The sequence below is a fragment of the Sinomicrobium endophyticum genome, from assembly GCF_052983315.1.
The window spans coordinates 287,802-345,472 of the sequence record NZ_JBRKIS010000043.1 but is presented as its reverse complement, the minus strand read 5'-3'; the positions used below and the strand labels follow the sequence as shown (position 1 = coordinate 345,472).

Sequence of the window (57,671 nt, the reverse complement as noted above, 5' to 3'; positions counted from 1 at the left end):
ATAAAATAGGAAATGCTTATGGCCATTACATCCATGTAAAAACCGCTTTGGTACATACTGATGCCAAAGAAGCGAAGAACGGTGCCGGAATGCTGATAAAAGCCCTTTCGGAAGTGGAGAATGCCGAAAAGGTAACTGATTTTGCCAAAGAAATCGAAGGTACGGACGATGTGGAAAAACAACGCAAGGCTTTTTACGGACTTTCGGAAGCCTTTACTTCCGTGATAGACGGGCAGATAGCTTCGGGTACGGTGTATAAACAATATTGTCCCATGGCATTCGATTTTGAAGGAGCACACTGGCTGTCTTCCGAAGAAGAAATACGCAACCCGTATTTCGGGGACAAAATGCTGAAATGCGGAGAGGTAAAAGCGAGGCTTAACTAGAAAACAGATTTGAGATACCGGATATTAGAAATGAGACGACTTACTTATGGTTGAGATACATCGCTATAATCTCACGTCTCATTTCTAATATCTAGTATCTTATAAAACCATGAAACTTCATATTAAAAATATGGTCTGCAGCCGGTGCAAAATGATTGTACGGGCGGAACTGGAAAAGCTGGGATTACAACCTTTATCGGTAGAACTCGGAGAAGTGGAATTTTCCGGGGAAATTTCGGGGAAGGATAAAGAGGAAGTGGAAAAAGTTTTACAGCCCTATGGCTTTACACTTATCGATGACAAGAAAAGCAGGCTTATAGAAAAAGTAAAAAGCCGGATCATAGAACTGGTACACGGACAGGAAAAGGAATATCCGAAAACAAACCTATCAGACTATCTCAGCCGGGAATTGCTCCATGATTATACGTACCTGAGTAATTTGTTTACCCAGATAGAAGGAACCACCATTGAGAAATATTTTATTGCCCAGAAGATCGAACGGGTTAAAGAGCTCCTGGTTTATGACGAGTTGTCGCTGGGTGAAATTGCGTTTCAGTTACATTATTCCAGCGTGGCTCACCTCAGCAGGCAGTTTAAGAAAGTTACGGGGCTTACCCCTTCGCATTTTAAACGGCTTGGAGAACAAAAACGAAAACCGTTGGAGGAATTATGATCAATGGAAGAATGTAATAAAATGTTGCTATCGGTATCAATCGGTCTTAATTCCGGTCGATTTATTTGAAATGTCCGTAAATTATACAATCCTTTTCCAAAATTGTATAACACATCCTCATGCTTTAAACCGGAACTTTGTCAGGTAAAATAGGAGAATTATGAAACACGCTTATAAAATAACCGGGATGTCCTGCACCGGGTGTAAAAACCATGTGGAGGGTATTTTGCGGAAAGTGGAAGGTGTTACAGGGGCTACTGTAGATCTGCAAAAAGCCGAAGCCGAAGTAGAAATGGAACGTCATGTTCCGCTGGAAAAACTGCAACAGGCATTTGAGGATGACGGAGGACATTACGGGATACAGGCAGCCGGACATGACAAGAAAGAGGGAAGCTGTAGTTGTTGCAGTTCGGGAAAGGACGACCATGCATCACATCATAAGAAAACGGATAAAAAAACTTCCGGCAGCGGGGTTTATTATTGCCCGATGCATTGCGAGGGGGATAAAACCTACGATAAGCCGGGGAGTTGTCCTGTTTGTGGGATGGATATCGTAGAAGCCCCGTCTCTGGCGAGGAAAAAAACAAAATATACCTGCCCCATGCATCCCGAAGTAGTGAAGGACGAGCCCGGTTCCTGCCCGATATGCGGTATGGACCTGGTGCCGATGGAGGCAGATGAGGAAGAAGAGGACCAGACCTATAAAAAACTGCTTCGGAAGTTTAAAGTAGCGGTCGCGTTTACCATCCCGATATTTTTGATCGCTATGTCCGAGATGTTACCGGGAGACCCGCTGGCAAAACTAATGCCCTGGAAGTACTGGAACTGGGTCCAGTTAGGATTGTCCCTTCCCGTGGTATTCTACGCTACGTGGATGTTCTTCGAAAGAGCATACAGGTCGGTCGTAAGCTGGAACCTGAATATGTTTACCCTTATTGGTGTCGGTGCGGGTGTTGCCTGGTTATTCAGTGTGGGGGCCTTGTTGTTCCCGGGAATATTTCCGGAGCAGTTCAAATCGCACGGCGGAACGGTTTATGTCTATTTTGAAGCGGCCGCGGTAATACTGACCCTGGTATTGCTCGGACAACTGCTGGAAGCCAGGGCGCATGGAAAAACCAATTCCGCCATAAAGGAATTGTTGAAACTGGCTCCTAATAATGCCACTAAAATAGTAGACGGAAAAGAAAAGGTGGTGAGCCTGGACGATGTAAATGAAGGAGATCTTTTAAAGGTGAAACCCGGGGAGAAAATACCTGTGGACGGTGTTGTAAAAGAGGGAGAAAGTGCTATTGACGAATCCATGATATCCGGGGAACCCATCCCGGTAGATAAGAAAGCAGGGGATAGGGTAAACTCCGGAACCATTAACGGGAACAGGAGTTTTGTTATGGAAGCGGAAAAAGTAGGTTCGGAAACCCTGCTTTCGCAGATTATTGAAATGGTAAATTCGGCTAGCAGGTCGAGGGCGCCCATACAAAAGCTGGCAGACAAGATCTCCGGGTATTTTGTGCCTGTTGTTGTATTGATTGCTGTAATTACAGGTATTGTCTGGGCCGTTTTCGGTCCGCAGCCGGCATATGTATATGCTTTTGTAAATGCCATAGCCGTACTTATTATAGCCTGTCCGTGTGCCCTGGGACTGGCCACGCCGATGTCCGTAATGGTAGGCGTGGGCAAAGGTGCCCAGTCCGGCGTATTGATCAAAAACGCGGAAGCCCTGGAACGCATGAATAAAATAGATGTGGTTATTATCGATAAAACGGGAACGGTTACCGAAGGAAAACCTTCCGTGGAAAAGGTTGTGGCCGCCGGAGATTCGGACGAAACGGAATTGCTGCAAAAAATAATATCCCTAAATAGCCATAGCGAACATCCCCTGGCACAGGCTACCATGCGGTATGCCGAAGAAAAAGGGGTGGAGCCCAATCGGGTAACCGATTTTGAATCCGTAACCGGGAAAGGGGTCATCGCCTACCATACGGAAACCCACGGCCGTGGGTCTCGAACGGGGTCAGAGGGTAAAGGGAGTTTATTAGCCCTTGGCAATAAAAAACTGATGGAACAGGTAAAGGCGGAGATTCCGGCGGATTTACACAAAAAAGTAAAAGCGGAACAACAACAAGGAAAAACCGTATCCTACCTGTCCGAAGGCGACAAGGTTCTTGGCTTTGTGGTGATTTCAGATAAAATAAAGGAAACCAGCAGGGATGCCATTAAAAAATTGCAGGAAGAGGGGCTGGAAGTTATTATGCTTACCGGAGATAACGAAGATACTGCCCGGGCCGTCAGTGAAACCCTGAAACTGGACGGTTTTAAAGCCCAGATGCTGCCGGAGGATAAGCAGAACGAGGTAAAGCGTTTACAGGGCGAAGGTAAAAAGGTAGCCATGGCGGGAGACGGGATAAACGATGCCCCGGCCCTGGCACAGGCCGACATAGGTATCGCCATGGGAACGGGAACGGATGTGGCGATAGAGAGTGCGGAGATAACCCTGGTCAAAGGAGATTTGAATGGTATAGCCAAGGCACGTATGCTGAGTCACAAGGTGATGCGGAATATAAAAGAGAACCTGTTTTTTGCACTGGCCTATAATACGCTGGGTATTCCGGTGGCAGCCGGGGTGTTGTACCCGGTTTTCGGACTGCTGCTTTCCCCGATGATCGCCGCCCTGGCCATGAGTTTAAGTTCGGTTTCTGTCATTGCCAATTCACTTCGCCTGCGGAATGCGAAAATCGGATGAAAACAGTCTTTTTTTGGACCTGTTGCCTCCCGTTCCACCGTTTATTCCTTAGTTTTGAAAACAGATGGATAAAAATATAATGGCTATGAAGGCATCAGAAGATAAAAGTGAAGTGTTCTTTACCTCGTCCGAAACACCCTGGGAAAAAGTAGATAAAGGTATAGAGCGACAGTTCGTAGGGTATGACGACCGTGTAATGATGGTGAAGGTGAAGTTTGAAAAAGGAGCTGTAGGTTATCTACATCATCACTATCATTCCCAGGCGACTTATGTGGCTTCGGGAGTATTCGAAATAATTATAGACGGGAAAAAGAAGATACTGAAAGCAGGCGATGGTTTCTTTATCCCGTCCGATGTACCTCACGGGGCCGGGTGTTTGGAAGACGGTATGCTCATCGATGTATTCAGCCCGGCGAGGGAGGATTTTCTGGAAGCCATACAAAAGAATAAATAGTCTTTACCGGTTAAACGGATATTCGTTGATCCAGTGAAAGCCCCTGTTGAGAAGGAGAAAATCGTTGAGGTCCTTTTTTTTCAGGGTAATGTCCATACGATCCTTTCCGTAAGTGCCATTGATATAAAGTATGCTGTCCCGGACTTTGTAGGTAAAGGAATGTATCCTGGTTGTATCTTGCCACGATTTTAGCGTAAGGGTTTGTTTTAGAGTGTCCGTATTATTTTGAAGGTAGGTAATCTTATCATCCATTCTCACAGTACCAGTGCTGTATTGATCTATTACCATTCGTTTCCATCGGAGTGTATCGGTAAGCAATGGCGCAATGGTGTCACCGTTATATACAAAATCCTGCACGTCATAAATTCCATAGAGAGCCGGAAGTGATGCTTTGTCCCTGCGTTTTGTATAGTATTCGTGAGTATTGATGACTCGGGGAGTAACAAAATAAAGGATGAAGATTCCTTTGAAAATGTACCCGGCAATGCGAACCTTTTTGCGCGAAGAATACGGGAATATCTGTTCTGGAGGTGCGGTCTTGTTGAACAGGAAGAAGTTCAAAAAAGCTTTGATATGGGCACTGAGAATAATGGCAGAGGTAAACATGAGATGGAAAGACAGAAGCTTCACCGGGACATCATAACTCATATTCATTAAAAAGACATTGAGCATTACACCAAAACCAACAAGAGCTCCCAATCGTTCTGTTCGTCTGAAAAGCAATAAAACACCTCCCAAGGCTTCTGCAATGCCGGAGAACCTGGTATAGGTGTCGGAGTACTCCATAAAATTCCACATAAGCCCCATTGGGGAGGAGTCACCATACGTTTTTATGAGATCGAACAAACTCAAATTGGAAAATTGTGTCGGAATAATTTTTATAATACCGTATGTCAGTAAGAAAAATGCGGTGTAATATCGTAGAAATAGAATCTGATAACGGAATAATTTACTGTAATGTTCTCTTTTTCTATCCGACACAGACCAGATAATAGTTCCTGCTGCTGCAATGACAAGCTGGACAAATACCTGTAGGTAGGCTAAAGTTATATCTCCGCTGCCTCTTCCGTTTAATGGCGGTTCTTCTGTAATGTGAAATATGTGATCAGCCGTCCATAGCGATAACCATTGCCAGAACTGACCAACCAAATTGGAGAGATATTGCCCGTAAGGAATATAATTAACAGGAAACGGAAAGATATAGAATAAGGTATAAAGAAAGATAAACCGGAACAATACTTTTTGAGCCGCGTTCCAGCGGACGGCTTGTAGTGTATTAGTTGTCATAATTTAATGGATGGATGGACAACTAAATAATATATTTTTTTTGAAAAACGAAAACGGATTAAAAAAACATTAACAAAAAAGTCCGAGGTTTTTAGAATAGACCCCGGACTTTTTAAAATTATAGAATTCTCTTTCTCTGAGAGAGAAATTACATCATTCCGGGCATTCCGCCTCCCATTGGGGGAGTTGCGGGAGCATCTTCTTTAATGTCTGTAAGAGCACATTCCGTAGTAAGGATCATTCCGGCAACGGATGCGGCATTTTCCAGGGCAATACGTGTCACCTTCTTAGGATCGATAATACCTGCCTTGAACATGTCTACATAAGTTTCGGACTTGGCATCATAACCGAAGCTGTCTTTGCCTTCCAGTACTTTGGAAACTACTACAGAACCTTCTCCACCGGCGTTTTCTACGATAGTACGCAACGGAGATTCGATAGCACGGGCTACGATCTGAACCCCGGTCTCTTCGTCTGCGTTGGCGGGCTCTACCTTGTCCAGAACGGCTTTTGCTCTTACAAGGGCAACACCACCACCGGCAACAATACCTTCTTCAACGGCAGCTCTTGTAGCGTGCAGGGCATCGTCTACGCGGTCTTTTTTCTCTTTCATTTCCACTTCGGAAGCGGCACCTACATAAAGTACGGCTACACCACCTGCCAGTTTGGCAAGGCGTTCCTGAAGTTTTTCCCTGTCGTAGTCGGAAGTTGTGGTTTCTATTTGCGCCTTGATCTGGTTAACACGTCCCTTGATGGCTTCTGCTTCGCCGGCACCGTTTACTACAGTAGTATTGTCTTTGTCTATAGCTACTTTTTCTGCAGATCCGAGCATATCGATAGTAGCATTTTCCAGGGTAAATCCTCTTTCTTCGGAAATTACGGTACCACCGGTAAGGATAGCGATATCCTCGAGCATGGCTTTTCTTCGGTCACCGAATCCGGGAGCCTTTACAGCAGCTATTTTCAGAGAACCTCTCAGTTTGTTTACAACCAGGGTGGCAAGAGCTTCACCGTCTACGTCTTCGGCAATGATCAACAGGGGTCTTCCTTGTTGTGCTACGGGTTCAAGTACGGAAAGCAGATCTTTCATGTTGGAGATCTTCTTATCGTAAAGAAGGATATACGGGTTCTCCAGTTCTGCAACCATTTTTTCGGAGTCGGTCACAAAATATGCGGAAAGATATCCTCTGTCGAACTGCATTCCTTCTACAACATCTACATACGTATCTGTTCCTTTGGATTCTTCTACGGTGATAACACCTTCTTTTCCTACTTTGTTGAATGCCATTGCGATGAGTTCACCGATGGTTTCGTCATTATTGGCAGAGATAGCGGCAACCTGCTTGATCTTTTCGGAAGTGTCACCTACTTCTTTGGTTTGTTTGGCAAGGTCAGCAACCAGTACTTCAACGGCCTTGTCTATACCTCTTTTAAGGTCCATAGGATTTGCTCCCGCGGCTACGTTTTTCAGGCCTTCTTTTACGATGGCTTGCGCAAGAACAGTTGCGGTAGTTGTTCCGTCTCCGGCGAGGTCGTTGGTTTTGGAAGCAACTTCTTTCACCATCTGGGCACCCATATTTTCGAGGGCGTTTTCCAGTTCTATTTCTTTGGCCACGGTAACACCGTCTTTGGTAACGGTAGGGGCACCAAAAGATTTGCTGATAATAACATTTCTACCTTTTGGCCCTAAAGTCACTTTTACTGCATTTGCCAGTGCATCCACTCCGCGCTTTAATCCGTCACGGGCTTCAATATCGAATTTTATGTCTTTTGCCATGTGTTTTTGGTTTTGAATTTAATGTCTTTTAAGTTAATAGGGTTAATTAAATAGAAAGGGGAGCTATACAATAGCAAGGATGTCACTTTCGCGCATCATCAGGTAATCGGTGCCCTCAAGTTTGAGTTCCGTACCCGAATATTTTCCGTAAAGAACAGTATCACCGACTTTTACAGTTAACGGTTCGTCCTTAGTGCCGGGACCAACTGCAACAACAATACCTTTTTGTGGTTTTTCTTTTGCAGAATCGGGGATAATGATTCCTGAAGCGGTTGTTGTTTCTGCGGCAACAGGTTCTACCAGAACTCTGTCTGCAAGTGGTTTAATGTTTACTTTAGCCATCTTATTATTTTTATAGGATTTAGATTAATTTTTTGAACTATGCAGAATCAGACAGAAATTATGCCAACGTGATCGTATTAGCTAAAAAGGGAGGTAAACTGACAATTTTGTAAACAAAAATGCCAACCTCTGACAAGCTGGCATTTTTCGTTGTATGTTTTTAGCAGATTACTGCTCTGTTCCGGTAGTGTCTGTTACAGGTGCCGGAGTCTCTGTTTGTTGTGGTGCGGTGGTTTCCCTTTCTGTTCTTTGTCCGTCCAGTAACCTGGATTCCTGAGAAGAAGAGTTTCCGCTCTTGAGTGTCAGGTTGGAAAGCAATATAAGGGCGATGAGGATTGTAGCCAGGGTCCAGGTGCTTTTGTCCAGAAAGTCCCCTGTCTTTTTAACACCACCTACTACCTGGCCGCCTGCGCCACCAAAAGACGAAGAAAGTCCACCGCCTTTCGGATTCTGTACCATGATAACCAGGATCAATAAAAGTGACACTATGATAATCAGCACTAGAAAAATTGAAAACGTACCCATTGTTGATGTTATAATTTATTAATATGTATTTGGTTCTTTCGGTTCCCGGAACTGTTTTATCCGGTGTTCAGCTATCAGGAAACCAATCAGTTGTTTTGCTGTAATTTTTTTATGGCTCTGATTTGGTCTGCAAAGAAACCACTTTTTTCCGGATATTTCAAACTTAATATTTTGTAGGCCTGAATTGCATTTTTATATCTTTTTTGTTCCAGGTATATTTTGGCCAGGGTTTCGGTCATAAGCTCGGCCTTTTCCGTTTGTGTGCCTTTCGCGAGGTTTACCACGGGTGCTTCTTTGTTGCGGTCGGCTGCTTTTGGGACTATTTTCGGATTGGTCTTTATAAACTTGTCGATAAGCCTGAACTTCCTGCTTTTATCGGAAACATCTTTTTCTTTCGGGACACCCTTCTGCCCCCCCTCAAGGGGGGTGTCGCCTGCTCTCCCTTCTCTTTTTATAGGCTGTACGGAAGAGAGTTTTAGCCATTCGGCAAAAGAGTGTTTTTCATTCCGGTTGAATTCAAGGGGTTCTCCTAGTTGGAGTTGTTGCTCTTCTTCGGAGAGCTGTTCTTTTTCTACAGGCATAAAAACGGAAGGGTCCAGGATTTGTTCGGCTTCCTTTTCACTGCCTATATGGGTTTGCTCTATCAGCTTCCGGTCTTCTATGCGTATCTCTTGTGCGTTTACTTCTATGTCTGCTATATCCGGGTGATTCCCGGCTATGGTTTGCGCAATACGATTTTGTGTGAATTCGCTGGAAGTGATCAGGTCGAACAGAACAGTTCTGTCCGTGGTAAAAGCGGCCGTTTTTTTTAAGGTGTCGTTATATTTGAAACTGTTGAGGTTTTTCAGTCCTTTCAGGTGCAGTGCCCTGGCAGACTGGAAAAAAGGATATTGCTCAATGACCTGTTCCAGGGATGTAGTTTCTCCCAGGCGGATATTTTCCGGATTTTTCAAGAGATGTATGAAATTTGAAATGGTCATAAAACGTGGTAAACACTCTGTTTTCGAAATTTGATAAATAACGATCTTATTTTTTTCTTACCAATCGGCAAGAGAAGCATTAAATATATCCTGGGTTATCCTTTCAAAGATTTCCTGGTGCGCGGCACTTTGTACTGCATTCAGCTGTTCGTTGGCTCCGAAATCGTAAAAGAAAGAAAATGTCCTTTCGAAATCAGCGTCTTCCTTGGTGTTATTGGTAAATCGTACCCGTACACCTATGGTCAGCCTGTTTTGGGCAGCAGTTTGCTGAGCCGTAGCGGTCATAGGGGCAACACGGTATTCGGTGATCTCGCCTTCGTAGAGCAGGTCACCGCCGGAAGGCACGAGATCCAGGCTGGTCTGGTTCATTATAAGGTCCTGCAGGGCAAGGGTAAAGTCCCTGTCCAGTCCGGGTTCCACCAGTGGGGCTTCGTTCCGGAAACTGTTAACCTGGAAGGTTTGTGCACTACCGACATCACCTCCGGTGAAATTATAGATACCGCAGCTTTGTACGGTTATTAAAGCGAGGAAAGCAAAAATATATCCTGCTTTAACAGGGTTTGGTATTCTCATAGGGTTTCTTATTATTCTATATTGTATGTAACGTCCGGGGGCAAAGGTATTATTTAAAACTAGGTGTTGTCAATCTGATTTTTTAAAGGTCGTATTGTTTTATTTTCCGGTAGAGGGTCCTTTCGGAGATGCCAAGTTCTGCCGCTGCTGCCTTTCGTTTTCCGTGATTACGGTCCAGGGCTTTTTTTATAAGTTCCAGTTCTTTATCCTGCAGAGAAAGAGTTTCTTCTTCCTCGATCTCCTCGGCGAAGTGATATTTATCCTCACTTCTTCCGCGGGCAGGGTGTTGTGGTATGGGCAATACTTCCAGCGCGTCGCTGTCTTCGTAATCTTCGATGTCACTGTAATCGTCCGCTCCCGAATCGGTGCTTTTTGCAGCGGCCTCAAAATCAGACTCGGCATCGGATTTGCCGTATATTTTCTGGATCAGGTTCTGGTTCTCTTCCTGTACTTTCTTGTTACTGCCGGATTGCATTAATTCCAGTGTCAGTTTTTTAAGGTCGTTGAGATCGCCCTTCATATCAAACAATATCTTGTAGAGTATCTCCCGCTCACTGCCAAAATCGGCCTGACTTTTTTTCTCATTGATAACGGCAGGGAGGTTTTTTCCGACGCCCGGCAGGTATCCCGTAAGGGTTTCCCCGGAGATACTCCGGTCGTGTTCCAGTACGGATATCTGTTCGGCTACATTTCGCAGTTGTCGTATATTTCCCGCCCAGCGGTATTTAAGTAACAGTCGTACGGCATCCTCTTCTAACCTGATAGCGGGCATTTTGTACTTCTGGGCAAAATCGGCAGCGAATTTCCGGAAGAGGAGATGAATATCATCTTTCCTGTCACGCAGGGGGGGCAGGTGAATTTCCACGGTGCTGAGACGGTAGTAAAGGTCCTCGCGGAACTTTTCCTTTTCTATAGCCTCAAACATATTTACATTAGTAGCCGCTACAATACGTACATTGGTTTTTTGTACTTTGGAAGACCCTACTTTAATAAATTCCCCGTTTTCCAGTACTCTTAGAAGCCTTACCTGGGTGGTAAGCGGAAGTTCTCCGACTTCATCGAGGAAAATAGTGCCGCCATCTGCTTCTTCAAAATAACCGCTCCTGGTTTGGGTAGCCCCGGTAAACGAACCTTTTTCATGCCCGAAAAGTTCACTGTCTATGGTCCCTTCCGGAATGGCCCCGCAGTTTACTGCAATGGATTTACTGTGTTTCCGGTGAGACAACGAATGGATGATCTTAGGGATGCTTTCTTTTCCCACGCCGCTTTCCCCGGTAACCAGCACGGAGATATCCGTAGGGGCTACCTGTATGGCTTTCTCAATGGCACGGTTTAGTTTTACATCATTACCTATGATACCGAATCGTTGCTTTATGGCTTGTACGTTTTCCATAGTTTTGTCCCGATCCCCTTATCGTGTAAATTGTTGTGAAGGGAATGGCTTATTGGTTACACTTCATTGTTGTAATTTCCGGGAAGATAATTCTCCGGACCTGGTTGTCAGACGGAAAGACCTACCGCTTCCCCAATCAGGGTGGCAGGAGTACAGTCTGTAATCTTAACATTTACAAAATCGCCTACTTTATAATTTTCTTTTGGGAAAACCACCACGGTATTTTGTGTGTTGCGTCCCATCCAGTGGGCGTCACTTTTTTTGGAGGGGCCTTCGACAAGTACCTCTTCCGTTTTGCCGAGATGCTGCTGTGTCCTGTACAATCCGTGTTGTTGTTGCAGGGTAATGATCTCCGTAAGCCTTCGCTTTTTCACTTCTTCGGGGACATCATCATCCATTTTTCTGGCTGCAAGGGTGCCGGGCCTCTCGGAATAAGCAAACATAAAACCGAAATCGTATTTTACATATTCCATGAGGGAAAGGGTGTCCTGGTGATCTTCTTCGGTTTCCGTCGGGAACCCGGTGATCATATCGTGTGAAATGGCACAGTCCGGAATGATCTTGCGGATATTATCTATGAGTTCAAAATATTCCTCACGGGTATGCAGGCGGTTCATGGCTTTTAGTATCCGGTTGCTACCGCTTTGTACGGGCAGGTGGATGTATTTACAGATATTCGGGTACCTGGCCATAGCTTCGATTGCATCGAGTGTCATGTCCTGTGGGTTGGAAGTAGAAAAGCGGATACGCATCCGGGGTTGAGCCTCCGCTACCATGATAAGCAGACCAGCAAAACTCACAGCGGTGGCTTTTTGCATTTCAGATGCATCGTCATAATCTTTTTTCAGTCCGCCTCCATACCAGAGGTAGCTGTCCACATTTTGTCCGAGCAGGGTTATTTCCTTATAACCTTTCTCCCATAGTTCGTTTACTTCTTCGAGTATGGACTGCGGGTCCCGGCTTCTTTCGCGCCCCCTTGTAAAAGGTACTACACAGAAGGTACACATATTGTCGCATCCCCTGGTGATTGATACAAAGGCGGTTATCCCGTTACTGTTCAGGCGAACCGGGGCTACATCGCCATAGGTTTCTTCTTTGGAGAGGATGACGTTTACGGCATTCCGGCCCTCATCTATTTCCTGTACGAGGTTGGGCAGGTCTTTATAGGCATCGGGGCCAACGACCATATCCACTATTTTTTCTTCTTCCAGGAATTTGTTTTTGAGGCGTTCGGCCATACAGCCCAGCACCCCCACTTTCATTCCCGGGTTTATCTTTTTAACGGCATTGAATTTTTCGAGCCTTTTGCGTACGGTCTGCTCGGCCTTTTCCCGTATAGAGCAGGTGTTTATAAGTACAAGATCTGCCTCTTCCATCTGGCTGGTGGTATTGAAACCTTCATTGGCCAGGATAGAAGCCACGATTTCGCTATCGGAAAAATTCATTTGGCAGCCGTAGCTTTCGATATAAAGCTTTCTGCCGTCCTTTCCGTTCCGTATTGCCTGCTCCGTATCTTTTTGCGGATCCAGGATAAGGCTTTCTCCCTGTTTCTTTTCGTCAATTATTTTTTCCATAAGGACTCGGGCCCGTTACGGGCGGTTATTTTGTTTCCCGGAACCGATCAGCAACCTAACCGGGGAATCGATGTAAAGCGATTGTCAATTAAATTATGGTGCAAAGATAGAATTATTTATAAACTTAGTGACAAATTGTCAGCGCTATTTTAGCGCAACCATTTGCAGGATGATACGTCTATTTAATAACCAAACCAAAACATATACCTTATGAAAACGAATGCTTTTACCCTCCTGTTATTTGTTACGGGGTTGTTCGTGTCGTGTGACCGTGATAAAGATTACGAAATTGTTAATATTGCCACCCCTCTGTATTTGATGCTGGAAACCCTTAGGACATCTATAGAAGTAACATCGCCCCGCCCCATTGCCGTGTCCGGCAAAATATACGCCAGGGAAAATACAGTGTTTGTTAATGATGCCGAAGAAGGAATACATGTTATAGATAATTCCGATCCGGTCTCACCCCGGAAAATCGCCTTTATAAAAATTCCGGGGAATATGGATATGGAGGTAAAAGGGGATTTTTTATATGCCGACAGTTATGTAGACCTGGTGGTTTTTGATATATTGGATATTAATAATATTAAGGAAGCAGACAGGTTAGAGGATGCGTTTGCTTATACCGCACCCTTTCCGGAAGGGGATAATATTTATGTAGACAATGATGCCTATCAGAGCGGTAATGGTGTTGTCGTGGGCTGGGAAATAAAACGGGGAGTAAGAAAAATTGAAACTCCGGATCCGCACATTATAAGGTTCAATGATTTTGCGGCCGAGAATGCCCATGCGGTTACAGGTGCCGGAGGCTCCCTGGCACGTTTTAAGATCGTAGAAGACTACCTGTATACGGTAGACTGGAACAGTATCCATATTTTTGATATAAAGAATATGAAAAAACCGGATAAAACAGGTCAAATGTATGCAGGGATTCTTATAGAGACCATTTTCAACAGGGATGAATTGCTGTTCCTGGGCAGTGGGCAGGGTATGTATATTTACGATATTTCTACGCCATCCACTCCCGAATATGTTTCGGAGTTCAGGCATGCCAAAGCTTGCGATCCGGTGGTAGTGGACGATACTTATGCTTATATTACCCTAAGGGCGGGTAATCCCTGTGGGGAGATTGAAAGCAGTCTGTGGATAGTGGATATTACCGACATATCTTCTCCTTTTCCGGTAAAATCCTATGCGATGGATAACCCTTACGGTGTAGGGATCAGAGGCGATATGTTGTTTGTCTGCGACGGCGATTCCGGATTAAAGGTCTACAATAAAGCCGATGTGGAAAACCTGGAATTGCTCCACCATTTTGAGGATATCAAAACCTATGACGTCATTCCTTTGCCGACCCGTTTGTTGATGATAGGGGATAATGTGTTGCACCAATACGGTTATACGGACGATGGGATAGAACCCGTAAGCCGGTTTTTGCTTCAATAACTACGATAGTCATAATATTTTTAAACGTCCGCCTTGCCCAGGCGGATTTTTTTATGTGTTTGTCTTACTGTATGCAGGGTAATTCCGCAAAATCAATTTTTTAATATACTTTTGTAATCTTAAAAATGGGTTTATGGCAAAGAATTTAGTGATTGTAGAGTCGCCTGCCAAGGCGAAAACCATAGAGAAGTTTCTCGGAAAGGACTATAAGGTAGCATCCAGTTACGGACATATATCGGATCTGCCTTCCAAGGAACTCGGTGTGGATGTGGAAAAGGACTTCAAGCCTAAATATATTGTTTCGAAAGACAAGAAGGAAGTCGTTAAAAGCCTCAGGAGCCTTGCCGCAAAAGCCGATATGGTATGGCTGGCGAGTGATGAGGACCGGGAAGGAGAGGCTATTGCCTGGCACCTGGCAGAACAATTGAAACTGGACCAGTCTAAAGTAAAAAGGATCGTTTTTAATGCCATAACCAAAAATTCCATTTTAAAAGCGATTGAAAACCCCAGGGGAATCGATTATAACCTTGTAAATGCACAGCAGGCCCGGCGTGTACTGGACCGCCTGGTAGGTTATGAGTTGTCACCGATTCTCTGGAAAAAGATAAAAAGCGGCCTTTCCGCCGGACGAGTACAGTCGGTAGCAGTACGGCTTATCGTAGAGCGCGAACGTGAGATAACTGCTTTTACTCCGGAGGTTTCTTTCCGTATCGTAGCGGAATTTACAACCGAAGACGGAAAGTCGTTGAAAGCAAAACTGCCTAAAACCTTTGCGACTAAGGAAGAGGCCAGGAAATTCCTGGAGAGCAATATCGGCGCGGAATTTCGGGTGGCAAATCTGGAAACCAAACCCGCAAAAAAGACGCCGGCGCCACCGTTTACAACCTCGACATTGCAACAGGAAGCTTCGCGGAAGCTTTATTTTTCGGTAAGCAAGACCATGAATATAGCCCAGAGGCTTTATGAAGCAGGACTTATTACCTATATGAGAACGGATAGTGTGAACCTTTCCCCGGAAGCGCAGGAAGCAGCAAAAGAAGAGATCCAGCGCGAATACGGACAGAAATACAGCAAACCGCGTAATTTTTCGCAAAAGGCAAAAGGAGCACAGGAAGCTCACGAGGCTATCCGGCCCACAGATATTTCCCGGCACTCCGTGTCTGTAGAAAGAGACCAGGCCCGGTTATATGACCTGATATGGAAACGTACCATAGCGTCGCAAATGAGCGATGCCCAACTGGAACGGACCGTGGTGAAAATAGAAGCCAATACACATAAGGAACAATTTACAGCAAATGGTGAAGTCCTGAAATTTGACGGTTTCCTGAAGGTGTATATCGAAGGAACGGACGATGAGGACGAAGAGCAGGCCGACCTGCTGCCTGCACTGACTATCGGGGAAAACCTTCTTAACCATTACATGACGGCGACGCAGCGGTTTTCAAGGCCACCGTATCGCTATACGGAAGCTTCCCTGGTTAAAAAACTCGAAGAACTGGGTATAGGACGCCCTTCTACATATGCACCAACCATATCCACGATTCAGAACAGGGGATATGTTGAAAAAGGAAGTATTGATGGCACCGAACGAAAGTATATTCAGTTTACCCTGAAAAAGGAAACTTTAGGGGAGAAAACCCTGTCGGAAATTACCGGATCGGATAAGGGAAAGCTGGTGCCTACGGACATAGGTATGATTGTCAATGATTTTCTCGTCAATCATTTTGAAAATATCCTGGACTATAATTTTACTGCCAGGGTTGAACAGAATTTTGACGATATAGCTTCAGGGCAGGAAGACTGGACCCTGATGATGAAAGATTTTTACAAAGGTTTTCATCCGCAGGTAAAAGATGTGGAAGAGAACGCGGAAAGAGAGACCGGGGAAAGGGTTCTGGGAACAGATCCGGAAACCGGAAGGCAGGTCAGTGTTCGCCTGGGGCGTTTCGGTCCTATGGTACAGATAGGTGTGGCCGATGAAGAGGAGAAACCGAAGTTTGCCAGTCTCTTGCCGGAACAGACTATAGAAGGTATTAACCTGGAAGAGGCGCTGGAGTTGTTTGCTCTACCTCGTGCCCTGGGAGACCACGAAGGAAAAGCCGTAGAGGTAAATGTCGGAAGGTATGGCCCGTATGTTCGTTACGACAATACGTTTATATCCCTCGATAAAGGAGAAGATGTCTTTGATGTTTCCCTGGAACGGGCTGTGGAGCTGATCAAAGCCAAACAAAAAGCAGATGCACCCATTGCCAGTTATAAAGGGAAAGAAGTAACCAAAGGCAAAGGCCGTTTCGGTCCCTTTATTAAATGGGATGGCATGTTCGTTAATGTGAATAAAAAGTACGATTTTGATAATCTTTCGGATTCCGATATCCGGGAGCTTATAGAGGATAAGCTTAAAAAAGAGGCGGAGAAAGTTGTACAGGAATGGCCGGATGAAGGGATAAGAATAGAAAAAGCCCGATGGGGGAGACATAATGTAATAAAGGGTAAGACCAAGGTGGAGCTTTCCAAAGATGTGGATGTAAGTAAAATGAGCCTGGAGGAAGTGAAAGGGATGCTGGATAAAAAAGCCCCTAAAAAGAAAAAGACAACAAAGGCAAAGAAGTAGGTGGTGTTGATTTTAGGGAGTTATTAATTTCCGGATGTTGGATTTTTACAGGAACATTTTCGTATATTCCGGCTTTCTTTTCCGCTTGAAGTGAATGATGACGGGTGTTGTATGGAGAGAATGGCAATGTACCTGTGGCATAAAAAAGAATGATTAAGAAAAAAGCAGCTTCGGCTGGATAAACCCAATCTTCGAAAGATACAGACTGTATGGATTTTGAGTTTTTGTCCCCGGTAAGCACGGTGGTTTTAGCACATAGTCAACTGCTGTCCCGGCAAACTATAGGGAAGTATATTAGTATTCATACCGAAAAAGACGGGTTTCCGGACCTGGATGACGTGCAACTGGCGATAATAGGGGTAAACGAAACCCGGAATGCTTCGATTCGGGCAATGGACCGGCCGGATCTGAATGAAATAAGAATACAGCTGTACCAGCTTTTTACGGGAAACTGGGGTAGTAATATCGCAGACCTCGGAAATATAGAGCCGGGGGAAACAGTAGAAGATACTTACTTCGCCGTAAAAACTTTGGTGGAACATCTGGTAAAAAACCACACGGTCCCTATAGTCATAGGGGGGAGCCAGGATATTACATACGCCACTTACCGCGCTTTTGACAAGCTGGAACAAATGGTCAATCTGGTAGCGGTGGACAGTAAATTCGATTTCGGTTCGTCCGAAGAGCTCATTTCTTCCAATTCTTACATGAGCAAGATAATCGTGGAACAACCGAACAATCTGTTTAACTTCTGTAATCTGGGATACCAGACCTATTTTAATGCCCAGGAAGAAATAGACCTGATGGAAAAGCTCTTCTTTGACGCTTACAGGCTTGGCACCGTGACCGGGGATATTAGCCTGGCGGAGCCCGTTTTCCGCGATGCCGATGTGGTAAGTATAGATATGACCGCGGTGAGGTCTGCCGACCTGGGGAACGCTCCCGATACCTATCCGAATGGTTTCGACGGTCGTGAAATCTGTGCCATAGCAAGGTATGCGGGGATCAGTGATAAAGTTTCCGTATTCGGTATTTATGAGAACAGAAATACCCGTATGAATGCCCAGCTTGCAGCACAGCTACTCTGGTATTTTATGGAAGGATATAATTTCCGGAAAAAAGACTATCCGTTTATCGGAACACAAAGTTATGAGAAATACATAGTGCCGATGGAAGATCAGGAACTGTGTTTCTACAAAAGCGATATCTCCGGGAGATGGTGGATAGAAGTGCCAATTCTGGGAGAGATGAATAATAAATTCAAAAGACATACGTTATTACCATGCACCCATAAAGATTATTTAGACGCCTGTAATGAAGTTGTTCCCGAACGTTGGTGGAAGGCGTATAAAAAAACAGCTCTGGGATAATTTCCGGCAAAGGGGGCTTTTTGAAATAGAAATAAAACATCTGGCTAAAAAACCTTGTTCTGGATAATTGAAGTAGGTATGCTCGAATTTTTTAAACTATAATTAACCGAAAAAACGAATGAAAAGACTATTGTTTGTTATAACCCTGGGATTATTTCTTTATAGTTGTGGCAAAAAGGACAGGGGAGAACTGGTTGGAGTAGGCGGAAAACGGTGGCATCCGGAAAAACCTTATGGAATGACTCTGGTACCCGGAGGTTCTTTCATCATGGGTAAATCCGAAGCGGATGTGGCCGGTGGAATGAATGCCCCTACCAAAACCGTTACGGTAAGGTCGTTTTATATGGACGAAACCGAAATTACCAATAGCGAATACAGACAGTTCGTGGAATGGGTAAAGGATTCTATTGTTCGTACAAAACTTGCCATACTTGCCGACTACGAAGGCTTTACCCCCGGAGACGGAGGTATAGGAGAATATGCCTTTAAGGATGCGGATACTTCCAAACTTTCGGCTTATGACAAGTATATGCTGGAAAACTATGATGGAATGGGAGAGACCGGGTATGAAGGACGAATGCTGAATAAAAAAAGAAGGCTTATCTGGGATACGTCCAAGTATCCGGACGAGTACTACACAGAGGTAATGGACTCTATGTATCTTTCCATGGAAGAGTCGTATAACGGATATCGTACCATAGATGTTACCCAGTTAAAGTATAAATATACCTGGATGGATATTCAGGCTGCAGCCAAAATGAAGAAAGGCAGCAGGAAAGATTTTCTTAAAACGGAAGAACTGATGATCTATCCGGATACTACCGTTTGGATCAAAGACTTTTATTATTCCTACAACGAACCCATGCACAACGATTATTTCTGGCATGATGCGTATAGCGAATATCCGGTTGTGGGTGTGTCCTGGAAACAGGCCAAGGCATTTTGTAACTGGAGAACCAAGTATAAGAATGATTTTCAGAAAGCCAGGGGAAAAGGTTTTGTCAACCAGTTCCGTCTCCCGATCGAAGCAGAGTGGGAGTATGCTGCCCGGGGAGGTCTGGAATCCGGAACTTACCCGTGGGGAGGTCCTTATCTCATAGATGAGCGAGGCTGCTTTCTTGCCAATTTTAAACCGAACAGGGGAGATTATGCTTCTGACGATGCCCTGTATACCGTAGAGGCAAAATCCTATAAGCCGAATGATTACGGATTGTACAATATGGCCGGAAATGTTTCGGAGTGGACCAACTCCGCTTATGATCCCAATTCTTACGATTACGCTTCGACAATGAATCCGAATGCATATGACGAACGAAATAAGAGAAAGGTGATCCGGGGAGGTTCCTGGAAAGATGTAGCCTATTTTCTGCAGGTCAGCACACGTGATTTCGAATACCAGGATTCCGCCCGGAGCTATATAGGCTTCCGTACGGTACAGGATTATATGGGAACCAGTGAAATAGGTCGCTAGATCCAAAGTTTATCTGAACTTTTTAACTAAATATATTACAAATCAACTATTACCATTATGGCAAAATCTAAATCTAGTAAAAAGCTGTTTAATATGGCCTACGGCCTCGGTGCCTCCATTGTGATTTTAGGAGCGTTATTCAAGCTGAACCACTGGGAAATCGGTTTTCTGGACGGAACCGTACTCCTGGCCATAGGGCTTGTTTCGGAAGCACTTATATTCGCCATTTCAGCTTTTGAACCGGTAGACGAAGAATTGGACTGGAGCCTGGTGTATCCCGAACTTGACGGGGGAGAGGCCAGAAAAAGAGAAAAGAAAAGCCAGGAAGATGCGGCCGAAGCCGAAGGAATGCTTTCTAAGAAACTGGACAACCTGTTGAAAGATGCAAAAATCGATGCAGAGTTGATGAGCAGTCTCGGACACAGCATACGTAATTTTGAAGGAGCCGCAAAAAACATGGCGCCTACTGTAGACGCCATTTCTTCTACGAAGAGATATAGCGAAGAACTTTCTCTTGCAGCGGCACAGATGGAATCTCTCAACAGTTTGTATAAAGTACAATTGGAAAGCACCGGAAGGCAAGCGGCCATTAATGAAGAAGTAGCTAATAACGCAGGAAGACTAAAAGAACAAATGGAGTCTCTTACCTCAAACCTGTCTTCTCTGAACAATGTGTACGGAGGAATGTTATCTGCTATGATCAAACGCTAATTAGTAACCCCATACAACCAAAAATCAAAACTAATTAGACATGGCAGGAAATAATTTATCACCACGTCAAAAAATGATAAACCTCATGTACCTTGTGTTTATAGCCATGCTGGCCATAAATATGGGAAAAGAGGTACTATCTGCATTTGGCTTGTTGAATGAGAAACTCGAAGCTTCTAATGTTAAAGCTACATCGGATAATGCGGTTGCACTTGAAGGCCTTTCGAGGCTGGCAGGCGAAAAACCGGAGCGGTACCAGCCCGTACTGGAAAAAGCAAACCGGGTAAAGGAAGCTTCTACAGATTACTATGCTTACCTCGAGGAACTGAAGACGGAAATGACCGAAAACTTAAAGGATAAAAGAGATTATGAGAAAATGGATCAGGCCAAGTTCCTGGATAAAAAATTCTTTAAAGGAGGAGGTAAGTACACCGAAGAAGGGCAGGAGTTCGTAGACCAGATGAACAACTACAGGGAAACTGTAGTGGAAGCTCTCGGCGAGAATTTTACTGAAGTAAAAAGTTCTGTTGCAGAACGGTTCTCCACCGGTACTAACGGAAAGGCAGAAAACAGGGCAGGGGTCAAGATAGACTGGTTGAATTACAACTTTGAGGGATTCCCTCTGGTAGCTTCCCTGACTAAAATCACCCAGATACAGGCCGATATCAAAACTACGGAAAGCGATATCTTCGGGGCAATGCTGGGAGAAGAGTTGAGCAGTGAGGTATCTATGACCAATTATACTACATTGCTGGAACAACCCAAATCTGCTTATTACCAGGGAGAGACTTTTGACGGATCTATTGTTCTTGGTAGAACGGATGCAACCACAAAGCCACGCGAAGTAGAACTTTTTCTGGATGGGAAAAAACTATCTGAGAATGATTATGAACTGGACGGAGGGAAAGTAAAACTCAAAATAAGCGCAGGTAGCCCGGGAGACCACAAACTGGAAGGGAAACTGGTGTTTATGCAGAATGATGAACCTGTTGAGGTACCCGTTTCCTCTACTTTTGCCACAATTACCAAGCCTAATGCCGCAGTTATTTCTGCGGATAAAATGAATGTGGTATACCGTGGTGTTTCCAACCCCATTACCATATCCATACCCGGCATACCGGATAATAAAGTATCTGCATCTGCTACGGGATTATCCAGGGTTTCCGGCAGTAAATATACCATGAACCCGGGATCGGGTCGGACGGTAAACATTACGGCCAGGGGTACGCTGCCGGACGGACAAGGTATCAGTACGACTTCCGAATTCCGTATTAAGGATGTGCCGAGGCCTTCCGGAACCATACGGGGAGAATCCGGTGAGGTAAGTATGCCGAGGTCCAGCCTGGAAGTTTCTACCGTAGGAGCAGTGTTGGAAGACTTTGATTTTGACCTTAATCTCGGAATCCGTGGATTCAAATTCAAGGTTCCGGGACAACCTACCATTTCCGTAAATGGTAATAAACTGGATGGTGCAGCCAGAAATGCCCTCAAAAGAGCAAGGAGAGGTGATGCTGTTCAGGTATTTGACATAGAAGCTTATATTACTGGAAATACCGGGTACAAATTGAAAAAAGTATCGCCGGTAGTTATCCAGCTTACCAACTAGTATAAGCATTACATATAATCCATATACCCGGGGTTATGTGCCGCCCTCCCCGGAGGGCGGCATATTACTTCTGGTCCTGTATGTGATTTTACATCTGAAACAATTTAAAAACTGAAGTATATGAATCGGAGAGTTACTATTCCGCTTTCCCTGGTTTTTGCTATATGGTCTCATGTTTCCATCGGGCAGGCTAACCTTCTCAATGCCAAGAAACCCGAAGAGATCGGGGTGAAGACAGAAAGGCAGAAGGAGGCAGACAACGATGCACCTATGGACTACGGTTACGTAGATGACAGAGACGTTATGTGGACTAAAATGATCTGGGAAGTTATTGATTTGAACGAAAGGGTGAACTTTTCTCTCTACTATCCTATAGAACCTATCAGGGAATCTAACAGGAAATCTCTTTATGACGTATTTGTAGATGCCATAAAGGAAGGAAAGCTCGAAGATATTTATGTCGATTCCTATTTCACGGAAAAAAGAGAATTTAAGGACCTGGAGTCAACCCTGTCCAAGATCGATACTACCGATATGGGGTATGAGCAACTGAATGCGGGCGAGCAGGTATCGCCGGAGTATATCGATAAGAGAGACATCAGTGCGGCCGATATAGTGGAGTACCACATTAAAGGAGTCTGGTATTTCGACAAACGTCAGGGAGAATTGAAGTATCGTTTGTTGGCCATAGCGCCGGTGGCACCGGATGTAAACTTCATAGATTCGGATGTGGATGACGGGTCTAACCTTGTGGAATTGTTCTGGGTGTGGTACCCTAGTGCCAGACAAATCCTTCACGAGGCAAAAACTTTCAATAACCGGAATTCGGCGGCCCCCCTTTCTTTTGATACGATATTGAATACCAGAAGATTCAATGCCACTATCTACAAAGAGGATAATGTTCATGGAGACAGGCCTATAAAAGATTATGTAGTAGAAAACTCCTTGTTCCAGCTATTGGAGGGAGAACGGATAAAAGATAAGATAAGAGGGTACGAAGAAGATATATGGACGAACTGATGTCTTTTATATATTTACGTGTGATAATTTGTAACGGCGCCTTTCCATTGGAGAGGCGCTTTTTTTTGCTTGTAAGCGAGCTTTGTCCAAATTAAGGGATATTGTAAGTTTGGAATTAAAACGTTATGTAGCGCCTTGTACCGTTTTGGATTTTTCTTAGGGGAAACAGGGGTTTTAGAAGGTACCTTTATTCCGTTTCTACGGGGAAGATCAGGGTTACGCGCGTACCTTTGTTCACGGTACTCTTAATGTCTATTTTTCCGTTTAGAATAATGAGAAGATCCAGTATGATTTTAATCCCCAGGCTTTTGTTGGGAGTGTCAAAGGAGACGTTCTGTTCCTCGCGCGGATTCATTAACGATTGATAGTACTGTAGTTGTTTTTGAGAAATGCCCTTGCCGGTATCTTCTATGACAATACGCAGTGTTTTCTCACGTATAAAGGCGTACAGGGTTATTTTGCCGTTATGTGTATTTTTAACGGCATTATCCAGGAGATTATGAATAATTATAGATAGTAAATGCTTGCTTACCAATGTGGTAAAATTATAAGGAACGTAGTTGTATATCCTGGTTCTTTGCGAGTTTGCTATTTCCGTGAACAGAGAAATTTTTTCTCCTATGAGGAGTTGGAGATCGTAACTTTCGCGTGGAGTGTTTCCCATACCTTCGTACATACGGGCCTTACTGTAATCCAGGATTTCGCTGATAAACTCGTGTATTTTTACGGAGGCCGTGTACATGGAACGTATACCTTCCCGTATCATTTTTTTATTTCCGGTGTCGTAATTGGCATAAAGATATTCTCCGGTATCTACCATAAAGCGAAGAGGGCTGCGAATATCGTGACTGATAGAGGCAATAAGTTTTTCCTGTATGGCGGTTTGCTGTTTCAGTTTATCTTTGGTTATTCTGAGGGTTCGTATGGTGTTCCGCAGGTGCCGTGTACTTTCTATTATTTTCTTTTTAAGCAGGGCATTTTTGTACCGGACATATTTAATACGCAGTTTGATGCCGTAAAAAATAACCACTGGTATGGCCAGGCATAGCAATATGTGAAACCAATCCGTTTCCCAGAAATAAGGCGATACCACCAGGGTTATTCTCTTATGGATATAGTACGAATAAAAGCTGTTCATTTTTCGTATTACAAGAGTGTGTTGTCCGGGAGGCAGTTGCGAAAAGGTTATGGTCTGGCCATCTTCTATATACTCCCAGTTTTTGGTATTTTCATCTTCCAGCTTAAATTCCATGTTAAGATTGTAGGCATTGTCATAGTAAGGGGTTGCCAGGCGTATGTGTATCCGGCCAAAATTGCGTTTGAGTGTTAACGTGTCCTGGTTTGCGGAAAGAGTATCGCCTGCAGTCCTTACTTCGTCTACGTACATAGTTCCGTTGGGAAGTTCTGGTTTTACCTTTCTGGGATGAAATATTACAATACCGTTGAGAGACGGAAACGCAATATGACCGTTGTGTAGTTTAATGCCACAGGGTTCACATCCGCCTGTAAATTCATTGGAAAGGAAACCGGAATCCTTATCGTAGTAATGATAGTATACCTGTTCCATTTTTCCGGAAGCATAGTCCAGCATCTTTTTCTTTGACGCCTGGAACAGTCCTTTGCCGGTTGTGATCCACAGATACCCTTCGTTGTCTTCGATAATGCAATGAGACGAAAGCATATATCCCTTCCGGTCCGGCGGAAAATCCGTAAGTACGCCGTTTTTGTAAAGAAATAAGCCTTTGGTGGAAGTGGTTATCCATATCTCACCGGGGGCGGAGGCATAAAGGCTGGTGATCTGCTTGCTCTTCAAGCCTTCAATATTGCTCGATTTTCCTGTGGTGAGATCCATTTTATACAAGCCTTTTAAGCTCCCGAGCCAAAGCGTGGAGTCTGTGGTCTGTAGCATGTACTGAACCCGGAAATTCAATTTTTTGTAAGGTTTCGGAGAGCATTTCGGATCTGCGGAATCCAGGTAGTACAGTGAACTTTCTGACGCTTTTCGCTTATCCTTGTTAAGGTGCATTGCAATCCATATTCTGTCGTCTGTGCCCTTGTGGAGTTGTTCTATGGGATAGGGCAAAACCCATTGTCGGAATTCCTGATAGTCGGTATCTTTCCGGAAGCGGTAAAGGTGATTTTGGTTTTTAGTCCATATATCTCCCTGGTTATCCATCATCAGACTGTGTTTATCACTGTCCCAGGGAGCATTCAGTTTTTCTCCGGAGATACTGCCTGCATTAATAATGGCTCCTGTAGCGGTAAGTATTTTATTGGAAGTGTAATTAGTGAGAGCATATTGTATCCTGTCCGTATTCCATGTATTGACACTTTTAAAATGGTGTTTTTTGATAATTCCCAATCCTTTTGTCTTACTGCCCAGGTAGATGATTTTCAGATAAGAGTCGTAATAGATAGAAAAGATGCTGTTTTCTGGGCCGAAATCGAAATCGGTAAGTATGCGCTCCAGATGTAGTTCGGAGTTTTGAATCTTCAGGAGGTATAAGCTTTTTCGCGTATGTAAAAATGTTTGTCTGGTAACGGTGTTATAGATAATCCCGGTAATATCTCCGTCTTCTGTCGGGACTTCCGTCCTTTCCCGGAAAATCTTTCCGTGGTGTATTCTGCTATATTTTCCGTCTTTTTCAAGATGATACAAGTTATTGTCAATAGTGAAAAAATAACCGGGGGTATTTTGCGGGAAGTAAATTTTCGATGTTTCCCTGGTGTCCTCATTGTGATATACAATCGTGTCGTTGCCGACAACGTAGTAGGTGCTTTCTAATGCAGGAACTACATATCTGTTTTTCCGGAGGTTTGCACTGTCGGCAATATGCATTTCCGGTGTTGAAATAAGGGGGTAGGGTGGCCAACTGGTATTTTGCTTAAAGGTTTTAGCTTTTCTCTGAGATATTAAAAGGGTCTCTCCGAAGTCATTATAAACAAATATGCTGTCTTTTGCCGGTTTTCCCAGGGCATACACCATTTGGTTATTGTGTATGGAGGTATTTTTGGAATTGAATACCCGGAAGTTTCTTCCGTCGTAACGAACCAATCCGTTTTGAGTGAGGAACCAGATAAACCCGTAAGTATCTTTAAATATTTGTTTTACGCTGTTTTGCGGTAACCCGTCACTGTCTGTATACCAATGAATACCGTAGTCTTTATTGTAGAGATTGAGAACCCGGTTGCAATAAGAAATAAGGTGAAGCAGGCTAAAAAGAATGGTCAACGTAAGTCGCATTAGAATCAGAGGGGAATTCTAAAAAAGATTATGTGAAAATCGCAGGTTTAAAAATATGTTAATCAGGTATGAAAAATATCTGTTTTTATCTTGGTTAAAAGATGGTAAAACAGTAGTATGATCCTGAAATAAAGTAAGTTGTAAATAAACGCGTTTGGGGCGTACAATTATACAAAAAAAAATACATATAAAACAGCGGGTTGTTTGTAGAACTTGTTCTATATGTGAAACGAATTTATTCTACACGCACCCTGTATAAGTTCTACAGCTTTTTTAATGGGAATGTGATATGGTCCCTTTAATTTTATGTCAACGTTAATACAGCGTTTCCTAATATCATAATCAAGTGTTTAGAACAGTCAGTCCCGGGGAGTATACCAGCCCGGGAGGGCTGTTTCCACGGAGAGATTATGAGACTGCAAATATAGAAATGGCCTTCCTGATTTCAGGTGTTTTTTATCGGAAACAAAAGAATACGGAAAGGATATGGGCTTTAAACAGCCTTTAAATGTGCACCATAAGGCTTTGATAGACAGTAAAAAAATAAGAGATGTCATTATTCTGTAAATATGTCATGCTTGTATTGCGGATCCGCCACTGCTCTTTTGAAAGTGCGTTGTGGAAAAATAGCAGGGACCAGCGAATATCCCATCTGAAAAGTATACTGGAAGGAGGGGTTTTGTTGTCTAAATCCAAAGAAGAGATTATGGAACTTTTAGGAGACGAATACAATCATTATCACGTAGACCAGTGGAAATATTTTGTGCGGGACCTGAAAAGTTTACCATACAAAATGTACCTCGAAATAGAATTCCGGAACAATATTGTTTCCGTTTGTAGGGTAAAACTCGTTTGAAATTTATGGAAGTAATACTACAGCATCAATCCATTGAAGGTAAAAGTAAGATTGTCCGAAGGCAAATAGAAGCTTTCAGAAGTTCGGGCAAATTATATTTTCACCCCGATTTTCCGTTTTATTATACCGATGGTGTAAAATATGTCATATCCCTTTTCGAGACAGACGATTTGTTAAAAGATATGGCCATGCAGTCCTTTGCACTTTCCGGGGAAGATAATTTTATATGTATTCGTGTATGTCGCGGCCGTATAGATAACTGCTGGGTGGAATATTCCGGAAGAAACGGAGAGTTATTGAAAAAAGTAAGGGTCTCTGCTGATCTTCCCCTGGAACCTGGCGTTTCCATGGCGTTTTGCTTTATCGGACGAACTCTGCTTCTTCCCACCGAATTCTAAGTTTTTTTTAGTACAGGACAAAGATTGTTTTAACCGGGTTTTCTCAGGAAATCAGTTTACGCTCTCTTTGGCAGGGGCAACAAATCAATGGGTTATCGAAATTAAATTTTTGTCATGTACTACTAAATCTAAGTTTCCCATCGTATTTTTAAAAACGATAAGGTGCTCGTTACCCTTACCGGTAACACATCAAAGCGGATATGAAAAATAATACGGCCTGCCCCAAATGAAGTGACAGGCCGGTAGAATAATAAAGAGAAGAAGCAAAGATTTTTTTAATCGTTTTATTTGGTATTGCCTTTACTGATAATTTCATGGGCGAGGTTGAGGTAACTTACTGCTCCTTTGCTCGACGCGTCGTAATTGATAATGCTTTCGCCATAACTGGGAGCTTCACTCAGACGAATATTTCGTTGTACGATGGTGTCAAATATCATTTCACTGAAATGTTGTCTGACCTCTTCTACTACCTGGTTGGATAACCGTAACCGGGAATCGTACATAGTGAATAGCATTCCTTCTATATCCAGTTCCGGATTGTGGATTTTCTGAACACTTTTTATGGTACTTAGAAGTTTTCCCAGTCCCTCCAGGGCAAAATATTCGCATTGAATAGGTATGATAACCGAATGTGCAGCAATAAGTGCATTGAGTGTAAGCAACCCGAGTGACGGGGCGCAATCGATCAGAATATAATCGTATTGGTTTTCCATGCCTCGCAGAGCTTCCCTGAACATATATTCCCTTTTTTCCTTATCCACAAGTTCGATTTCTATGGCCACCAGGTCTATATGGGCCGGGATGAGATCCAGGTTCGGAGATTTGGTTTTTATCACGGCGTCTTTGGCCTTTACGGTATGTTCCAGTAATTGATAGGTGCCTGTCTCCACATCATCTACGGAAATTCCGAGTCCGGATGTGGCATTAGCCTGGGGATCGGCATCTATTAGCAATACTTTCTTTTCCAGAACTCCCAGAGAAGCAGCGAGATTTACGGATGTGGTGGTCTTTCCCACGCCTCCTTTTTGATTTGCAATAGCTATTATTTTGCCCATATAACAAATTATGTATTAACAATACAGGGATATTCTCTGTAATTCCTGAATATCCCGAAGCTTTTCCCTGTATATTGAACAGATATAGTAACAGGGTGGTCAAATTTCCCAAAAAACCGGCTCCGGGATACCAGGAATCTATGGTTGGTTGTTTGCAATGCTGATATGCTTGTACGTCATATGGCTTTAGCCTATTTTTTTGCTATGCCCCTGGCATAAAGCAGGAGCACAAACCCTATGAGCAACAAAATGAAATTTCCCCATACATAACCTGCTTCATTACCGGCTATGGGGTGATACTCTAAAAAATAGCCCAAAATAGTAGTCGTGGAGTAAACAGATATTACAACTCCTGTAAGAGTTAATATTCTTCTCATCAACTTAATACATAATAGGTTTTCACGATACTTGTCCGGGTTTAAGAGTGGGGTGAAATTAGGATATTCTCACGTTTATGCCTTTTCCGGAGGTGTAGAACTAATTCTAATTGCAGGTAGAATGAATTCTATATATCGTGTTTTATGTATAATCAAACGGAAGTTGCTATTACCGGTATCATTTTTTACTTACGGAGTCCTGTTTTTTTGGGGCATAGCTTTCCGCCATTTTTGCGGTAACGGGAGACAATGCCTCTTTGCTTATGGGATGTGTCCATGGAAATGTGAAGAATTCTGTTTCACCCTTGTTGACCGTATACCACAGAACAGCTTTTCCCTCGCGGAAAAAGATCGTACTATCGGTTATCTGTATTTTTTTTAAACTTTTCCAATACATCTTTATTTAACCCCGTTTCCAATTCCAGACCGGAACACCTTATCTTTTCATAATGATCGTTTATCCAGATCATACAGTTTTTCTTGTAGTACCTGGATATGAAAAACAGGAGTCCGCCAATAAGAATAATATTGAATATAAGACTGAACAGCATGTTGCGGTGTAATTTTTTAATCCGCCAGGATAACTTACGCAATACTTCACCTTCCCTGGTTTCATTTTGTTTTACAAAATCTTCGAAGCTGTAATATCCCAGATATTTTGCAAAAACATTCCGTGTAGCCTTATTGGGCCTGATCTTTTTTATCTCTCCGTTTATATACCCTTTGTAATACCTGGATATATTTCTTTCGCTTAACAAAAATCCGTGGTCTTCTTCCATTTTTAGCGCAAGGTATCTTGACTTTCCGCTGGTGTTAACTTCAACGCTTTCTTTATCCACTTTATCAAATACGGACTCCATGAGATGTTGTATCCAATTTTCCATGTTTACTGTGTTTAGGGTGTAATCGTTTTGTTTTCAGGTTGTTTTGATGTGTCGGGCTTTGTCAGCACATTGTCAAAAAGATGTCAGGGTTTTGTCCGCGATCTTTTGCAACTGTTGTTCTTACTTCGCAAGTGTAAGGGCCTTTTTCGCTTTAGGTGTAGCTAACATAGTAAAAGAAAAGGGTTCGTCTTTACGGAAATCCATAATACAGCCGGCTATAGCCGTGGGAAGTGGTCTCCGGCCGCTGTATTACGGGTTTTACTTCCCGAAAATAAATGGAGTGTTTTCCTATTGGTTACTGCAGGCCAGGGGGATATGTCTCCGGAATCCCGGGCTTCTGCCCGGGGTATAACCCCTTTGTCTAATCCAAAATTTTGTCCAGTTATGAGAAGATTACTATTTATTATTACGGTTCTTGTTATCGGCAGTTTATCATTGCTGTCATGTACATACAACGATACGGCGGATAATGAAGCCCTGTACGACACGCAGGGTTCGGGAGGTGAGGATGAGCATATCATACCACCTGAATCCGAAGACGATTAAAAAAAATCACAATAAAGGCCGCGAAATGTTCGTGGCCTTTTATTTTTTGTTAATTTGGGGATTAGACCAAAACAACCCCATGAGATTTATTTTTCCGGTACTGTTTGTTACCATAATATTGTGTAATTCCGGGTGTGATATCCCCGTCAGATCATCTCAGGTAAGCCCGGGAACAGAGATAGATTCTTCCCTGTATTTCTACGAACTTTCAAGAGAGAGCAAAATACCGATTGATAAAAGACTTTTTTACATAAACCGATCCCTGACGTATAGCATACCCGAAAAAGATTCTATGCTGCTCAAAGGGTTGTATCGAAAAATATACCTGCTGAATAGTATAAAGCAGTATGACAGCTCGGGGTATTATGCTGACGAACTCATAAAGCACGCCCGTTTCCACAAAGACACATCCTACCTGGCTAAGGGATATTACAGAAAAAGCAGGGTTTTTGCTTACCTGAACAATCCGGAAGAGAGCTTTAAAAATGCCATGGAATCCAAAAAGTATTACCAGGCTATAGGAGATAGTTCCCAGATGGGGATGCGACTGGTGGAGATGGCAATATCACAGGAACGCCTGGGCGATTATCCGGGAAGCCAGGAAAGCGCAACGGAAAGCCTGGTCTATCTCGATCATATCAAAAACAAACAATATGTTGCCAGCGCTTATAATTGTATAGCTATAAGTTACAGAAAACAGAAATTATATGACAATGCCATCCGTGAATATGACAACAGTTTAAAGTATGTTTCTTCTGCGGCAGACAGCATTGCGATTTTAAACAATATAGCTCTCCTGGAGAGAGATGAGGGCAACCTGGAATCAGCAATAGAATTATGGACTTCGATAGACACTACAGGTCTGCATCCGAAAACGAAGGCACGAATTACAGATAACCTGGCATTTGCCAAATGGTTAAAAGAGCCTTCATCCGACGTGTTCGATGAACTGGAGACCGCACTGCACTTACGATTGGAGACCGGCGATGTGGAAGGACTGCAGGCGAGTTACGCACACCTTTCGGAATATTTTCGCTTTTCAGACCGTCCGCTGGCATTCATGTACGCCAAAAAATACCTGGATGTTGCCAAAACGTATAACAATTCAGAAGACCGGTTAGATGCTTTAAAAAGACTTATCTATCTCACCGAAGAAGATACCCGGTCCTATGCCACAAAATATGTATTGTTAAATGACAGCCTGGAAACGGCGAAATTGCGGGCCAAAAACGCTTTTACCAAGATAAAATACGATTATACCAGGGAAGAACAGCAAAAGCTGAAATATAAATCCGAAAAAGAGAAGGCCGAAATCCTGCTGAAAAATGAGAGGACGGAAAATCTCATCCTGCTTACCGTGGTCATCGGGGTAGCAATAATCTGGTATTTGTGGCATTCTCTCCAAAAGACAAGAGATCAGGCAAGAGTTGCCCGGGAAAAGCAGGAAGCCATTTACAATACCGAAATCCGGTTGTCCAAACGCGTACATGATGAATTGGCAAACGGAATTTATAATGTAATGGTACAGCTGGAAGAAAATGTAACCAATAAAGAGGTGCTGGACAGGTTGGAAAAAATATATATGCTGACAAGAGACATATCGAGAGAAAGTATCCATATCGATACCGGAACTGTTTTTCCCGAAGAACTGGCTTCCATGCTCGGTAGTTATCCTCCCGGAAATACAAAAATTGTTATCCTGGGGCTTGAAACCATTTCCTGGGCCGGAATTAGCGCGGAAAAGAAGATAGTTCTGTACCGGGTATTGCAGGAATTAATGACAAATATGAAAAAACACAGTAAGGCTACCTTAGTAGGAATAACCTTCTCGGATACTGCTAAAGTGTTGAAAATAACCTATTCAGACAATGGGGTGGGGGCGCCCGATAATGTGTTAAAATATGGAAATGGGCTTCGGAATACGGAAAACCGTATTTTATTCGTGAAAGGATATATTACCTTTGAAACTGAAAAAGGCTTCAGGGCCGAAATTCAGTTACCGTACTAATTCTTTTACCTGCTATGTTCAAGAAAATATTAGTTGCCGAAGATATAGACAGCATAAACCAGGGTTTATCCTCCGTATTCCGCAATCTGGATATACCGGAGGTATGGCATGCCACATATTGTGACGAAGCGCTTCTTAAAGCAAGAAAGGCCCTATACGACGGTGTCCCTTTTGAGTTGCTGATCTGCGACCTCTCTTTTAAGCCGGACCACCGGACGCAAAATATCGCATCCGGACAGGAATTGATTTCCGTTCTGGCCGGTGAATTTCCGGAATTAAAGATTATCGTGTATTCGATCGAAGATCATCCGCATACTGTGAGAACATTGTGGAAGAGCGGGCGGATATCAGGTTATGCCTGCAAAGGAAGAAATGGCCTGGCCGACCTGGAAAAAGCTGTACTGGAAGTATACAAGGGAGAAACCTATCTCTCCCCCCGGGTGGAGGCAGCGGTCAAAAGAAAAAATTTTCTGACACTCCGGGAGTATGAAGTGGCGCTTCTTACCCATCTGGCCAACGGGTATACACAGGAACAGATAGAAAGAAGTTTTAAAGAAGAAGGTATTTCGCCAAGTAGTAAAAGTTCTATGGAGAAACGGTTAAAGGAACTTAAAGAAGAATTTAATGCCAATACCACAATTCATCTTATTACCATACTGAAAGATCTTAGGTTGTTATAGGTTTTTCTAATTCAAAAAGCAGTTATAAACTGTCTTTAAAAATGGTTTTTATTGCGCCCGGAGCCGGAAAATACCCGGCTAAGGGATACACCGAGGGGGTGGATTTTCTCCGTAGGAGAACGCAACAAAAATAAAACTAACCATTTTGAAGGCAGTTTTTTTTTGGCAACTACGGAAATCCGTAAGGAAATATCCCGTAATAGGTTTAGGTTTGGAAATGAAATCCAAGCAACCAGAACCTATGGCAAAAAAAATATTCGAACAGGAGTTTAGGGGCTATTGGCGCGAACGGGACAGTAAAGGGCTCCCTGCCTATTCCGGTATTTATGTAGTACAAAGTTTTTATCACGACCGCGAACTGGGAAAAGTATCCATGCACGATCTTATTTATATCGGAAAAGCGGATAATATCAATGAGCAGATACGTATACACGAAAAGCGGTACGTATGGAAAAACCAGCTAAAACCCGGAGAACAACTTTGTTTCAGTTGTACCCCTGTACCCAGGGAAGACCGGGAAAGGGTTGCTGCCGCGCTTATCCGGGCCAACCAACCCATAATAAATACCAGTTATAAAAATGTGTTTCCTTTTGATACTACTGGTGTACATCTTTACGGGGATTATCCCCTGCTAAAAAAAAAATCCTCGTAGAAAGTACAGAGTCAAAATAAACATATTTTTTTGATGTAAATTCGCTCATTTACCTGAGCTTTGGATTTCTTTTTTAATAAATAAAAACCTTAAACTGCAAGGTTTATACAGTGAGTATCTTTAAATTAGCACAACTAAATGGTGTTTCTGGTCGGAGTGGCCGGTATTTAAAGCCTTAAATCTTTTTGTTTAACTTAATCTTATTTATTATGAAAAGTTTGGAAAATTACGGAGTTCAGGAGCTCAACGCAACTGAATTGCAAGAAGTTAACGGAGGTCTTGACATAGGTGGAGTTCTCGACCTGCTAACCGGAGTACTCGGTACGGTAACCGGAGTAGTCGGAGGAATTGTTTCCGTTGTAGGAAGTATAGTAGAACTCACTCTGGGCATCATAACCGGAGTTGTGGATCTATAACTGTTTCCGGGAACCCCGATCGGGTTTCAGGATAGAAAGCCGTATGAAATTTATTACCACATTAGCAGGTGCTTAAGAGGAAAATATATTTTATACGGCTTTTCTATAAGAACTCTTTTGATGGTTCCGGAGAAATTTTAACATATGTTACACCTTAATAATTTGATATTATGAAGAATCTGGAAAGTTATGAAGTGCAGGAACTCACCGAAACCGAACTGAGTGAAATAAACGGAGGTTTGGATTTGGGTGCGGTACTGGAAATACTTAATGGTATTGTAAACATTGTTACCGCACATATGCAGGCCGCTCTGGATGCGGTAGGGGATTTTATAAGCGATTTTTTAGGAGGGATTAACAGCTGAACAAAATATCCTTCATTTGCTATAAGAGCCTCTTTCTGTTGCATATGGAAAGGGGTTTTTCTTTGGTGTGAAACGAAGAGGTTGTTCATAAAAAATTTGGCAGTTAATACAATACCTTTTCAAAACACAAACTGTTTACTACCCCGGCATATTGCCCGTAGTTGGGAATGATCACATAACCGTTTTTTTGATATAAGCGAATAGCTTCAGGTTGTTTTTTGCCGGTTTCGAGAATACATTTGGCGTAAGACAATTCAGAAGCCCAGTTTTCGAGTTCTTTAAGGACCAAAGAAGCAATACCCTTCCCCCTGCTTTCCGGTGACGTATACATTCTTTTTATTTCTACGGTGTCCGGACTATATTCTTTCCATGCTCCGCATCCCACGGGGTGGTTATTGAAATAGGCTACAATTACATGGCCTATAAGATCGGTTTTATTGTATTGTGCATAAAACGAGTGTTCTTCACCGTCTCTTTCCCTCAGGTCCTCATCGAGATATTTTATCATGTATAGAAAATCCGGGTCTGCGGAATCCGTTCTTCGTAGTTGTATCATATTATTGTAAGGGTAAAATGAAGGGTTAGTGAGGTTATGAGCGTTGCCTGATTAACCAAATAGACTGGTTACTAAGTTATTGAGTTAATAAGTTAATGAGTATTATCTGATTAACCTAATAACCCATTAACTGATTTATTGAGTGTTGCCTAACTAGTCGGAACCTGCTCTATTATTTCTGGATTCCAGTTCCTCAATACGTTGTTTAAATATTTCCCTGGTTTCCCGCAATGCACTGTTGGTTTCCTGGAGAGCTGAATTTGCTTGTTTCAACGCTTCGATCTGTCCTTCCATGGCACTGATCTTTTCCTGTAATACATACGTGCTGCCTTCCTCGTGTACCGGATGGGCACTGTGGTCATTTTCCTTAAGCATAGAGCCTTCTCCGGTAAGTAACCACGAAGAGTTAAGCCCGTTACATTTTGTATAGATCAGTTCGGCATCAAAAGAATTTCGCTTTCTCCAGTTGGACAAAACCTGGGGCTTTATTCCCAGATGCTTTGCCAGGTCAATATCCCTTTTAAAAAGATAATGATATTTTATTTGATCGAGCATCAGAGATCTGTCCATAGATTTATAAACGTTTGGTGTAAAAAATAGTCTAAAATTTTTTTAATTAAACGAAATGTTTCTATATTTGTTGTGCTATACCGGAGTATTATAGTATGAAGAAACCGGAAGAGCAAAACGTAAATATACGTAAAATGAAATACATCCGTACCCTAAAATAATGAATACATTCGCTGGCTTGGGACCAAAGTGCAGAAAAGGGTTGTTGCTTTTCCGGTAATAAAAAATCTTTTTTCGGAGCATAAAAATATCGGTTCCCGGATTATTCTTTGGTATAAACGGATTTTCCGGGGTATTGTTTGGCAGGCAAGACCTGGAATAGCAACCTTGTAATCATTCAGGGCATTTCCTGAGAATTTACCGGGATACCCTGGTAACAGATGAACCTATCCCAACGGATGACAATTACAACGAATACGCATTTCCCGTATTCGTAGTACTACCGGGATAACACGAAAGATCCGGATTTCGTGGTGGAGATATACCATAGACCGATGGTATTTATTGAGGTTATCGTTTAAAATCAGAAAAATATAAGAAGTGAGCAATTCCAATTCGCCAAAAGTAGACATTAAACTGGTAAGAGATCTGAAAGAAGGGGACACCATCGCATTTGAAACTATTTTTAACCTATTGCGTGAAAGACTTTACTATTTTGTATTCTCTTATACCAAGTCAGAGTATGTGGCCGATGAGATCGTACAGGAAGCTTTTATTCGCGTATGGCAGAAAAGGGAGACTATAAAGCCCTTAACTTTTACCACATTCCTGTTTACCATAGCCAAAAATCTTACTTTTAATCATTTGCGCGATGCTTTTCGCAGAGAATCCGCTAAAGAAGAGTTGTGGAAGAATGTTAATTCCCACTATGAACAAATAGAAACAAAAATACGGCTCACGGAGTACAGAGGTATGGTAAACAGTATTGTAGCGACTTTGCCCCCTCAGAAAAAAGCAATTTACCAGATGTCCAGGGAAGAAGGGAAAACGAATACGGAAATAGCCGAAATTCTAGGTATAAAGCCGAAAACCGTTAAAAACCATCTTTGGAAAATTATGGAGATTATCAGAACCCATTTACGGCTGTATATAGAAAGCAGCCTCTTAATGCTTATAGCATTATTCTTCAGCTGATATCGGAGTCGTTTAATCATATAAAGATATGTGAGGAGTTATCCATGCTTTGTTCTGTTTTAACGAATTTCAGAAAATCTCCTCTTCAGAAAAAATGAACAGCTTTTCAGGATTTGGAGTTTGAAGGCTTTGGCAACTTAAATAAAATCAAACACTTGCACATATAAGTCAAAGTTAACAAAAGGTGAAACTTTCCGGACAGCGGGGTAGTCTACTCCATTGAGCCTATTCGCCTGGCGGATTTATACCGTTTTGAACGGAACCTCTTCAGAGTTCCGTTTCTTTTTCCTTTTCTCATTATTTCTTCCTATTCATTTTTCAGGCTAATAGTCCCCTCTTAGGTTATTTTTGTCATCTACTAAACTAAAATAATTTAAAAACAGAATAACTGTCACTTCGGAATCTAAGATCCTGGTAACCGCACAAATTGTGACGACGTTGAGCCAATTATCAAATCTTTGTGAAACTCTGCGAAACCTCTGTAAGTCTCTTAGAGATAGCTACTACACAAACCTGCCTGCCTGCTCGCCCTGACAGTATTAATCAAGTAGTTGTTTGAGAATAAAAACAAATCAGGTTAAAGTTATTTTTATTTTCCGGTATATTTCATTCTGTGAATTTTGTCACAAAATAATTAATTTTTTAAATACCTCATAATAAGTATGTTATTTTGATTATCGCATTTTTTTCAAACATTATCGTAGGACAGTTCCGCTTTACAGGTGTATAAATAATAGAACTATTAATCTTAAATAGATAGTCCGCAAAACAGGTTAAATCTAAACCGAACAATGTCAAATGGAACAACAACAACTCAGACTGCTTTTACAAAAACTTCAGGAGGATACCCTGACCCGGGACGAACTTGGCGCTCTGAAAACTATTCTGGACTGCCATGGAAGTGAGGATAAATTCGTGAAAATCCTGGAAGAATACTGGGAGAAGGAGAAAAGCGGAGAATCAGAAGATGATAATGACAGATGTATCTTTTTGGGGAAATACTTTTATATTATCTATCTGAATTGAACTTTCACCCCGAAATGCTCTATAGTTCTTTGAAATATCCCCTGATGAATTAAAATGAAGATTGGCTGACGGAAAGAGAATATCGATCTGAACTTATCTCTTTGCCTTATTCGAGGTCATTTATTTTTGTTCGCGGAACGCTTGCGAAGAGTACTTGGTGTACAGCCGTATTTTTCTTTGAACACCCTGGAAAAATGCGGAGCTGTTTTAAACCCGGACATTTCTGCAATGGTCTTAAAGGGTAGTTTTGAATATTGCACAAGTAAGCTGGCTTTTCGAAGCCTTTCATCCTGTACAAAGCGAAAAATGGTGGTGCCATACAACTGCTTAAAGCCGTATTTGAGTTTGAACTCATTCGTACCAAGAGTATGGGCCAGATCTTTTAAAGAAAAATTAATATCCTTCAGGTGTATTGTAATATAGTCCTTTGCTTTCGCAATCTTGCTGATGTCGGCTTCCGTTAGAAGAATACGAAGGTTATTTTTATCCGGATTGTCCTGATTATTAATTAGACGATGGAGTTCATGTATTCTTTCCGCACTTTGCAATATGGTTTCTATTGCAGTTACCAGTACCACTGCACGGTTATCCGAATAGGTGAGATTGGATACGGAGCATATAACCGGAACTATAAAAAATTGCTTTGCTTTAAAACACAGTTCCACGGTGTGGTTATAATGTTCTTCTTCCGAGATAATATCCAGTAATTCTTCCCAAACAGGTTTGGATTCTTCCGTGAGAAAGTCAGTTATCAGTTTGCCCTGTAGTTCTTCCGGAGAGAATAATAATATCTCAGATACCATGGAGTTAAAATTCTGAATATTAAAATTGAGATCCAGAACAAAGGTCATCTGCGCTATGTGTTTATAGGATTCGTGAAGATTAATATAATAGCGATGATGTATAGACCCTTCCAGCTCTTCTGTCATCATATTTGCCAAAACAACCAAAGCCTCCAGTTCATCATTGTGTTCGGATCTTTCGATCCTGTAGGAAAAATTACCACGGGCTACTTCAAGGAGCATCTGATAGATACTTTTTATTCGATTTTTGTTGTATTCATTATTCATTTTCAGAGGAGTAGATTATAGGTTGTGGAAAGTTCGGTTACGATTAATAAATAGCAAAATATAATAAAGCCTTGTGAGGGACACAAAAAATCAACTGCGATGAAGCCGGGACATTAACTTTTCTGTTAGAGAGATGGGAGTGCTAAAATACATAATATAAGTAATTTATGCAATTTCCATCTTGATACACCTTGCTATTGGTTTATAAAAAAGGTTCCAGAAACAGGATGGCTTTATCGGAATCTTTAAAGACTTTAGTGGGAATAAGAGGTTTGCTCATTTTTAAGTAAAAGTCCAGTATGGCACGACTAATCGGAGGATCCGCCAAAATAGAAACCGCATGTATCAATACAGAACCTTCATTGGCAAGATAGTCCCTCGCTGTTTTGTTAATATCATGAAGGCCCCGGATATCGCAAAACACCGGAAAGCTCTGTTCTTTTTGAAATACTAACCTGTCGGCAACAATTTGTTTTGCCGCAGTAAGATTGATTATAGTGCCCGTTTTGTAAACGAAAAATAGAATATTACGGTCTATCCAGAATCTGGCATAACTATTTTCACAATTCGGCATGCTTGGATGGAAATCTCTATAATTTAACATGTTTTTCGGGGTGAATGAATTGGCAATTTAATGATTTTATAAATGTATTTAATTCACTTTTAGGTTGAAAGTATACTAACGTTCATAATGAATAATACACTTACCTGAGAGGGATTATTTCTTATCTGAGAGGGATTATTTTTAATGGCACATGAAGTCTATGTATTAAATCGGGTATAATTAACTAGATTGTAAAGTAAAATTATCCTAAACAAATGAAAGTATATGGCAAAAATCAAGCACAATAATTTTCTGGATACAGTAGAGGGTGTTTTTTCTGATGCCAGAGATGCGGGGGTATTACACCTTTATGCTGAGGGAAATTCGTTTAAAGGAAGGAGAATACGGGTTAACAACAATGATCTCCTGCATTTTGGGACTACCGGGTATCTGGGCTTAGAGCAGGATTTCCGCCTGAAAAAGGCTGCTGCCGCAGCAATATTTAAGTTTGGAACACAATTTCCCCTCTCCAAAACCTATATCTCACATCCGCTTTACGGAGAGCTCGAAGCAAAAGTAAAGAGCATGTACAGATATCCGGTGGTAATAACTAAAAACAGTACATTGGGACACATAGGGGTAATTCCCACCGCAGTTAGAGACGAAGACGGTGTTATTCTGGATCATCAGGTACACTGGAGTGTTCAGAATGCCACACAGCTTCTGAAACCGAGGGGAGTGCCGATAGAAATGATACGGCATAGTAATATGAATATGTTGGAAGATAAAATACGGGATTTGTCTTCTAAATGTCGAAAAATATGGTATATGGCAGACGGGGTTTACTCCATGTATGGTGATTATGCTCCAATCCCTGAACTCATGGCCCTTAGCAATAAATATCCGCAATTACACCTGTATTTTGATGATGTTCATGGAATGAGTTGGACCGGGAAAAACGGAACAGGTTATGTTTTACAAAGGTTAGGGGAGCTACCGGAAAATGTTTTATTATTCGGGACACTTAGTAAAACCTTTGGAGCCAGTGGAGCCGTACTTGTGTCTTCGGACAGGAAGATGTACGGGAAAATAAAGAATTTTGGCGGACCTCTTACATTTTCGGCACAGCTTGAACCGGCATCTGTTGCGGCTGCATGTGCTTCTGCAGATATTCATTTGTCGCCGGAGATCTATAGATTACAGGATGAACTCCGGGATAAAATAAACTATTTCAACCAGCTGTTGTTATCCACGGAACTCCCATTGACTGAGCGAAATGATTCCCCTGTTTTTTATATAGGTACAGGTATGCCCGTAACAGGATATACCATGGTAAAACGTCTTATGAATGACGGTTTTTTTGTTAATCTGGGGATTTATCCTGGTGTACCGGTGCGAAATACCGGAATGAGGATCACGATATCCCGGCATAATCAAAAAGAAGACATTCAACAGCTTGTAAAGGCCATTGAAAACCATTACCCGGCGGCTTTGGAAGAAACACGTACGACGATGGATAGAGTCAGAAGAGCTTTTCGAATGCCGGTAACCGGAGGAAAGACAACAAAATTTATAAAAACAGGGAGACTGAGCCTGCAAGCGGAAGACACTATATCAAGGTTAAACAAAGAAGAATGGAATATTCTATTGGGAAACAATGGAGTTTTTGATTGGGATGGTCTTAAATTTCTGGAAGATGTATTTAAGAATAATGATAAACCGGAGCATAACTGGTCTTTTTATTATTTTGTGATAAGAGATGCGATGCAGAAACCGGTTCTGGCCACGTTTTTTACTCATGCTCTGTGGAAAGACGATATGCTGGCACCGGAATCCGTTTCCTTAAAATTTGAAGAAAAGCGGAAACAGAATCCATATTATATGACTTCCTCCGTGCTCTGTATGGGCTCTTTGTTTACGGAAGGGGAACATTGTTATCTGGACAAGAATCATCCGGAATGGCAGAGTGCAGTGGAATTATTGATAGAGACCCTGGAGAAACTGGATAAAGAGAAAGACACGGCGATGTTAATATTGCGGGATTTCAAAGAAGAAGAGCGCTTGGAAAAAGTATTGCATAATCTCGGTTTTGTAAAGATCGGGATGCCGGATTCCTGTATTGTAGATAATTTATCCTGGAAAGGAAAAGAGCCTTATATAGCATCGCTTTCTTCCCGTTCCAGAAAACATTTTCGCCGGGAGGTTGAGCCTTATGAAAAGTACTTTAATGTAATTTTTAAAGAAAAAGCTGCCTGGACTGAAATAGAAGGATATATCCGGCTTTTTGAAAATGTCAGAAAAAAGAATTTAGCACTTAACACTTTCTCTTTCCCGGAGAAGTTATTTGAAAACATGGAGAAGAGTCCGCTGTGGGAATTTATGGAGCTTTCTCTGAAAAAGGAATACGATAAAAGAAAAGAACGTGTACCTTTGGGGGTAATGTTTAGTTATAAAAACGGGAAACAGACGTATGTCCCCGCTTTTATTGGTATGGACTACACGTATGCCGGGAAATATCAGTTATACAGACAAATGCTTTACCAGACGGTACTAAGAGCGGGAAGTTCTGGCTTTCGTAAAGTGGATTTCGGAATGACGGCTTCCTTCGAAAAAAGAAAAATGGGAGCTGAGATTGTTCCAAAAATAGCATATATTCAGGCAAAGGACAACTTTTCTGTGGAACTGATGGGAACTATACGCCAAAAATAGAAAGGGCGTAAAAAATGGGTACGAAGACATATTTTTATTAAACGAAAGACAATGAATCGACATAGAGCTTTGATAGAAGTGTTACTTGAAAAATTCAGGGAGAATGCCCTTACCCGCGATGAGTTCGGGCAACTTGCGGAAATAGTAAATGATCCTGCCCTGGAGGGCGAGATAAAATACTGGATGGAAGAGCATTGGGAAGATATGGACCCATCGTGTGATCGATCCCGTTCAGGGAATATGGAAAACACAGAGCAGTTTGACGAACTTTGGAAAAAACTGGAGGACAGGACCCGGAATCCGGGCGATGTATGAAAGGGATACGAGAGAAACTGGAAGGGCCATGCTATGAATTTCGATTCTCTTTTTTGCTGTTACCTACCAGGTCTAATGAAAAAACGGAGGTCACCTCCCATATCTCCATAATTTCACTTGTGGTCATTTCTAAGTCCGAAAAAGCGTTTTTGGGCTCATTGTCCCGGATAAGGTGAATAACTTCCGGGTTTGATACGTCTTTTCGAATCCGGGATATATAGATCCCTTTTACAGAACTCACCAGTACAAAGATGTTGCCATTGGTAAGGGTGGAAGTATCAGTATCCACAAATTCTCCAACCACGTAATCGCCTTCTTTCAGGACCGGGTGCATTGCAGAACCTACAACCTGGAAGGCCCTGATGTTTTTACCGGTGATAAAAGGAAAGGAGAATCTGGGCAGGGAATCTATATATTCTTTTTTGCCCGCCCCGGTGACATATTGGAAATAACAGTCCGCCGTAATTACAGGGAAAGCACTTTTATTTTCCCTGGCAGAATCATTATTTTGTTTACCGAAGAATATTTTATCGATATCAATACTGTACGTTTGACATACCGATAGTATACGGGGATAGTCCAGTGTGTTTCTTTTTTTCCAGGTAGAGATAGTGTTTGGTTTTACCTCTAATATTTCCGATAATTCCGTATTGGTGCGAATGTCCAGGTGTTTTTTGAGCCTGTTCAAAACTTCCGGTACTTCAAAGGAAACACCTCTTCCTTCCGGAGTTTTGATCCGTGGTGTTCTTTTCATGGGGTAGTATTTATGTTAATATATTTTGTTCAGCAGGTAAGAGGCATACCTCTTTTTTACCGCTGTGTAAGTTTTGGGCTTTACAGCATACAGGAAGATTAATACAGTGTCAAATTTAATTATTTTTTAGCAAAGCAGGGATAATATATATGAATTTTGTGGCTTATTTATGAAAATCATAACTATTTTTTACTAATGAAACCCGGTGTGCATTTTGAATCAAAGATTTGTTTTTTTCATTTCACCCTTTAATTGATACATTCAGCCCGGTCGAAATGGCAGAGTTAAAAATGAAAAGAATCCCTCAAAATGTACTACGGGTGAACAGAACATTGTACACCGATCTGATCTTATGGGCTCATGTCTCTGAAACAGACTTTTCTGACGAGCAGTAGAACAAGTTCTAAGATTATCTCGAACTTGTTCTACCCGGTTTTTATTTGGAAAGTAATAATATAATCTAACTTCGCTTCGCTGTTTAAAACGTACCGGAAATGATTTGATAATGATAAAAATGCTATGAAAACAAAAACTCCTCCTGACGGGAGAAAAAAAGATAATTCCGGTGAAAAATTGGAAGTGAGTAAAAGGTTGCTTGCAGGAGTATTGGCAATTCTTTTGGGAGCTTTTGGAGTGCATAAATTTGTTTTAGGTTATATAAAAGAGGGAATCGTTCAGGTTGTATTTACAATGATTACCTTCGGATTCGGCGGTTTAATCAGTCTTGTAGAGGGTATACTTTACCTAATCAAGTCTGATGAGGAATTTTACCGGATTTACCAGGTGGAAAAAAGAAGCTGGTTTTGATCTTTTTAAAAACCCTTTTCTTTGGGCAATTGTGACAAGACCTTCGGATTTGTTCTGGTTTTGTAAAGTATGTGACGGCCCTTTAGCCTTTCAGTCGCCCCCAGTTAGCTGCCGGAACATGGTTGTAGCGGTATTTCTTTGTTCCGGCCCTGTGGGGTTGATAAAAAAATAAATTTTGCCTTGCTGAGATTGTTTCTGTTCTTTCTGTCAAAAGAAGGGTGGGTGAAAGCAAGGCAGGATATGTTGGTTTCGGATTAGCTTGCCGGTTTTTCGAAATATGTAAAACATATCCGGTTTACCCAGCCCCTTCTTCAAAGTGTTCGGCAAACGTTATTTTTTAAGTATTTTTTGATCTTCCGGAGGTGGGTATTTGTGGTGTTGTGTAACCTGCCCCCGGAAGTCTTTTAGTTCTGAGTTGTTTTTGCCGCGCCTATTTTACCACTGCCCAACTCCAAAACTAACAACTCCCAAACGAAATATTTGATTCTGTATTTTTTTTACATCCCCGGATTTCGGGATTGGTCCCTTTTATCTTAAAACCTTTTTGTTGGCGAGCATGTTTCCGAATTTCCGGAAATGGGTCAATAATAATTTTAAATCACTATTTATTAGATGTTTATGTCTGGTGTTAGAATAAGTTCTACAGATACATAGAATAAGTTCTACCGATGGTTAGAAATAGTTCTATAAGGATTCGGGCGTAAACTTCATGGGCTACCAATACTTTTACATCAGCAAAAAGACAACGTGTTCCATCAGTTGTATTTTGTAGTAATAAGGGTTAATCAAGTTGTTGGTAACTTGCCCCGGTAGGTTCTTGTGTTGCTTTGGTTTACAGGTATGAATTTTCCAGACATAATAGGCCTACCGGGTTTTTTCTCTTATTCTATCCGCAGACGGGGAATTTGATTTTGTTCGCAGGAATGTGGCACAACTATCTGTCTGCTAAAACCCAAATAATGCCTATGGATAAAAAATTACCACACCTTGTTAAAAAATACATTCTGTTTTTGTTGCTCTTCGTAGCCGGGGGGTGGTATTTTTCATACGCACAAATGCTTTATAAGCCTGTGCCGCAGTTTGATACCCCGTGTGCTTCTGCGGGTTTCAATACCTATAGAGTGTCTTTTTCCTGGGATCCTCCGTTAGTGGATTCTTCGAACGAATTTATCCTGGAATTATCTGATGCCAGCGGGAATTTTGCCAACAGCACAGAATTGACCAGGGTGAGCAACAGGAATACTACATTTAATTTTGATTTTGAATTTGGTTTTCCCGATACGACTGCCGGAGACGAATACCGTGTAAGGGTACGAAGTACCAGTCCGCAAAGCTTCAGCTCGCCCAGCGATAAGTTTCCCGCTTATTATCGAAAGGTAAATCAGTCCCTGACTATAAATGTAATAAACGGGTCTGTGGTGGGTAATGTAGAATTGTGCGACGGGGGGAGTTACGAACTTTCCGTGTATAATTACCCGGATGAGAGTTCGTATATGTGGTACAGGAACGGCGTGGAGATTCCCGGAGAAAAAGGGTCTTCTTTGATGGTTTCCCAGGCAGGGTCATATTATGCGGAGGTAGATTACGGTGAATATTGTTCTTCGGATACATCTTCTAATATGGTGAATGTATCCGGAGGCGGAGCACTTGAAGTATCTGTTAATAACGGCGAATCAACTTTGGAAGTTTGTCCGGAAGATGATGCTAAATTGGTTGCGGATGTCGATAATTCAGCATATACCTATACCTGGTTTAAAGATGGGCAGCAAATAGGAAGTCCGGGTTATTTGCCGGAGCTTTCACTGAACGGACCGGATCCTGCGGGAGAATACCGGCTGCGCCTGGAAAACCAGAGCGGATGTGTAACAGAGTCCAACACAGTACAGGTTACGGCCCCTTCTATAGTTGTAAATACAGATGCCGGAAGCAACATTTTATTGTTTTCCGGAGAAACCGTTACCGTAACAGCTTCTACAACAGCGAATAATCCGGAATATACCTGGTATAAAGATAATGTCCCCATATCCGGAGGTAACGGAAGCTCTGTAATAATAGACGAACCCGGAATATATAAGGTGAAAGTAAAGCAAACCTCCGGATGTGCGGTAGAAGCTTTTTCAGAGGAAATAAACGTATCCTATCCGCAGGGCTTTACCATTATTATAGCACCGGATGGTAGTTATAACCCTTGTGTGAATTCTACCGCCACGCTCCGGCTCAGCGGTATCTTTGCAGAAACGGAAGACGGTACTTCCCTGGATGTCTACGATACGTACAAAGATGTCTTCAACTATCAGTGGTATCGCAATGGCAGCTATCTCGATGGCAGGACGGGGACTTCGGTTACGATCGGCCAGCCTTCCGATAACGGGGTGTACAGCCTGAAGGCCACTTTTGAGAATGACGATATCTTATCCAATGCAATAGACCTGAAACTCAGACTGGAAGAAACCGTGTCTATTGAGGCTTCGGACGATATACTTTGCGGAGGATCTATAACCATTAATATTACCACAGGTACCGGAAATACCGATTATACCTATGCCTGGTACAAAGACGGAGAAAAAATATCCGAAAATACTACAGCCCTTAATATCGAAGAAGAAGGAACATACAGGCTTGGTATATCAGCCTACGGATGTACGGTATTCTCTAACGAATTGGTTATACATCCCTTTGACGAATCGGTTATAGAAGTGGATGCCCCCGAAAGGATCATTATACCCGAAGGAACCTCCAGGACTATTACCGCATCCGGAGGGGATGCTTATGCCTGGTACAACGGGGACAATGAACTTATATCCGATACGGATTCCGTAACAATAAGTGAAGAAGGAAAAATATCGCTTCTGGCCTATTTGGGTAATTGCGAGGTGATCCGTGAGTTTACCGTAGAATATCAGGACATTTATATCATACCGAATATAGTAAGCCCTAACAATGACGGAATAAATGATCACTGGATATTACCCAATATATACGCATTTAACTCGAATGTAGAAGTAATTATCTATAGCCCCGAAGGAAAAATATTGCTTCAGACCACAGAATACCAGAATAACTGGCCGGAATCTACCATGACCTATCCTTTAAATAAACCGGTTTTCTATTACAGGATACTGAAGGAAGGAAAAGAGGTGGTTCGACAGGGGACCATAACTTTAATACGCTGAAAATATGCTTAAAAAACTACCCCTCATATTTTTAGTGTTGTTATTTTCTCTCTGTGGTTTCAGCCAGGAGAACGAGCAGGCCGGCCCTGTACTTTCTTTTGAGATACCGTCTCAAAACCTGTTGAGGTATAATCGCTACCTGGTACATCCGGCTTTCTCTGCTCTTGGTCCCGTAAATACATACATTGGTTTTCATCATCGGAACCAATGGGCGGATTACGATAATTCTCCCGAAGTATACCTGGCAAACTTCTCCGGAAAAATAAATGAGCGTACAGGCTTCGGCCTTGGCTTGTTTCAGCAGGGACTTGGAGTTATAGACAATTTCGGTCTTCTGGCCAATTATGCTTACGGTATTCAGGTGGCAGACTACAGTACACTCACATTTGGTGTCAACGTCACGTATTACCGGAGCGGGATTAACTGGGGGAGTGTTTTTGCTTCAGACATTCAGGATCCGGCATTGCAAAACATGGAGAATAGTTCGCTTATAGCGTTTCATCCCGGATTAAACCTCTCCTTCCGCAGTTTTGATGTGGGAGTGTATGCTGAAAATATCGTAAACTTCAATCTCACCAACTATGAGTCCTATATAAGTGATAATTCCGGAAAAATATTTTCCGCACATGTTATGCATACCCTCAAAATGGAGATGCTCGGCGGTGCGTTTGAGGATGGGGAAATGACTACCATGCTAAGAGGAAGGAAAACAGGAGAAGACTTTTTTCCCGGGGCAAGTCTTATTGTGAATTTTCCCCGACTCGGATGGCTGCAGGCAGGATACGATGATCTCTACGGAGCTGCAGCAGGTATAGGATTCAATCTTACCAGTCATTTGTCTTTGGGATATACGGTAGAAAAAGGCCTGAATGAAAACATAGCGAATTTCGGAGCCACCCATGAGTTTGGTTTGTCATATGCGTTTAAGTCTTCCGATACTCCACCTCGTTACGTTTCCGCAAAAAAGAAACGTCCTGCAGTAAGGCCCCGAACACAACAACCTGTTGCTTCCACAGCCGCCGAAACAGCGAAGGAAAAGCAGGAAGAAAAAGTGGAAAATTCCTTGAAAAGCGGAGTAGACGAAACCAAAAAGATCCCCGGAGAAGCTGTTGCTTCCACAATACAGCCACCGGTTATTCCGCAGATCGGGCAACAAACACCGGAAAAAGACAATGTAGGGCAGGAGGAACAAAAGAGAAGCGGCCTCGGACACCAGCAACTGGGAGATACACGCCTTACCGCAGAACGCAGAAGACAGATAAAAGACTCCATAGAGCAGGCAAAAAAAGCGGAAGAAATACGTATGGCCCTGGCTACTGTAGAAGAGCCTGTAAAAGATACGCTGGCAGAATCCAAAACCGCTGCGGCAACCCCTGTCCTGCAAAACCAGGAACCGGATATCGAAGACCTTCTTTTTGCAGCAGCAGCAAAACAGGAGAATATCCGTACACAAACCGCAACGCTAATGGATGTGGAAGACGGGTATTACATTATAGCCAATGTGTTTAAAAATGAATCCAACCTCAATAAATATATCAATACCCTGAAAAGTAAAGGGTGGAAAGCCGGATCCTTCAAAAATCCGGAAAACGATCTCAACTATGTTTATGTAAAACAATACGATACCTGGGAAGAAGCGATAAACCAGCGTAAAAAACATGCGAGAGAACTGAATAACAGCGGAGTGTGGGTTTTTCGAGTGAAAAATGCCAAGACCGTACTGGCTAAAATGGAAAGCCAGAAAATATTCGGTGAAATGTTGATGGACAGTATTAAAGTAGCGGAGATCACCCCGGAGATAAAAGATAACACGAAAGGGGATGATGGAAAAACAGCATTGGACCTCCCGCTCGCCGGAGGAGAAATCAGGTCCGCTGTTAAAAATGCCTACATACCGGTAGATATAATAGAATCCGTACCTGTTTTTCCGGGATGTGAAGACCTCAGGAATAATGAAGAGCGCAAAGCGTGCCTGGCCAATGGTATAGACAAGGTGATCCAGAGAAGGTTCAGGGCGTCTGTAGCTACCGGGTTAGGCTTGTCCGGTATACAAGGTGTCTATGTGGAATTCAAGGTAGGGACAGATGGAGAGGTTTCCGTGTTGCGTATCCGGGCGCCTCACAAACGGTTAGAAGAAGAAGCGAGAAGAGTTATAGGCCATATTCCCAAGATGCGGCCCGGCAGACAGGGCAATACCCCTGTTGATGTTATGTATTCCAAAGCTATAATTATAAAAATAGAATAATATATGAAGCCCCGGATATCTATCGGAATAACCAGGTACTGCATTTCAGATATCTGAAAAACAGTCCTGAGAGAAACAGAAAAAGCCTGCTTATAACCCGGACAAATGAAAACAAATGATTTTTTCCGCACCGTAGGTTTTCCATCAGAAAAAGAAACAGGTTAAACTCAATTAATAAAAGTTATATGATGAAAAATAGTACAGCTTTCAGGTCATTTGTCCTCGTTGTGTATGTGCTGTTTGCCGGAATGTCCTTTACATACGGACAATTTTTGAAACCTTTTGAGGTCCGGTACGAAAACAGGGTTCGGGGAAACATGACCATGATTTCCAATAATACTGTAAGCAGAAATAGTGGATGGGGGAGCCGTCCGAATGATCCTTATAATGGCAGTGGTAATAATGACAGCTTCAATATGGGATATATTGATGTGGATAATGATGGTTCCACTTTTAGCTCCAGTCGTGCCACACTCACTATAACAGACAGTGACGATTGTTATAAGATACTGTATGCAGGCTTGTACTGGGCAGGAACTTATCCATCCAATTCAAGTAGTGATAATACGAGAGAGTCTATAGACAGGGTTAAATTACAGCTTCCAGGAGCAACCGGCTATACGGATATCGTCGGAGAAGTTATTTATGACGGGTATAACTCTTCCGGGTTTGATGAAGACAACGGACCCTATGCCTGTTTTGCCGATATTACCGATTATATCACAAGTCTTAATAATCCTGAGGGAGAATATACTGTGGCCAACATTCGGGTAGGAGAGGGAAATAAATACTATTTTGGGGGAGCTTCGGCGGGATGGACTATATTTTTCGTATATGAAGACCTGGCCCTTCCAGCAAAATTTATTACATCTTTTGATGGCTTTGCCGCAGTAACCCGGGATGGGCAATCCAGCGTGGATGTACCGGTATCCGGTTTTCGCACTAATCCTGTGGGACCAGTGAGGGCTAATCTTATGACTTTGGCCCTGGAAGGAGACCGGGGAATAAATAACGACCGGTTTTTGCTTGATGCCGGGAGTAATGGCTTTTTTCAGAATGTAAGTGATAATCTCAATCCGTCCAATAATTTTTTTAATGCGAGAATATCGAATAATGATGTGGAATTCCTGGATAGAGAACCCAATAGCAGCAATACCCTGGGGTATGATGCCACTATCGTAGACATAACGAATATGCTTGCCAACAATGAAACGGAAGCAACCATGCGTTTTACCACTTCACAGGATGCTTATTATCCTTTTTTCAGTGCATTCAGTGCGGAAGTCGTAACGCCGGATATTCGCCTGGTGAAACATATTCGCGATGTGCATGGTAATGACATATCCGATCAGGAAGTAAACCTGGGGGAAACTTTAATCTATCGCATAGAATTTAAAAACATAGGAAATGACGATGCCCGTGATTTTTCTATTCGCGATTTGTTACCGGTAAATGCCCGTGTAAATGTAAATATTTCTGCCAGTAACAATGTAACATGGGCACACGATCAGGCGCAAGGTGAAATAATATTTAATGTGCCCGACAATATGGTACGGGCCGGAGACCCCACCGGCTGGATAGAAATACAGGTAAATGTATCTACCGAATGCGATGACTTTACGGCGGCCTGTTCGCATATCATTCGTAATCAAGCCTTTGGTACATACACAGGAGTGGACAGCGGTGAAGTAATTACGGAAGACCCCAGTCTCAGCGGGGTAAACGATTGCTATATAGGCGAGCAGGTACCGGTGAACATTCTGGCCAGTACGGCGACCTGTACTTTTGAAAGAGAAGAAGTTCTCTGTTCTGGAGAACTTACCCTTACCGCCGGGGGAGGTTTCGATACCTACACCTGGACAAATAGCGATGGAATTGAGGTAGGAACTACACAAAGTATTACCGTTAATATTCCGGGGACATATACGGTTTTCAAGGAAACGGCAGACGGTTCTACCTGTCCGGATCTCAATGAAGTGATCCATGTGGTACTTCACGGGGATATTCAGAATAATCCGCTCCTCCCCGAAGCCGACGTAGTAGAAAACTGTACGGATGACGGTAGCAGGCTGCCTAAATTCTTCCTTTGCGGAGTCGGGGACAGAAGACTTATAAATACGGGAATTGTAGATGTAGATGAGGTCCGCTGGGAAAAACTGGATGAAAACGGCGCCTGTGGCCCGGCAGACCGTGACGCGGTATGTGCCAACAAGAGTTCTGCCTGTACCTGGAATACCATAGCTACAGGATCTCAGTACGAGGTAGGTTCCGATGGCAGCGGACAATACCGTATGGTAGTTTCCTACCAGGGCGGTTGTTTTTCCCGTTTCTATTTTAACGTGTATACCAACGATCTGGATCCCCGGGCCGTATTGGAAAATATTATCTGCGGAAACCCGGGAAGTATTACCATAGACAATGTACCGGCCGGATATGAGTACAGATGGTTACGTGATGGTACGGAGATAGAGCCGTGGCAAAACGGGAATAATAGCATAGATGCGAATGTGGCCGGGATCTACGAAGTGGATATCCGCCAGGCAGACGTAGTCGGAGGATGTATATTTAATCTCAATAACCTGGTAATTCAGCAGCGGGACCTTACCGTTAACGTGGAAACAAAACCTGTTTCCGCATGTGGTCCCGGAACTATAGATATTACAGTAGAGGAAGTAGGGCCCCAATATTACTATCGGATTACCAACCAGACGGGAAGTACGGTTTTTGCGGAATACGGACCTACAAACGATACCAGGTTTACCTATGACGGTATTAACGATCCGAATACCTACCACATAGAAGTAACCGCCGAAGACGGTAGTTGTTCGCTGGACTGGGATGACGGTTTTGTTACCGTAGACAGGGTTGATCCTCTTGAACTTACCGCCTCTGTCCGGCAACACATATTTTGCGATGGTACCGGGATAATAGAAATGAATTCCGGTGGAGGCAGCACGCCGCACAGGTATGCCATATACCGGATAGACGGAACGGCACAAAATCCTGGTTATCCTGATGATTATCAGACGGATCAGGAATTTGAAATTAACACGGGAGGGAACTACGTTTTTGTAGTTATGGATGCGGACGGATGCCAGGCCCATTCCGGGACTGTAGTTATAGAAGACTACCCGCCCCTGGATTATGAAGTCTCCGGAGAAAACGTATCCTGTTACGGGGCTAACGACGGTAGAATACTGGTAACATACACCCCGGTAAGTGGTTTCGATTTCTCGTATTTGCTGGAGGATGTAAACGGTAACGATATTACTGCAACGCACCAAGCAGGAAACAATTTTGAAAACCTGCCTCCGGGAAGTTATACATTAACAGTTACACAATCCAGGGGAAATAATATCTGTGACGGAGAAACTCACGAAATAACCATTACGCAACCGGATAGCCCGCTGACTGCCACATCGGGAGTAAGCGAAACTGTAGAATGCGATGTAAATTCAGGAGGGCAAACCAGGGTAGTGAATGCCGAAGGAGGAACACCTCCTTATGAATACAGTTTTGACGGGGGAATAACCTATGGTAGTAACAATACCGGTTATCTTCCTTCCGGAGATCACAATGTTTATATAAGAGATGCCAACGGATGTACCTATACCATGACGGTAGAAGTGCCTGAACCACTCACCCCGCCAACTGCAACGGTAGATATAGGAGATTACGATTGCGAAGGTAACGCGGAAGCTACGATAAACCTGGACAATACAAATCCCGGATACAATTATTGGTATGAGATCGACGGTGTATTAAATGCGCCCGACAGCACATCCGGTATATTTACCGGAATATCACCTGGAAACCATGTGATTACGGTGAACTATGTAACACAAGATCCACCCCCTCCGAGTACACTGATGGTGGAAACCTTTGGTGCGGGGCCTACCGTGTCTACACCCTATATAAGTGCAGCTTATTGTTTTGAACCTCAAACAGGGGCCGGGACCAATTGCCCGACCAACTCAAACCCGGAGATAAATGACGGAGAGTATTCCGTTACCAATCATATAGAACATCCGTTCGGAACCTGGCTCTCACCAACGGATCATACCGGAGACCCGGATGGCAGAATGCTGGTTATCAATGTGGGAGATGCTGTTGGTGTGGGAGGAATAGTATACAGAAGAACCGCCAGGGATGTCATACCCGACAGGGATGTTATGGTTTCTTTATGGGGACTCAATCTTTTACGTGCCGGGACAGACCCCGGGCTTGGAGACCCTAACCTTGTTATACAATTAGTAGATGGTAGTGACAATGTAGTAGCAGAACACATAACTTCGGACATCCAGAGAGATAATAACTGGCATAATTTTGAAATTCCGCTGAATCCCGGAAATAATACGGAACTGGATATTGTGATCCGTACCAATTCCGCAATAATAAACGGTAATGATCTTGCCATAGATGATATTGTAGTATACCAGGTGCCCCGGCAATGTCCCGGTACTGTGGATATACCGGTTACTATTGAAAATGGCAGGGCATTTGACGCCCGCGTGACTAATGTGGCCGATCTTTTCTGTAGTGATGAGGATGAGACAACCATTGCTTTTGCAGTGGAAAATTACAATACAGCTTACGGTTTTGATTATAGCCTGGATGGCGGAGCTACATGGATTAACCGTACAACTTCTCCCGTATCGGTAACGGCGCCGGTAAATACGGCTACACATGAGATTACTTTAATGGTACGTTATGCCGAAGGAGAATGTGAATTGACTTTCGTCCGGAGTGTGAATGTTCCGGACCCTGTAACTGCTTCGGCAAGCTTGCAGCAAGAAGCCACATGTAGTACCGGAGCCAGTATCTCCGTAGAAGGTCAGGGCGGAGTACCTCCCTATCAATTTCGTATAGACGGAGGGACCACCTGGAGCAGTGCGGGAACAACTGCCGAATTTCACGATCTTGGCTCGGGGACACATATTATAGAGGTTCGCGATAGTAATTTTTGTATTTCGGATACCAGTATAGATATAGAAGCACCCACCCCCCTGGAATTTAGAGCGGAATCTTCCAATTGTTATAACGGGGATAGTAATGGTCAGATCATAGTAGATGTCGATAACGGAAACGGAGAATATCAGTTTCGTATAAACGGTGGAGCATGGCAAACCCCCAACCCGCCAACGGCCGAAAGTTATTATTTTACACAATTGACGTCCGGGACTTATATTATTGACGTCCGGGATGCTGCAGGTTGCGCCGGAGATCCTCTGACAGTGGTAATCCGTGAGGAACTAACCGCAGTGGTAACCCCGACGAATATAAATTGTGAATCCGGTACTATAAACGTTCAGCCTTCCGGAGGCGCCGGAGATTATGTATATGCATTTGTGCCGGCAGGATCAACCGTGACCCCGGCAGATTTTTCGGCTACATCAACTTTTGATGTAACCCCCGGGAATGAGGGAGATTACGATGTTCATGTTAGAGATAATAACGGAAATACGGAATATTGCGAATATCTTGAAACGGTGACTATTAACCAGGCGCCGGGTCTGAGTATAACGGTTACCCCCGAATCTCCGCAGTGCTATGGCGAAACCGGATCAGTTTCCGTGAATATAACCTCAGGAGAAGGATTGTTTACGATTGAAATTGCCGATAACAACGGAGATGTCGTGGATTCCGTAACCAATTTTGCAGGAACCACAAGAGTATTCACCAACCTGGAAGGAGGCTCCTATACCGTGACGGTAACCGATAGATACGGATGTGAAGAAGAACTGCCTGCGGATATTGAAGAACCTGACGAACTCACGGCAAACCTTGAAGCTATTCTGCCTGCCGATTGCGATGTTGTAGACCCCGACGAATTTGGTATGTTATTTACCGACTATCCTGCCTACCCGGAATTGACGGTAGAATTCAGTGTGGATAACGGAGTTACCTGGACGACAGATCCGGAGTTCAGGGGCTATCCGCCCGGAACACGGCTATACCCGTCCATGCGCACCGTAGACATCAATGGGGATAGAGTATGTCGTATGGATTTCGATAACCCTTTTGATGTGCCTTTTCCCCCGGTCAGCCTTGTTGTTGATGCGGTGGCGGAAGCTGTAGGATGTGATTTTCAGGTGACAGTAGAAGGAACAGACGGTGTACCACCTTATAGCTTTGCCGTGGTAGAAGGTGCCGGAACCCCTGCACCGGGAGATTGGGTGAGCCCGAACACCCCTCCGGATACGCATGTGTTTACCGGGCTTTTCCCCGGAAGGACTTACTCTTTTTATGTCAGAGATGATACGGGGTGTGTCCGTGTGAATGATGTGGATATTTATGACGAATACGATATTGTAGATACGGAAGTTGCTTATCAAAGTATACCTGCGTGTTTCGGAGAATCTAACGGGGAAATTACGTTCACCGTAAGTGATAAGGATGGTGTTTTTGAAAACCAGGTCCGATGGGAGCTAATGGACAGTAACGATAACCTGGTACAGGATAGTGGTGGAATAGTGCCCTATAACCCTTCGATGGATATACAGGTGGACAACCTGGCCCCCGGAGAATACTACCTTTTGGTTACTCAGGTAGATGCAGGAGGCACAGATGCCTGTTACGGTGCCAGCCGGAATGTACTTATACAGGAAGCACGGCCTATTACTATTACAGGTACGGATGTTCGGGATATAACCTGTAACTCCCCGGGTTTTGTGCAGCTAACAGGCACTACCGGCGGATGGGGAGGTTATAGCTATACCCTTTCCGGAACCAATCTTACCGAAGATATAGTAAGTACGGAAAACCCGGTCCGGGTATCTTATGATAAGGTAGTTGATCCTACAATTCCCGTGAGTGTGAATATATCTATAACAGATCAATATGGCTGTTCTTCGGATGTAGGCTCGGAAGTATTGAATGTTTCACAGGCACCCGAAATAACAGCGATAAATATAAGCAACTGTTCCTCTCCTTTTGCATTGGAAGTGGTTACCACCGGAGGTTCCGGAACGTATAGTTATTCCTTGAATGGCGGAGCCAATTATACGGATAACGGCGGATCCTTTCCGAATGTCGTACCGGGAACCTATGAGGTTATGGTTATGGATGGTAACGGATGTACGGCCGGCCCGGAAACCGTGGAGGTATATCCCCTGTTCGAAGCCGGTGTCCAGGTTACTAAATTGCTGGATTGTTCCCCTATTTCTTCCGATGCCGAAATTACGATAACGGCTACCGGAGGCTCCGGGAACTATGAATACGAAGTGTCCGGAGATGTCACAATTCCGAGAGGTACTATGAATACCAATCCGTTTATATTCTCTGTAGCAGATGCGGGAGATTATACGGTTAGCGTATATGATGTGGTAACAGGTAATGCCATATGGACGGCTTCGGAATGTGAAGTGGAAACAACAGTAACGATCCAGGACCCTGTTACACCTTCCTTTACGGTAAACACTACCGATATCAGTTGTAATGGCGCCAGGGACGGTATTATCCGGATGGTTGCGGTAGATAATGGAATTCTCCCGCTTACGTATACCTTAACCCCGATGCCTGCCGGAGTAACCTTAATGCCGGACGGAAACGGTTTTGAAAATCTGCCCCCCGGAAACTATACCGTTACTGCAACCGGAACTAACTACTGTACTACGGATATTGCAGATGTGATCATACAACAGCCCGATCCTGTTTCTGTTCCTGCCGCCGCTGTAACTGTTACACAATTTGGCTGTACAGTCGGGAATAGTGCGGATGAAGCATCTGTAGTAATCGATCCTTCGTTAATTACCGGTGGTTCGGGTACGTATATTACCTATGAATTTATAGAAAACACCTCCGGAACTGTGGTTCAGACCGGCTCATCTCCCGAATTGATATGGGCCGATCCCAACGGAGGCGATTTTACCATAAATGTTTATGACAATGAAGCGTGTTCGGGAACCGTTTCTGCTTTGATCGACCCGTTTGACGCACTCATAGAAGCGGAAGTAACGGCAACCGATGCAACCTGCGTAACCGGTGCAATTGCATCTGTGCGGGTAACCACAACTACGGGGAATACCAATAGAATACGATGGAGCCTGGATAATGGCGACGGAGATCCCGATACAAATAACTGGCAGCCTTATGGCACCACTATTGACGATCTGTCCCCTGGTTCATATGTGTTCATGGTAAGGCATATAGATACCGGATGCTTGATACCAGTGACCTATACGGTCCCGGAACCAGAAAGCTTCAGTATAGATATTAGTGTTCTGAATGATATTATTTGTCCCGGTACCGAATCGGGAGCGGTAACTTTTGAAATGACGGATACCTCGTATCCGGGAATATTCGAATGGGAAATATTTAATGCGGCCGATAGTACTTCTACCGGGAGG

At 43.0% G+C, this 57,671-nt stretch carries 44 protein-coding genes (2 of these 44 cut by a window edge); 27 read left to right on the top strand and 17 right to left on the bottom strand.

The genetic code is table 11. The annotated features are described in order from the left end of the window. The 4 genes from ACVBDU_RS18175 to ACVBDU_RS18160 form a co-directional block, all read left to right on the top strand. Positions 1-386, top strand: partial view of a DUF3347 domain-containing protein gene (locus ACVBDU_RS18175; protein ID WP_447181151.1) — the 3' portion only. The gene continues 178 nt to the left of window position 1, outside the view; the window shows 386 of its 564 coding nt (coding positions 179-564); the start codon falls outside the window, past its left edge; it ends in the stop codon at positions 384-386. Positions 387-495: 109 nt separating this feature from the next. Then, on the top strand, positions 496-1,059 hold the full coding sequence (locus ACVBDU_RS18170; protein WP_447181150.1) for an AraC family transcriptional regulator: 564 nt from the start codon (positions 496-498) through the stop codon (positions 1,057-1,059). 160 nt (positions 1,060-1,219) lie between these two features. Further along, positions 1,220-3,799 (top strand): heavy metal translocating P-type ATPase, encoded by a 2,580-nt coding sequence (locus ACVBDU_RS18165; protein ID WP_447181149.1) that lies wholly within the window; start codon positions 1,220-1,222, stop codon positions 3,797-3,799. Between the two features lie 85 nt (positions 3,800-3,884). After that, positions 3,885-4,253: a cupin domain-containing protein gene (locus ACVBDU_RS18160; RefSeq protein ID WP_447181148.1), complete on the top strand. Its 369-nt coding sequence runs from the start codon at positions 3,885-3,887 to the stop codon at positions 4,251-4,253. Between the two features lie 3 nt (positions 4,254-4,256). Here the strand turns inward: ACVBDU_RS18160 and ACVBDU_RS18155 are convergent, their stop codons facing one another. The 8 genes from ACVBDU_RS18155 to miaB form a co-directional block, all read right to left on the bottom strand. Then, positions 4,257-5,540 (bottom strand): hypothetical protein, encoded by a 1,284-nt coding sequence (locus tag ACVBDU_RS18155; protein WP_447181147.1) that lies wholly within the window; start codon positions 5,538-5,540, stop codon positions 4,257-4,259. 148 nt (positions 5,541-5,688) lie between these two features. After that, positions 5,689-7,317 carry a chaperonin GroEL gene (groL, locus tag ACVBDU_RS18150; protein WP_447181146.1) on the bottom strand — a complete coding sequence of 543 codons (1,629 nt, stop codon included), beginning with the start codon at positions 7,315-7,317 and terminating at the stop codon, positions 5,689-5,691. A 63-nt stretch (positions 7,318-7,380) separates the two neighbouring features. Next, complete coding sequence (locus tag ACVBDU_RS18145; protein WP_447181145.1) at positions 7,381-7,659, bottom strand: co-chaperone GroES; 279 nt, start codon at positions 7,657-7,659, stop codon at positions 7,381-7,383. A gap of 168 nt (positions 7,660-7,827) precedes the next feature. Continuing rightward, positions 7,828-8,184: a preprotein translocase subunit SecG gene (secG, locus tag ACVBDU_RS18140; protein ID WP_447181144.1), complete on the bottom strand. Its 357-nt coding sequence runs from the start codon at positions 8,182-8,184 to the stop codon at positions 7,828-7,830. An 86-nt stretch (positions 8,185-8,270) separates the two neighbouring features. Then, positions 8,271-9,164 (bottom strand): DUF8458 domain-containing protein, encoded by an 894-nt coding sequence (locus tag ACVBDU_RS18135; protein WP_447181143.1) that lies wholly within the window; start codon positions 9,162-9,164, stop codon positions 8,271-8,273. Between the two features lie 57 nt (positions 9,165-9,221). Further along, positions 9,222-9,737, bottom strand: coding sequence for an LptE family protein (locus ACVBDU_RS18130; RefSeq protein ID WP_447181142.1), 516 nt, complete (start codon positions 9,735-9,737; stop codon positions 9,222-9,224). Positions 9,738-9,819: 82 nt separating this feature from the next. Then, positions 9,820-11,130 carry a sigma 54-interacting transcriptional regulator gene (locus tag ACVBDU_RS18125; RefSeq protein WP_447181141.1) on the bottom strand — a complete coding sequence of 437 codons (1,311 nt, stop codon included), beginning with the start codon at positions 11,128-11,130 and terminating at the stop codon, positions 9,820-9,822. A gap of 107 nt (positions 11,131-11,237) precedes the next feature. Further along, entirely contained in the window at positions 11,238-12,704 is a 1,467-nt protein-coding gene (gene miaB / locus ACVBDU_RS18120) for a tRNA (N6-isopentenyl adenosine(37)-C2)-methylthiotransferase MiaB (protein ID WP_447181140.1), read from the bottom strand. Between the two features lie 210 nt (positions 12,705-12,914). Between miaB and ACVBDU_RS18115 the strand changes: the two genes are divergently transcribed. From ACVBDU_RS18115 to porN, 7 genes are all read left to right on the top strand, one after another. Further along, a complete protein-coding gene (locus tag ACVBDU_RS18115) occupies positions 12,915-14,150 on the top strand; it encodes an LVIVD repeat-containing protein (protein WP_447181139.1) in 1,236 nt (411 codons plus the stop codon). Positions 14,151-14,283: 133 nt separating this feature from the next. After that, complete coding sequence (topA, locus tag ACVBDU_RS18110) at positions 14,284-16,761, top strand: type I DNA topoisomerase (RefSeq protein WP_447181138.1); 2,478 nt, start codon at positions 14,284-14,286, stop codon at positions 16,759-16,761. 209 nt (positions 16,762-16,970) lie between these two features. Next, positions 16,971-18,131, top strand: a complete 1,161-nt coding sequence (locus ACVBDU_RS18105; protein ID WP_447181137.1) for a formimidoylglutamase — start codon at positions 16,971-16,973, stop codon at positions 18,129-18,131. A gap of 118 nt (positions 18,132-18,249) precedes the next feature. Beyond that, positions 18,250-19,602 (top strand): T9SS ring complex lipoprotein PorK/GldK, encoded by a 1,353-nt coding sequence (gene porK, locus ACVBDU_RS18100; protein WP_447181136.1) that lies wholly within the window; start codon positions 18,250-18,252, stop codon positions 19,600-19,602. 57 nt (positions 19,603-19,659) lie between these two features. Then, positions 19,660-20,313, top strand: a complete 654-nt coding sequence (gene porL / locus ACVBDU_RS18095) for a type IX secretion system motor protein PorL/GldL (RefSeq protein WP_447181135.1) — start codon at positions 19,660-19,662, stop codon at positions 20,311-20,313. A 40-nt stretch (positions 20,314-20,353) separates the two neighbouring features. After that, positions 20,354-21,919 (top strand): type IX secretion system motor protein PorM/GldM, encoded by a 1,566-nt coding sequence (gene porM / locus ACVBDU_RS18090; protein ID WP_447181134.1) that lies wholly within the window; start codon positions 20,354-20,356, stop codon positions 21,917-21,919. Positions 21,920-22,039: 120 nt separating this feature from the next. Next, complete coding sequence (gene porN, locus ACVBDU_RS18085; protein WP_447181133.1) at positions 22,040-22,939, top strand: type IX secretion system ring subunit PorN/GldN; 900 nt, start codon at positions 22,040-22,042, stop codon at positions 22,937-22,939. A 187-nt stretch (positions 22,940-23,126) separates the two neighbouring features. Here the strand turns inward: porN and ACVBDU_RS18080 are convergent, their stop codons facing one another. Beyond that, positions 23,127-26,183: a ligand-binding sensor domain-containing protein gene (locus ACVBDU_RS18080; protein ID WP_447181132.1), complete on the bottom strand. Its 3,057-nt coding sequence runs from the start codon at positions 26,181-26,183 to the stop codon at positions 23,127-23,129. A gap of 550 nt (positions 26,184-26,733) precedes the next feature. Between ACVBDU_RS18080 and ACVBDU_RS18075 the strand changes: the two genes are divergently transcribed. Together ACVBDU_RS18075 and ACVBDU_RS18070 are read left to right on the top strand one after the other, a co-directional pair. Beyond that, positions 26,734-27,039 (top strand): hypothetical protein, encoded by a 306-nt coding sequence (locus tag ACVBDU_RS18075; protein WP_447181131.1) that lies wholly within the window; start codon positions 26,734-26,736, stop codon positions 27,037-27,039. A gap of 5 nt (positions 27,040-27,044) precedes the next feature. Further along, the gene (locus ACVBDU_RS18070) at positions 27,045-27,437 is read left to right on the top strand and encodes a hypothetical protein (protein ID WP_447181130.1); all 393 of its coding nucleotides are present in this window, start codon (positions 27,045-27,047) and stop codon (positions 27,435-27,437) included. Positions 27,438-27,721: 284 nt separating this feature from the next. Here the strand turns inward: ACVBDU_RS18070 and ACVBDU_RS18065 are convergent, their stop codons facing one another. The 3 genes from ACVBDU_RS18065 to ACVBDU_RS18055 all read right to left on the bottom strand — a co-directional run bounded on the left by ACVBDU_RS18065 (position 27,722) and on the right by ACVBDU_RS18055 (position 29,753). Beyond that, entirely contained in the window at positions 27,722-28,492 is a 771-nt protein-coding gene (locus ACVBDU_RS18065; protein WP_447181129.1) for a ParA family protein, read from the bottom strand. A 191-nt stretch (positions 28,493-28,683) separates the two neighbouring features. After that, positions 28,684-28,869 carry a hypothetical protein gene (locus ACVBDU_RS18060; RefSeq protein WP_447181128.1) on the bottom strand — a complete coding sequence of 62 codons (186 nt, stop codon included), beginning with the start codon at positions 28,867-28,869 and terminating at the stop codon, positions 28,684-28,686. Positions 28,870-29,225: 356 nt separating this feature from the next. After that, the gene (locus ACVBDU_RS18055; RefSeq protein WP_447181127.1) at positions 29,226-29,753 is read right to left on the bottom strand and encodes a hypothetical protein; all 528 of its coding nucleotides are present in this window, start codon (positions 29,751-29,753) and stop codon (positions 29,226-29,228) included. A 384-nt stretch (positions 29,754-30,137) separates the two neighbouring features. On the opposite strand from ACVBDU_RS18055, the gene ACVBDU_RS18050 reads away from it, so the two are divergent. The 6 genes from ACVBDU_RS18050 to ACVBDU_RS18025 all read left to right on the top strand — a co-directional run bounded on the left by ACVBDU_RS18050 (position 30,138) and on the right by ACVBDU_RS18025 (position 34,420). Beyond that, on the top strand, positions 30,138-30,299 hold the full coding sequence (locus ACVBDU_RS18050) for a hypothetical protein (protein ID WP_447181126.1): 162 nt from the start codon (positions 30,138-30,140) through the stop codon (positions 30,297-30,299). Positions 30,300-30,378: 79 nt separating this feature from the next. Continuing rightward, positions 30,379-32,307, top strand: a complete 1,929-nt coding sequence (locus ACVBDU_RS18045; RefSeq protein WP_447181125.1) for a tetratricopeptide repeat-containing sensor histidine kinase — start codon at positions 30,379-30,381, stop codon at positions 32,305-32,307. Between the two features lie 14 nt (positions 32,308-32,321). Then, positions 32,322-32,987: a DNA-binding response regulator gene (locus tag ACVBDU_RS18040; protein ID WP_447181124.1), complete on the top strand. Its 666-nt coding sequence runs from the start codon at positions 32,322-32,324 to the stop codon at positions 32,985-32,987. A 241-nt stretch (positions 32,988-33,228) separates the two neighbouring features. Continuing rightward, positions 33,229-33,639: a GIY-YIG nuclease family protein gene (locus ACVBDU_RS18035; protein WP_447181123.1), complete on the top strand. Its 411-nt coding sequence runs from the start codon at positions 33,229-33,231 to the stop codon at positions 33,637-33,639. Positions 33,640-33,848: 209 nt separating this feature from the next. After that, on the top strand, positions 33,849-34,055 hold the full coding sequence (locus ACVBDU_RS18030; protein ID WP_447181122.1) for a hypothetical protein: 207 nt from the start codon (positions 33,849-33,851) through the stop codon (positions 34,053-34,055). Between the two features lie 170 nt (positions 34,056-34,225). Beyond that, complete coding sequence (locus ACVBDU_RS18025; protein ID WP_447181121.1) at positions 34,226-34,420, top strand: bacteriocin; 195 nt, start codon at positions 34,226-34,228, stop codon at positions 34,418-34,420. A 103-nt stretch (positions 34,421-34,523) separates the two neighbouring features. Here the strand turns inward: ACVBDU_RS18025 and ACVBDU_RS18020 are convergent, their stop codons facing one another. Both ACVBDU_RS18020 and ACVBDU_RS18015 read right to left on the bottom strand, forming a co-directional pair. After that, positions 34,524-34,976, bottom strand: coding sequence for a GNAT family N-acetyltransferase (locus ACVBDU_RS18020; protein WP_447181120.1), 453 nt, complete (start codon positions 34,974-34,976; stop codon positions 34,524-34,526). A 153-nt stretch (positions 34,977-35,129) separates the two neighbouring features. Further along, on the bottom strand, positions 35,130-35,546 hold the full coding sequence (locus ACVBDU_RS18015) for a helix-turn-helix domain-containing protein (protein WP_447181119.1): 417 nt from the start codon (positions 35,544-35,546) through the stop codon (positions 35,130-35,132). A gap of 540 nt (positions 35,547-36,086) precedes the next feature. Here ACVBDU_RS18015 and ACVBDU_RS18010 point away from each other — a divergent pair. Together ACVBDU_RS18010 and ACVBDU_RS18005 are read left to right on the top strand one after the other, a co-directional pair. Then, positions 36,087-36,680 carry an RNA polymerase sigma factor gene (locus ACVBDU_RS18010; protein WP_447181118.1) on the top strand — a complete coding sequence of 198 codons (594 nt, stop codon included), beginning with the start codon at positions 36,087-36,089 and terminating at the stop codon, positions 36,678-36,680. A gap of 798 nt (positions 36,681-37,478) precedes the next feature. Then, positions 37,479-37,706, top strand: a complete 228-nt coding sequence (locus ACVBDU_RS18005) for a hypothetical protein (RefSeq protein WP_447181117.1) — start codon at positions 37,479-37,481, stop codon at positions 37,704-37,706. Positions 37,707-37,822: 116 nt separating this feature from the next. Here ACVBDU_RS18005 and ACVBDU_RS18000 read toward each other — a convergent pair whose 3' ends face one another. Together ACVBDU_RS18000 and ACVBDU_RS17995 are read right to left on the bottom strand one after the other, a co-directional pair. Beyond that, positions 37,823-38,731: a helix-turn-helix domain-containing protein gene (locus tag ACVBDU_RS18000; protein ID WP_447181116.1), complete on the bottom strand. Its 909-nt coding sequence runs from the start codon at positions 38,729-38,731 to the stop codon at positions 37,823-37,825. Between the two features lie 247 nt (positions 38,732-38,978). Further along, the gene (locus ACVBDU_RS17995; RefSeq protein ID WP_447181115.1) at positions 38,979-39,380 is read right to left on the bottom strand and encodes a DUF7793 family protein; all 402 of its coding nucleotides are present in this window, start codon (positions 39,378-39,380) and stop codon (positions 38,979-38,981) included. 225 nt (positions 39,381-39,605) lie between these two features. Here ACVBDU_RS17995 and ACVBDU_RS17990 point away from each other — a divergent pair, with 225 nt between their 5' ends. Next, the gene (locus tag ACVBDU_RS17990) at positions 39,606-42,029 is read left to right on the top strand and encodes an aminotransferase class I/II-fold pyridoxal phosphate-dependent enzyme (RefSeq protein WP_447181114.1); all 2,424 of its coding nucleotides are present in this window, start codon (positions 39,606-39,608) and stop codon (positions 42,027-42,029) included. A gap of 51 nt (positions 42,030-42,080) precedes the next feature. Next, positions 42,081-42,344 (top strand): hypothetical protein, encoded by a 264-nt coding sequence (locus ACVBDU_RS17985; protein ID WP_447181113.1) that lies wholly within the window; start codon positions 42,081-42,083, stop codon positions 42,342-42,344. Between the two features lie 31 nt (positions 42,345-42,375). On the opposite strand, the gene ACVBDU_RS17980 is transcribed toward ACVBDU_RS17985, so the two are convergent. Then, positions 42,376-43,098 (bottom strand): LexA family transcriptional regulator, encoded by a 723-nt coding sequence (locus ACVBDU_RS17980; RefSeq protein ID WP_447181112.1) that lies wholly within the window; start codon positions 43,096-43,098, stop codon positions 42,376-42,378. Positions 43,099-43,617: 519 nt separating this feature from the next. Between ACVBDU_RS17980 and ACVBDU_RS17975 the strand changes: the two genes are divergently transcribed. The 4 genes from ACVBDU_RS17975 to ACVBDU_RS17960 form a co-directional block, all read left to right on the top strand. Next, a complete protein-coding gene (locus tag ACVBDU_RS17975; protein WP_447181111.1) occupies positions 43,618-43,905 on the top strand; it encodes a TM2 domain-containing protein in 288 nt (95 codons plus the stop codon). Positions 43,906-44,870: 965 nt separating this feature from the next. Beyond that, positions 44,871-47,078: a T9SS type B sorting domain-containing protein gene (locus tag ACVBDU_RS17970; RefSeq protein WP_447181110.1), complete on the top strand. Its 2,208-nt coding sequence runs from the start codon at positions 44,871-44,873 to the stop codon at positions 47,076-47,078. A 4-nt stretch (positions 47,079-47,082) separates the two neighbouring features. Then, on the top strand, positions 47,083-49,323 hold the full coding sequence (locus tag ACVBDU_RS17965; protein WP_447181109.1) for a PorP/SprF family type IX secretion system membrane protein: 2,241 nt from the start codon (positions 47,083-47,085) through the stop codon (positions 49,321-49,323). Positions 49,324-49,508: 185 nt separating this feature from the next. Then, positions 49,509-57,671, top strand: partial view of a T9SS type B sorting domain-containing protein gene (locus ACVBDU_RS17960; RefSeq protein ID WP_447181108.1) — the 5' portion only. The gene runs 3,087 nt beyond the window's last position; only the first 8,163 of its 11,250 coding nucleotides appear in the window; it begins with the start codon at positions 49,509-49,511; the stop codon falls past the right edge of the window.

Bases quoted from the DNA above. Each gene is read 5' to 3' on its own strand.
- ACVBDU_RS18170 (WP_447181150.1), top strand. From the start codon at position 496: ATGAAACTTCATATTAAAAATATGGTCTGCAGCCGGTGCAAAATGATT.
- ACVBDU_RS18165 (WP_447181149.1), top strand. From the start codon at position 1,220: ATGAAACACGCTTATAAAATAACCGGGATGTCCTGCACCGGGTGTAAA.
- ACVBDU_RS18160 (WP_447181148.1), top strand. From the start codon at position 3,885: ATGAAGGCATCAGAAGATAAAAGTGAAGTGTTCTTTACCTCGTCCGAA.
- ACVBDU_RS18155 (WP_447181147.1), bottom strand. From the start codon at position 5,540: ATGACAACTAATACACTACAAGCCGTCCGCTGGAACGCGGCTCAAAAA.
- groL (WP_447181146.1), bottom strand. From the start codon at position 7,317: ATGGCAAAAGACATAAAATTCGATATTGAAGCCCGTGACGGATTAAAG.
- ACVBDU_RS18145 (WP_447181145.1), bottom strand. From the start codon at position 7,659: ATGGCTAAAGTAAACATTAAACCACTTGCAGACAGAGTTCTGGTAGAA.
- secG (WP_447181144.1), bottom strand. From the start codon at position 8,184: ATGGGTACGTTTTCAATTTTTCTAGTGCTGATTATCATAGTGTCACTT.
- ACVBDU_RS18135 (WP_447181143.1), bottom strand. From the start codon at position 9,164: ATGACCATTTCAAATTTCATACATCTCTTGAAAAATCCGGAAAATATC.
- ACVBDU_RS18130 (WP_447181142.1), bottom strand. From the start codon at position 9,737: ATGAGAATACCAAACCCTGTTAAAGCAGGATATATTTTTGCTTTCCTC.
- ACVBDU_RS18125 (WP_447181141.1), bottom strand. From the start codon at position 11,130: ATGGAAAACGTACAAGCCATAAAGCAACGATTCGGTATCATAGGTAAT.
- miaB (WP_447181140.1), bottom strand. From the start codon at position 12,704: ATGGAAAAAATAATTGACGAAAAGAAACAGGGAGAAAGCCTTATCCTG.
- ACVBDU_RS18115 (WP_447181139.1), top strand. From the start codon at position 12,915: ATGAAAACGAATGCTTTTACCCTCCTGTTATTTGTTACGGGGTTGTTC.
- topA (WP_447181138.1), top strand. From the start codon at position 14,284: ATGGCAAAGAATTTAGTGATTGTAGAGTCGCCTGCCAAGGCGAAAACC.
- ACVBDU_RS18105 (WP_447181137.1), top strand. From the start codon at position 16,971: ATGGATTTTGAGTTTTTGTCCCCGGTAAGCACGGTGGTTTTAGCACAT.
- porK (WP_447181136.1), top strand. From the start codon at position 18,250: ATGAAAAGACTATTGTTTGTTATAACCCTGGGATTATTTCTTTATAGT.
- porL (WP_447181135.1), top strand. From the start codon at position 19,660: ATGGCAAAATCTAAATCTAGTAAAAAGCTGTTTAATATGGCCTACGGC.
- porM (WP_447181134.1), top strand. From the start codon at position 20,354: ATGGCAGGAAATAATTTATCACCACGTCAAAAAATGATAAACCTCATG.
- porN (WP_447181133.1), top strand. From the start codon at position 22,040: ATGAATCGGAGAGTTACTATTCCGCTTTCCCTGGTTTTTGCTATATGG.
- ACVBDU_RS18080 (WP_447181132.1), bottom strand. From the start codon at position 26,183: ATGCGACTTACGTTGACCATTCTTTTTAGCCTGCTTCACCTTATTTCT.
- ACVBDU_RS18075 (WP_447181131.1), top strand. From the start codon at position 26,734: ATGTCATTATTCTGTAAATATGTCATGCTTGTATTGCGGATCCGCCAC.
- ACVBDU_RS18070 (WP_447181130.1), top strand. From the start codon at position 27,045: ATGGAAGTAATACTACAGCATCAATCCATTGAAGGTAAAAGTAAGATT.
- ACVBDU_RS18065 (WP_447181129.1), bottom strand. From the start codon at position 28,492: ATGGGCAAAATAATAGCTATTGCAAATCAAAAAGGAGGCGTGGGAAAG.
- ACVBDU_RS18060 (WP_447181128.1), bottom strand. From the start codon at position 28,869: ATGAGAAGAATATTAACTCTTACAGGAGTTGTAATATCTGTTTACTCC.
- ACVBDU_RS18055 (WP_447181127.1), bottom strand. From the start codon at position 29,753: ATGGAAAATTGGATACAACATCTCATGGAGTCCGTATTTGATAAAGTG.
- ACVBDU_RS18050 (WP_447181126.1), top strand. From the start codon at position 30,138: ATGAGAAGATTACTATTTATTATTACGGTTCTTGTTATCGGCAGTTTA.
- ACVBDU_RS18045 (WP_447181125.1), top strand. From the start codon at position 30,379: ATGAGATTTATTTTTCCGGTACTGTTTGTTACCATAATATTGTGTAAT.
- ACVBDU_RS18040 (WP_447181124.1), top strand. From the start codon at position 32,322: ATGTTCAAGAAAATATTAGTTGCCGAAGATATAGACAGCATAAACCAG.
- ACVBDU_RS18035 (WP_447181123.1), top strand. From the start codon at position 33,229: ATGGCAAAAAAAATATTCGAACAGGAGTTTAGGGGCTATTGGCGCGAA.
- ACVBDU_RS18030 (WP_447181122.1), top strand. From the start codon at position 33,849: ATGAAAAGTTTGGAAAATTACGGAGTTCAGGAGCTCAACGCAACTGAA.
- ACVBDU_RS18025 (WP_447181121.1), top strand. From the start codon at position 34,226: ATGAAGAATCTGGAAAGTTATGAAGTGCAGGAACTCACCGAAACCGAA.
- ACVBDU_RS18020 (WP_447181120.1), bottom strand. From the start codon at position 34,976: ATGATACAACTACGAAGAACGGATTCCGCAGACCCGGATTTTCTATAC.
- ACVBDU_RS18015 (WP_447181119.1), bottom strand. From the start codon at position 35,546: ATGGACAGATCTCTGATGCTCGATCAAATAAAATATCATTATCTTTTT.
- ACVBDU_RS18005 (WP_447181117.1), top strand. From the start codon at position 37,479: ATGGAACAACAACAACTCAGACTGCTTTTACAAAAACTTCAGGAGGAT.
- ACVBDU_RS18000 (WP_447181116.1), bottom strand. From the start codon at position 38,731: ATGCTCCTTGAAGTAGCCCGTGGTAATTTTTCCTACAGGATCGAAAGA.
- ACVBDU_RS17995 (WP_447181115.1), bottom strand. From the start codon at position 39,380: ATGTTAAATTATAGAGATTTCCATCCAAGCATGCCGAATTGTGAAAAT.
- ACVBDU_RS17990 (WP_447181114.1), top strand. From the start codon at position 39,606: ATGGCAAAAATCAAGCACAATAATTTTCTGGATACAGTAGAGGGTGTT.
- ACVBDU_RS17985 (WP_447181113.1), top strand. From the start codon at position 42,081: ATGAATCGACATAGAGCTTTGATAGAAGTGTTACTTGAAAAATTCAGG.
- ACVBDU_RS17980 (WP_447181112.1), bottom strand. From the start codon at position 43,098: ATGAAAAGAACACCACGGATCAAAACTCCGGAAGGAAGAGGTGTTTCC.
- ACVBDU_RS17975 (WP_447181111.1), top strand. From the start codon at position 43,618: ATGAAAACAAAAACTCCTCCTGACGGGAGAAAAAAAGATAATTCCGGT.
- ACVBDU_RS17970 (WP_447181110.1), top strand. From the start codon at position 44,871: ATGGATAAAAAATTACCACACCTTGTTAAAAAATACATTCTGTTTTTG.
- ACVBDU_RS17965 (WP_447181109.1), top strand. From the start codon at position 47,083: ATGCTTAAAAAACTACCCCTCATATTTTTAGTGTTGTTATTTTCTCTC.